General features: G+C 37.8%; 58 protein-coding genes and 4 tRNA genes (2 of these 62 running past the window's edge). 29 read left to right on the forward strand and 33 right to left on the reverse strand.

The window, feature by feature from the left end; all coding sequences use genetic code 11:
- Positions 1 to 186: the 5' portion of a DUF2982 domain-containing protein gene (locus GLP24_RS07050; RefSeq protein WP_232615772.1), read on the reverse strand. 477 nt of this gene lie to the left of the window's left edge; only the first 186 of its 663 coding nucleotides appear in the window; its start codon is at positions 184 to 186; its stop codon lies beyond the left edge, outside the window.
- 194 nt (positions 187 to 380) lie between these two features.
- Between GLP24_RS07050 and GLP24_RS07055 the strand changes: the two genes are divergently transcribed.
- Positions 381 to 686: a hypothetical protein gene (locus tag GLP24_RS07055; RefSeq protein WP_101766977.1), complete on the forward strand. Its 306-nt coding sequence runs from the start codon at positions 381 to 383 to the stop codon at positions 684 to 686.
- 77 nt (positions 687 to 763) lie between these two features.
- On the opposite strand, the gene GLP24_RS07060 is transcribed toward GLP24_RS07055, so the two are convergent.
- From GLP24_RS07060 to queE, 5 genes are all read right to left on the reverse strand, one after another.
- Positions 764 to 1,954: an amino acid aminotransferase gene (locus tag GLP24_RS07060; protein WP_152652799.1), complete on the reverse strand. Its 1,191-nt coding sequence runs from the start codon at positions 1,952 to 1,954 to the stop codon at positions 764 to 766.
- A 176-nt stretch (positions 1,955 to 2,130) separates the two neighbouring features.
- A complete protein-coding gene (locus GLP24_RS07065) occupies positions 2,131 to 3,417 on the reverse strand; it encodes a GGDEF domain-containing protein (protein ID WP_232615773.1) in 1,287 nt (428 codons plus the stop codon).
- Between the two features lie 170 nt (positions 3,418 to 3,587).
- Entirely contained in the window at positions 3,588 to 4,889 is a 1,302-nt protein-coding gene (locus GLP24_RS07070) for a GGDEF domain-containing protein (protein ID WP_232577162.1), read from the reverse strand.
- Positions 4,890 to 5,085: 196 nt separating this feature from the next.
- Positions 5,086 to 6,486 (reverse strand): asparagine--tRNA ligase, encoded by a 1,401-nt coding sequence (gene asnS, locus GLP24_RS07075; RefSeq protein ID WP_152652796.1) that lies wholly within the window; start codon positions 6,484 to 6,486, stop codon positions 5,086 to 5,088.
- Positions 6,487 to 6,749: 263 nt separating this feature from the next.
- Positions 6,750 to 7,430 carry a 7-carboxy-7-deazaguanine synthase QueE gene (queE, locus tag GLP24_RS07080; protein ID WP_232578438.1) on the reverse strand — a complete coding sequence of 227 codons (681 nt, stop codon included), beginning with the start codon at positions 7,428 to 7,430 and terminating at the stop codon, positions 6,750 to 6,752.
- Between the two features lie 273 nt (positions 7,431 to 7,703).
- Here queE and mlc point away from each other — a divergent pair, with 273 nt between their 5' ends.
- Complete coding sequence (gene mlc, locus GLP24_RS07085; RefSeq protein WP_101766972.1) at positions 7,704 to 8,918, forward strand: sugar metabolism global transcriptional regulator Mlc; 1,215 nt, start codon at positions 7,704 to 7,706, stop codon at positions 8,916 to 8,918.
- On the opposite strand, the gene GLP24_RS07090 is transcribed toward mlc, so the two are convergent.
- The 7 genes from GLP24_RS07090 to bioA form a co-directional block, all read right to left on the reverse strand.
- Positions 8,915 to 9,817: a LysR family transcriptional regulator gene (locus GLP24_RS07090; protein ID WP_101766971.1), complete on the reverse strand. Its 903-nt coding sequence runs from the start codon at positions 9,815 to 9,817 to the stop codon at positions 8,915 to 8,917. The genes mlc and GLP24_RS07090 overlap by 4 nt on opposite strands.
- 143 nt (positions 9,818 to 9,960) lie before the next feature.
- Positions 9,961 to 10,704 (reverse strand): LutC/YkgG family protein, encoded by a 744-nt coding sequence (locus tag GLP24_RS07095; protein WP_101766970.1) that lies wholly within the window; start codon positions 10,702 to 10,704, stop codon positions 9,961 to 9,963.
- A gap of 11 nt (positions 10,705 to 10,715) precedes the next feature.
- Entirely contained in the window at positions 10,716 to 12,131 is a 1,416-nt protein-coding gene (locus tag GLP24_RS07100; RefSeq protein ID WP_232577164.1) for a LutB/LldF family L-lactate oxidation iron-sulfur protein, read from the reverse strand.
- A 12-nt stretch (positions 12,132 to 12,143) separates the two neighbouring features.
- Positions 12,144 to 12,863, reverse strand: coding sequence for a (Fe-S)-binding protein (locus GLP24_RS07105; RefSeq protein WP_101766968.1), 720 nt, complete (start codon positions 12,861 to 12,863; stop codon positions 12,144 to 12,146).
- Positions 12,864 to 12,959: 96 nt separating this feature from the next.
- On the reverse strand, positions 12,960 to 14,543 hold the full coding sequence (locus GLP24_RS07110; RefSeq protein ID WP_101766967.1) for an L-lactate permease: 1,584 nt from the start codon (positions 14,541 to 14,543) through the stop codon (positions 12,960 to 12,962).
- A gap of 612 nt (positions 14,544 to 15,155) precedes the next feature.
- Entirely contained in the window at positions 15,156 to 15,719 is a 564-nt protein-coding gene (locus tag GLP24_RS07115) for an LON peptidase substrate-binding domain-containing protein (protein ID WP_101766966.1), read from the reverse strand.
- A 164-nt stretch (positions 15,720 to 15,883) separates the two neighbouring features.
- On the reverse strand, positions 15,884 to 17,164 hold the full coding sequence (bioA, locus tag GLP24_RS07120; protein ID WP_232615774.1) for an adenosylmethionine--8-amino-7-oxononanoate transaminase: 1,281 nt from the start codon (positions 17,162 to 17,164) through the stop codon (positions 15,884 to 15,886).
- A 200-nt stretch (positions 17,165 to 17,364) separates the two neighbouring features.
- Here bioA and bioB point away from each other — a divergent pair, with 200 nt between their 5' ends.
- The 4 genes from bioB to bioD are packed head-to-tail and all read left to right on the forward strand — an operon-like array spanning position 17,365 to position 21,024.
- Positions 17,365 to 18,417: a biotin synthase BioB gene (bioB, locus tag GLP24_RS07125; protein WP_101766964.1), complete on the forward strand. Its 1,053-nt coding sequence runs from the start codon at positions 17,365 to 17,367 to the stop codon at positions 18,415 to 18,417.
- Positions 18,404 to 19,543 carry an 8-amino-7-oxononanoate synthase gene (gene bioF / locus GLP24_RS07130; RefSeq protein ID WP_232574986.1) on the forward strand — a complete coding sequence of 380 codons (1,140 nt, stop codon included), beginning with the start codon at positions 18,404 to 18,406 and terminating at the stop codon, positions 19,541 to 19,543. The genes bioB and bioF overlap by 14 nt, the downstream gene beginning before the upstream one ends.
- Positions 19,533 to 20,354, forward strand: a complete 822-nt coding sequence (gene bioC, locus GLP24_RS07135) for a malonyl-ACP O-methyltransferase BioC (RefSeq protein ID WP_232603571.1) — start codon at positions 19,533 to 19,535, stop codon at positions 20,352 to 20,354. Before bioF ends, bioC begins: the two co-directional genes overlap by 11 nt.
- Complete coding sequence (gene bioD, locus GLP24_RS07140; protein WP_232578441.1) at positions 20,347 to 21,024, forward strand: dethiobiotin synthase; 678 nt, start codon at positions 20,347 to 20,349, stop codon at positions 21,022 to 21,024. Before bioC ends, bioD begins: the two co-directional genes overlap by 8 nt.
- A gap of 68 nt (positions 21,025 to 21,092) precedes the next feature.
- On the opposite strand, the gene GLP24_RS07145 is transcribed toward bioD, so the two are convergent.
- Entirely contained in the window at positions 21,093 to 21,257 is a 165-nt protein-coding gene (locus tag GLP24_RS07145) for a hypothetical protein (RefSeq protein ID WP_167388486.1), read from the reverse strand.
- A 381-nt stretch (positions 21,258 to 21,638) separates the two neighbouring features.
- Between GLP24_RS07145 and htpX the strand changes: the two genes are divergently transcribed.
- The 5 genes from htpX to GLP24_RS07170 all read left to right on the forward strand — a co-directional run bounded on the left by htpX (position 21,639) and on the right by GLP24_RS07170 (position 25,096).
- Positions 21,639 to 22,523, forward strand: a complete 885-nt coding sequence (htpX, locus tag GLP24_RS07150; RefSeq protein WP_232577168.1) for a protease HtpX — start codon at positions 21,639 to 21,641, stop codon at positions 22,521 to 22,523.
- 220 nt (positions 22,524 to 22,743) lie between these two features.
- Positions 22,744 to 23,610, forward strand: coding sequence for a tetratricopeptide repeat protein (locus tag GLP24_RS07155; protein ID WP_407951495.1), 867 nt, complete (start codon positions 22,744 to 22,746; stop codon positions 23,608 to 23,610).
- A gap of 110 nt (positions 23,611 to 23,720) precedes the next feature.
- Positions 23,721 to 24,110: a hypothetical protein gene (locus GLP24_RS07160; protein WP_232615775.1), complete on the forward strand. Its 390-nt coding sequence runs from the start codon at positions 23,721 to 23,723 to the stop codon at positions 24,108 to 24,110.
- A gap of 21 nt (positions 24,111 to 24,131) precedes the next feature.
- Complete coding sequence (locus GLP24_RS07165; RefSeq protein WP_232615776.1) at positions 24,132 to 24,926, forward strand: ATP adenylyltransferase family protein; 795 nt, start codon at positions 24,132 to 24,134, stop codon at positions 24,924 to 24,926.
- Positions 24,927 to 25,005: 79 nt separating this feature from the next.
- Positions 25,006 to 25,096 (forward strand) — tRNA-Ser (locus GLP24_RS07170).
- A gap of 891 nt (positions 25,097 to 25,987) precedes the next feature.
- On the opposite strand, the gene GLP24_RS07175 is transcribed toward GLP24_RS07170, so the two are convergent.
- Positions 25,988 to 26,359 carry a hypothetical protein gene (locus GLP24_RS07175; protein ID WP_152652788.1) on the reverse strand — a complete coding sequence of 124 codons (372 nt, stop codon included), beginning with the start codon at positions 26,357 to 26,359 and terminating at the stop codon, positions 25,988 to 25,990.
- Between the two features lie 289 nt (positions 26,360 to 26,648).
- On the opposite strand from GLP24_RS07175, the gene GLP24_RS07180 reads away from it, so the two are divergent.
- Together GLP24_RS07180 and GLP24_RS07185 are read left to right on the forward strand one after the other, a co-directional pair.
- A complete protein-coding gene (locus GLP24_RS07180; RefSeq protein ID WP_101766956.1) occupies positions 26,649 to 26,930 on the forward strand; it encodes a hypothetical protein in 282 nt (93 codons plus the stop codon).
- Between the two features lie 126 nt (positions 26,931 to 27,056).
- Positions 27,057 to 27,560 (forward strand): carbohydrate-binding protein, encoded by a 504-nt coding sequence (locus GLP24_RS07185; protein ID WP_232600834.1) that lies wholly within the window; start codon positions 27,057 to 27,059, stop codon positions 27,558 to 27,560.
- Positions 27,561 to 27,611: 51 nt separating this feature from the next.
- On the opposite strand, the gene GLP24_RS07190 is transcribed toward GLP24_RS07185, so the two are convergent.
- A complete protein-coding gene (locus GLP24_RS07190) occupies positions 27,612 to 28,919 on the reverse strand; it encodes a hemolysin family protein (RefSeq protein ID WP_101766954.1) in 1,308 nt (435 codons plus the stop codon).
- A gap of 381 nt (positions 28,920 to 29,300) precedes the next feature.
- Positions 29,301 to 30,701 (reverse strand): APC family permease, encoded by a 1,401-nt coding sequence (locus GLP24_RS07195; RefSeq protein WP_101766953.1) that lies wholly within the window; start codon positions 30,699 to 30,701, stop codon positions 29,301 to 29,303.
- A 240-nt stretch (positions 30,702 to 30,941) separates the two neighbouring features.
- On the opposite strand from GLP24_RS07195, the gene GLP24_RS07200 reads away from it, so the two are divergent.
- From GLP24_RS07200 to GLP24_RS07215, 4 genes are all read left to right on the forward strand, one after another.
- A complete protein-coding gene (locus GLP24_RS07200) occupies positions 30,942 to 31,904 on the forward strand; it encodes an HlyD family secretion protein (RefSeq protein ID WP_232615777.1) in 963 nt (320 codons plus the stop codon).
- The gene (locus GLP24_RS07205) at positions 31,897 to 32,823 is read left to right on the forward strand and encodes an ABC transporter ATP-binding protein (RefSeq protein ID WP_232599979.1); all 927 of its coding nucleotides are present in this window, start codon (positions 31,897 to 31,899) and stop codon (positions 32,821 to 32,823) included. The genes GLP24_RS07200 and GLP24_RS07205 overlap by 8 nt, the downstream gene beginning before the upstream one ends.
- Positions 32,820 to 33,929, forward strand: a complete 1,110-nt coding sequence (locus tag GLP24_RS07210; protein WP_232615778.1) for an ABC transporter permease — start codon at positions 32,820 to 32,822, stop codon at positions 33,927 to 33,929. Before GLP24_RS07205 ends, GLP24_RS07210 begins: the two co-directional genes overlap by 4 nt.
- Positions 33,930 to 34,201: 272 nt before the next feature.
- Positions 34,202 to 35,263, forward strand: a complete 1,062-nt coding sequence (locus GLP24_RS07215) for an FAD:protein FMN transferase (RefSeq protein WP_232615779.1) — start codon at positions 34,202 to 34,204, stop codon at positions 35,261 to 35,263.
- Positions 35,264 to 35,344: 81 nt separating this feature from the next.
- Here the strand turns inward: GLP24_RS07215 and GLP24_RS07220 are convergent, their stop codons facing one another.
- The 10 genes from GLP24_RS07220 to GLP24_RS07265 all read right to left on the reverse strand — a co-directional run bounded on the left by GLP24_RS07220 (position 35,345) and on the right by GLP24_RS07265 (position 41,677).
- Positions 35,345 to 35,689, reverse strand: coding sequence for a hypothetical protein (locus GLP24_RS07220; RefSeq protein ID WP_045036162.1), 345 nt, complete (start codon positions 35,687 to 35,689; stop codon positions 35,345 to 35,347).
- Positions 35,690 to 35,831: 142 nt separating this feature from the next.
- Positions 35,832 to 35,908: transfer RNA gene (locus GLP24_RS07225), tRNA-Val, on the reverse strand.
- Between the two features lie 44 nt (positions 35,909 to 35,952).
- Positions 35,953 to 36,029: transfer RNA gene (locus tag GLP24_RS07230), tRNA-Val, on the reverse strand.
- Between the two features lie 44 nt (positions 36,030 to 36,073).
- Positions 36,074 to 36,150: transfer RNA gene (locus tag GLP24_RS07235), tRNA-Val, on the reverse strand.
- A 231-nt stretch (positions 36,151 to 36,381) separates the two neighbouring features.
- The gene (locus GLP24_RS07240; RefSeq protein ID WP_101766948.1) at positions 36,382 to 36,642 is read right to left on the reverse strand and encodes a DUF5062 family protein; all 261 of its coding nucleotides are present in this window, start codon (positions 36,640 to 36,642) and stop codon (positions 36,382 to 36,384) included.
- Between the two features lie 254 nt (positions 36,643 to 36,896).
- Entirely contained in the window at positions 36,897 to 38,267 is a 1,371-nt protein-coding gene (locus tag GLP24_RS07245; protein WP_101766947.1) for an MATE family efflux transporter, read from the reverse strand.
- Positions 38,268 to 38,474: 207 nt separating this feature from the next.
- Positions 38,475 to 39,629, reverse strand: coding sequence for a hypothetical protein (locus GLP24_RS07250; RefSeq protein ID WP_232615780.1), 1,155 nt, complete (start codon positions 39,627 to 39,629; stop codon positions 38,475 to 38,477).
- Entirely contained in the window at positions 39,626 to 40,006 is a 381-nt protein-coding gene (locus GLP24_RS07255; protein ID WP_101766945.1) for a GtrA family protein, read from the reverse strand. The genes GLP24_RS07250 and GLP24_RS07255 overlap by 4 nt, the downstream gene beginning before the upstream one ends.
- The gene (locus tag GLP24_RS07260; RefSeq protein ID WP_152652776.1) at positions 39,999 to 41,033 is read right to left on the reverse strand and encodes a glycosyltransferase family 2 protein; all 1,035 of its coding nucleotides are present in this window, start codon (positions 41,031 to 41,033) and stop codon (positions 39,999 to 40,001) included. The genes GLP24_RS07255 and GLP24_RS07260 overlap by 8 nt, the downstream gene beginning before the upstream one ends.
- Positions 41,030 to 41,677: a riboflavin synthase subunit alpha gene (locus GLP24_RS07265; RefSeq protein WP_232615781.1), complete on the reverse strand. Its 648-nt coding sequence runs from the start codon at positions 41,675 to 41,677 to the stop codon at positions 41,030 to 41,032. Before GLP24_RS07265 ends, GLP24_RS07260 begins: the two co-directional genes overlap by 4 nt.
- 272 nt (positions 41,678 to 41,949) lie before the next feature.
- On the opposite strand from GLP24_RS07265, the gene GLP24_RS07270 reads away from it, so the two are divergent.
- The gene (locus GLP24_RS07270; RefSeq protein ID WP_101766942.1) at positions 41,950 to 42,555 is read left to right on the forward strand and encodes a riboflavin synthase subunit alpha; all 606 of its coding nucleotides are present in this window, start codon (positions 41,950 to 41,952) and stop codon (positions 42,553 to 42,555) included.
- A gap of 5 nt (positions 42,556 to 42,560) precedes the next feature.
- On the opposite strand, the gene GLP24_RS07275 is transcribed toward GLP24_RS07270, so the two are convergent.
- Positions 42,561 to 42,764 (reverse strand): CPXCG motif-containing cysteine-rich protein, encoded by a 204-nt coding sequence (locus GLP24_RS07275; RefSeq protein ID WP_232577826.1) that lies wholly within the window; start codon positions 42,762 to 42,764, stop codon positions 42,561 to 42,563.
- 161 nt (positions 42,765 to 42,925) lie between these two features.
- Positions 42,926 to 43,789, reverse strand: coding sequence for a fructosamine kinase family protein (locus GLP24_RS07280; RefSeq protein ID WP_152652772.1), 864 nt, complete (start codon positions 43,787 to 43,789; stop codon positions 42,926 to 42,928).
- Positions 43,790 to 44,067: 278 nt separating this feature from the next.
- Here GLP24_RS07280 and yqfB point away from each other — a divergent pair, with 278 nt between their 5' ends.
- From yqfB to rplT, 5 genes are all read left to right on the forward strand, one after another.
- A complete protein-coding gene (gene yqfB, locus GLP24_RS07285; protein WP_194164768.1) occupies positions 44,068 to 44,394 on the forward strand; it encodes a N(4)-acetylcytidine aminohydrolase in 327 nt (108 codons plus the stop codon).
- A gap of 199 nt (positions 44,395 to 44,593) precedes the next feature.
- Entirely contained in the window at positions 44,594 to 46,525 is a 1,932-nt protein-coding gene (gene thrS, locus GLP24_RS07290; protein ID WP_232615782.1) for a threonine--tRNA ligase, read from the forward strand.
- 3 nt (positions 46,526 to 46,528) lie between these two features.
- Positions 46,529 to 47,080, forward strand: coding sequence for a translation initiation factor IF-3 (infC, locus tag GLP24_RS07295; protein WP_080173286.1), 552 nt, complete (start codon positions 46,529 to 46,531; stop codon positions 47,078 to 47,080).
- Positions 47,081 to 47,181: 101 nt separating this feature from the next.
- A complete protein-coding gene (gene rpmI / locus GLP24_RS07300) occupies positions 47,182 to 47,376 on the forward strand; it encodes a 50S ribosomal protein L35 (RefSeq protein ID WP_045036149.1) in 195 nt (64 codons plus the stop codon).
- 60 nt (positions 47,377 to 47,436) lie between these two features.
- Positions 47,437 to 47,790, forward strand: a complete 354-nt coding sequence (gene rplT / locus GLP24_RS07305; RefSeq protein WP_036795101.1) for a 50S ribosomal protein L20 — start codon at positions 47,437 to 47,439, stop codon at positions 47,788 to 47,790.
- A 72-nt stretch (positions 47,791 to 47,862) separates the two neighbouring features.
- Here the strand turns inward: rplT and GLP24_RS07310 are convergent, their stop codons facing one another.
- The 3 genes from GLP24_RS07310 to GLP24_RS07320 all read right to left on the reverse strand — a co-directional run bounded on the left by GLP24_RS07310 (position 47,863) and on the right by GLP24_RS07320 (position 49,310).
- Positions 47,863 to 48,345, reverse strand: a complete 483-nt coding sequence (locus GLP24_RS07310) for a GNAT family N-acetyltransferase (protein ID WP_232615783.1) — start codon at positions 48,343 to 48,345, stop codon at positions 47,863 to 47,865.
- A gap of 262 nt (positions 48,346 to 48,607) precedes the next feature.
- Positions 48,608 to 48,859: a phenylalanyl-tRNA synthetase subunit alpha gene (locus GLP24_RS07315; RefSeq protein WP_152652769.1), complete on the reverse strand. Its 252-nt coding sequence runs from the start codon at positions 48,857 to 48,859 to the stop codon at positions 48,608 to 48,610.
- 181 nt (positions 48,860 to 49,040) lie between these two features.
- On the reverse strand, positions 49,041 to 49,310 hold the full coding sequence (locus GLP24_RS07320) for a hypothetical protein (RefSeq protein ID WP_101766935.1): 270 nt from the start codon (positions 49,308 to 49,310) through the stop codon (positions 49,041 to 49,043).
- Positions 49,311 to 49,605: 295 nt separating this feature from the next.
- Between GLP24_RS07320 and pheS the strand changes: the two genes are divergently transcribed.
- The 6 genes from pheS (at position 49,606) to btuD (ending at position 56,921) form a co-directional block, all read left to right on the forward strand.
- On the forward strand, positions 49,606 to 50,589 hold the full coding sequence (gene pheS, locus GLP24_RS07325) for a phenylalanine--tRNA ligase subunit alpha (protein ID WP_101766934.1): 984 nt from the start codon (positions 49,606 to 49,608) through the stop codon (positions 50,587 to 50,589).
- A 20-nt stretch (positions 50,590 to 50,609) separates the two neighbouring features.
- A complete protein-coding gene (gene pheT / locus GLP24_RS07330; protein ID WP_232579392.1) occupies positions 50,610 to 53,009 on the forward strand; it encodes a phenylalanine--tRNA ligase subunit beta in 2,400 nt (799 codons plus the stop codon).
- Positions 53,010 to 53,465: 456 nt separating this feature from the next.
- Positions 53,466 to 53,762 carry an integration host factor subunit alpha gene (ihfA, locus tag GLP24_RS07335; protein ID WP_036795089.1) on the forward strand — a complete coding sequence of 99 codons (297 nt, stop codon included), beginning with the start codon at positions 53,466 to 53,468 and terminating at the stop codon, positions 53,760 to 53,762.
- A gap of 198 nt (positions 53,763 to 53,960) precedes the next feature.
- Positions 53,961 to 55,022 carry a succinylglutamate desuccinylase gene (locus GLP24_RS07340; protein WP_232603582.1) on the forward strand — a complete coding sequence of 354 codons (1,062 nt, stop codon included), beginning with the start codon at positions 53,961 to 53,963 and terminating at the stop codon, positions 55,020 to 55,022.
- A 99-nt stretch (positions 55,023 to 55,121) separates the two neighbouring features.
- Positions 55,122 to 56,114, forward strand: coding sequence for a vitamin B12 ABC transporter permease BtuC (gene btuC, locus GLP24_RS07345; RefSeq protein ID WP_232615811.1), 993 nt, complete (start codon positions 55,122 to 55,124; stop codon positions 56,112 to 56,114).
- Between the two features lie 12 nt (positions 56,115 to 56,126).
- Positions 56,127 to 56,921 carry a vitamin B12 ABC transporter ATP-binding protein BtuD gene (gene btuD / locus GLP24_RS07350; RefSeq protein WP_232615812.1) on the forward strand — a complete coding sequence of 265 codons (795 nt, stop codon included), beginning with the start codon at positions 56,127 to 56,129 and terminating at the stop codon, positions 56,919 to 56,921.
- Between the two features lie 91 nt (positions 56,922 to 57,012).
- Here btuD and GLP24_RS07355 read toward each other — a convergent pair whose 3' ends face one another.
- Positions 57,013 to 57,671 carry the end of a putative transporter gene (locus GLP24_RS07355; RefSeq protein WP_232615784.1) on the reverse strand. It continues 997 nt past the right edge of the window, so the window shows 659 of its 1,656 coding nt (coding positions 998-1,656); its start codon lies off the right edge, out of view; it ends in the stop codon at positions 57,013 to 57,015.

The following is a 57,671-nucleotide window of genomic DNA, read 5'->3' on the forward strand; positions in this document are numbered from 1 at the left end:
ATTGAAGAAAGTGGTGGTTAGTAGCAAGATAGATCCTAATGACATGATTATCATTAGGATACGTATTGTTGATAATTGCGTATTAAAATAGCTTAATAAAGTAAAGGTGAGGGTAGTGAATATTATCGCTGTCCAGATATAATGTTTTGTGGTTAGTTTTTCCGTATGAATATGAAGCGTTTCCATTACGGCCTCCTAAAACATTATTTCTATTCTTATTAACGTTAATCTTAGTACTAAATATATATCATACCCTTGTTATTATTTGTCCTATTCTTATATTTAAGACGTAAAATCGACGACTTTTTTTTACTCTGCTATAACTATTAACATGGAGAGTAATTCTCAGGGAGTACAAAGTATTCGGAGAAATTGATCTTATGACGATGATAAGTGCAAAGGAATTTTCTGGTTGGTTACTTGAACGATTTGCAGATGAAACACAGGGAGTATCCCTTAGCCGTGAAGATATTAATACGTTAACAGGGAGGCGAAATTTTTCTCTTGGTTATATTCACGATATACATTATGAAGTTATGCGGCATGGAATGGCATTTGTAACAGATACAACAAGAGAAATGTTTTATCTTATACCTATATCAGAGCGGCCTTGGCGTAAGCAATTAGAGAAGCATTATGAATATGATCTTTATTGTAATGTATTACCATTGAATAAATCAGGTTAATACTATTTGTATTATAACCGTCAAAAAAAGAGGATGATTATCCTCTTTTTTATGGTTGTCTGTTTTATTTTATAAGATTATAAAACAGCAGCAATACCTTTACAAAGCGGCAGCATATTTGATTTTGTCATACCTGCAACACTGATACGGCCAGAACCAACTATATAGATAGCAAACTCATCTTTTAAACGCTTTACTTGATCTTGATTGAGGCCAGAAAAAGAGAACATACCATTTTGACGTTCAATAAAACTAAAGTCTGTATTAACACCACATTGTTTTAGTGTGGCGACAAATAATACGCGCATTTCTTGAATACGATCGCGCATTTCGGTGACTTCTTGCTCCCATTCAGCTCGCAATACAGTGTCGTTTAGAATCTGTGTCACAATAGCCGCACCATGAGCTGGGGGATTTGAATAAATAACACGAGCAATGGATTTTACTTGGCTGAAAGATATTGTTGCTTGTTCAGTATTTTTTGCAACTAAAGTAAAGGCACCAACACGTTCGTTGTATAGACCGAAGTTTTTAGAGAATGAACTTGCAACAAGCAGTTCTGGCATTTGATCAGCAAAAATTCGTAGCCCTTGTGCATCTTCCTCGACACCTTGAGCAAAACCTTGGTAAGCAAAGTCAAACATTGGTAGCAAATCTTTCTCTAGGCAGAGTTTTGCAAGTGTTTGCCATTGTTGATTGGTTGGATCAATACCTGTTGGGTTATGACAACAGCCGTGGAATAAGACGACATCGCCTGCATTTGCTTGGTTTAAATCAGCGATAGTTGCATCAAAATCAATATCCTTAACTTGAGCGTTGTAATAACCATAAGTTTTAGTCTCTAAACCAGCGGCACCAAAGACACCGTGATGGTTTGCCCATGTAGGATTACTGATCCAAACAGTAACATCGCCTAACTGACGTTTAATAAATTCAGCCGCAACGCGTAATGCACCAGTGCCTCCAGGTGCTTGTGCTGTTTGGATTCGTTTTTCTGCAATAAGTGTAGAATCAGCACCAAAAAGTAGTTGTTGCACTGCTAGGCCATATTCAGGGGTGCCAGGAATGCCCAGATAAGATTTTGTTGTTTCTTGTGCTAATAGAATAGCTTCTGCTTTTTTTACGGTGGCTAAAACAGGCGTGTTGCCTGCTTCGTTTTTATAAATACCCACGCCGAGGTTAATTTTATGTGTTCTAGGATCAGCTTTAAATTCGTCTGTTAAACCGAGAATAGGGTCTGCGGGTGCTGCTGTAATCTTTTCAAACATATCGATCATCCATGGGTAGTTAAAGAGTTATGTCTCTATTTATACCCTTAGTGATAGAAGTTTGACAAGAGGGTGTAACAAATTTATGAATTTATAATTATGTTTTTTTATTGTATGTCTATAATCATAAGTTCAATAGCAGTGGGTCGTTTGTATAAAATCTATTCAATTACTCTCTAAACAATGGTTACTTGATTGCGACCATTATTTTTAGAATGATAAAGAGCTAGATCTGCGGCTTTATAAGCGTCATTAAAATGTATATTAGTTGCACAAATTCCCCCAATAGAGATAGTAATATTAATATCTAATATAGGAGATCGAGAAATGGAATCACATATTTTTTGTGCTTTTATTACTAATTGTTTTTTATTCATGTCAGAAAATGACACTATAAATTCTTCCCCACCCCAACGAATCGCGATATCTTGTTTACGAATGCAATTACTAATACGTTTAGTCACAGCACGAATCACTTCATCGCCAATTTCATGGCCATAATTATCATTGACACTCTTAAAGTGGTCAATATCTATAATAAGAAAATTAAATTTCTGCTGACTAAGTAATTTTTCTTCATAGTAGTCACGACGATAAAAACGTGTCATTTGATCATGACGTAAGATAAAGTTTTTATTAGCAATAAGTTGTGTTAAAGAATGATATAGGAACATTAATAAAAGAGAGGGTAAAAATGTTGCCTTTAATAGCGTATAAATATTAAGTCCTAAGTTAATCGGATCAACTGTTGAGCATGGTAATAATTCACTTGTGTTGTAAATGTTATTATTTCCCATACTAATAATTGTCATTTCTGTTTTATTAAATTCAGTTAATATGTTATTAAATATTGAGTTGTTAATATCTATTGCTAATAAAGAATCTAATTTTTTATTATTATAAATAGGATAATAAATGGTACGAATTATTTTATTTGTTCCTGGTTCTTTATATGTATCGGTTAATTTTATATTACAGCCATAAAATGAACGATAAGTATCCATTAAGGATTCATTTTTAACGATAGTATTAATAGTTATATTATCATAGCCTTTTAAATAAGCTGGTCTAAGAGGGGAAAAGTGTGAATAATCTGATGCTGTTTCAAAAACAGCAACTGTCCATATATGATTATTAGTTATTCTATTTATGTTTTTATGTAATTTCTTGATACCTGTAGATAATCTTTTAACATTTGTTTGCGTATTTACAACGACTGAAACGCCATTAAAAACATTTATCCCTTTATCTAAGGCTACTGTATCCGTATTATTATAAAATGAACCGAAACGACGAGCGGTAGAATAAATATTATTTAATGTAGTAATGTTTATATTTTGTAATTTTTCAATATGGTATATATTATAAATAAAATATGCACTAGAACAGATTATAAAAAATAAAGTAAAAAGCTTTAAATTGATTAATGTTTTTTTAAAAAAACAATTTACAGTTATAATCATTACTATCCATAGATATTAGAACGTGACGGTGTATTCTATATATTCCTTTTACAGATTAAAGTGAAAAATACACATCTTAACCATAAATTATTTTCATTGATGGCAATAAATTCCTCTTGAGTATTTACTGGGTAGGGATCAACATAGATTCTTTGGTTTACTCTTATTTTTCAGGCAATAGTGTATTGATTTCTACCATTATTTTTTGAATGATAGAGGGCTTTGTCTGCCGCTTTATAAGCATCGTTAAAGTGCATATTTGTATTTGATACACCACCAATTGACACTGTAATACTAAGACTTAATATAGGTGTAGATGCGATTGATTGACATATTTTTTTTGCTTTAAAATGTAATTGTTGATGATTCATTTCAGGAAAATAAATAATAAATTCTTCACCACCCCAACGAATTGGAATATCTTTTTTATGAATGCAACTATTAATGCGTTTTGCAATATGACGTATTACATCATCACCCATTTCATGACCATAGGTATCATTTATTTTTTTAAAATTGTCAATATCGATAATTAATATATTAAAAGCATGTTGTTTTAATAATTTTTTTTCATAATAATCACGACGATAAAAATTGGTCATATGATCACGCTGAATAGCATACTTTTTTTTAATAAGGCAGGTTTTGAAATAGCTAGATAAAAAGCTTAATATTAAAGCAGGTAAAAAAACCATTTTTAAAATAGAAAATAAATTAATACCAATATTGATTGGATTTAATTTTGAACAAGGTAATAATTCTTCTATATTATAAATATTACCTTTTTTATTAGAATTGAGCACAGTTAAGTAATTAGCATTATAATGTTGTAAGCATTTAGTAAGAATGTTGTTTTTTATATCAATTGCGACTAAGGCATCAAGATGTTTATTATTATAAATAGGGTAGTAAAGGGTTCTGATTTGGGTATGTGAACCAGTTTCAACATAACTTTCTGTTAGTTTGATATTACATCCATAAAATGATTGATAAGTGTTATCAAGGCCTTCCCGTTGAACGATACGGTGCATGACTGAATTTTCACCATATTTATCAAACTGAGTTAAATACTCAGGTCTAATAGGGTCAAAATGTGCGTAATCCGCAGGGTTTTCAAATACGGCAATTGTCCATATATTATTATTTGTAAGCCGATTTAATTGCGACCGTAATTTTGCTATACCGCTAGAGAGAGTCTTGACTTTACTGGCGGTGTTAACAATTAATGAGACATTATTTGTTTTATAATGATTCTCTGCTTTATATTCTTCTGGAGTATTATTGTAATATGAACCAAATCTACGGGTATATGAATATACATCTTGAATTCGAGCAATATAGCGTTGGTTGAATTTTTCAAGATGATAAATATTATAAATAAGATAAAGACTAGAGAATACGAAAAGAAGTAAGACAAATGTTTTCAATACGAGAATGGGATGCTTATTAGTATCCTTATGTTTTTTTTTCATGGGATATTTTGTTAAATCTATTCTTTTCGTGAATGTTCTTAATTAATTTAATCTATTTGTAGTATTAATACAATCTTTATAAATTTTTATTAGGAATTAAGTGTAAATGTAGATAGGGTGTTTTGTATTTCAAACTGAATTGAAAGAAAAAAACCATCCGAAGATGGTTTTTATTACGACTAATTACACTGAGTATTTAGAAGTTTGCAGAACGTGGTGTACGTGGGAATGGAATTACGTCACGGATGTTGCTCATACCCGTTACGTAAGAGACTAGACGTTCAAAGCCTAGACCAAAACCTGAGTGTGGTACTGAACCATAACGACGTAAATCGCGGTACCAGCCCATACTCTCAGGGTTTAAACCCATCTCAATCATACGTGCATCAAGTTGTTCTAGACGCTCTTCACGTTGTGAACCACCGATGATTTCACCGATACCCGGTGCAAGTACATCCATTGCTGCAACAGTCTTACCATCTTCGTTCATACGCATGTAGAACGCTTTGATGTCTTTTGGATAGTTCTTCACAATTACTGGTGCTTTGAAGTGTTGCTCAGCAAGGAAACGCTCGTGCTCAGAAGACATATCAATGCCCCACTCAACATCGTTCTCAAACTGATGACCAGAATCTTGAAGAATCTTGATTGCATCAGTGTAGTCTACTTGTGCAAAATCAGACGTTACAAATTGCTCTAGACGAGTAATAACGTCTTTATCAATGCGAGAAGCAAAGAATTCAAGATCGTCACGACGCTCTTCAAGAGCTGCTTTAAATACATATTTCAACATATTTTCAGCTAGTTTTGCTACGTCATCAAGATCAGCAAAAGCAACTTCAGGCTCAACCATCCAGAACTCTGCTAGGTGACGACTGGTGTTTGAGTTTTCAGCACGGAATGTTGGACCAAATGTGTATACTTTACTTAAAGCACAAGCATAAGTTTCAGCATTTAATTGACCAGATACCGTTAGGAATGTTTCTTTGCCAAAGAAGTCTTTGTCAAAATCCACTTCGCCTTTGTCTGTCATTGGCAAGTTTGCCATATCTAGCGTAGACACACGGAACATTTCACCAGCACCTTCACAGTCAGACGCTGTGATAAGTGGTGCAGACATCCAAATGAAGCCTTGTTCGTGATAGAAGCGGTGAATAGCTTGAGACAGGCAGTTACGAACACGAGCAACAGCACCAATTACGTTAGTACGTGGGCGTAGGTGTGCAACTTCACGTAAATACTCAATAGAGTGACGTGTTTTTGCCATTGGGTATGTTTCAGCATCTTCTACCCAACCAACAACTTTAACGGCTGTTGCTGCGATCTCAAAATCTTGACCTTTAGCTGGAGAGGCTACAATAGTACCAGTGACTTCAACAGAGCAACCTGTTGTTAATTTAAGTACATCTTCCTGGTAATTATTTAACTCATTAGAGACCACGGCCTGAATCGGGTCGAAACAAGAGCCGTCATAAATGGCAAGGAAAGAAATTCCAGCTTTGGAATCACGACGTGAACGGATCCAGCCTCGAACAGTAATTTCACTGTCAATTGCTAGCTTACCGCTTAATACGTCTGTTACAGGCGCGTAAGTCATGTTTAAGTCATTCTCCGTTTAGGCACTTCACTTTGGAATTAAAGTATTACGTGCTTAAAGATATCGTTGTATAAGTAATATTACCTTTCTTACGTCAAGCATCAAGCATTGATCTCATTAGATTGATAAATTGATGTTGGAAAGTGGGAATTTACACATAAGGTTGGTTAAGAAATGATCATTTTGGCAATGATAAGTAAATTAAGTCTTATCATTGCCTTGTTATTCTCTAGCGTAATACGGTGCCACGAAAGTGGTTGATGCTAAGCGATGGCTAAATATTTATGGGTTTGGATTGATAAACGCCAATTACGAGTAATACAGGTTTCGATACATAGTTCAGTTGAACGTGGCTTTTGACTGATAGGCTGTAGGGCTATTGTAACATCGTTACGTAGTTTTGCCGTAGCTAACAAAGCGTCTAATTGCTCAATATCTTTATGAGTACCAACGGGATGTTTGATTTCATTAGCACGTACTAAAGCTGACGTTAATACGGGTAATTTTGCTTTCATATTGATTTTAGGTGATACCGTAACCCAGGTTTGGTCACTGGTTAAAATCTCTGAGGTACCACTGGTTTCAATTTGGCAATTAAAGCCTGCAGCTTCTAATGCTGCGGTTAGTGGTCGTAAGTCATAAATACAAGGTTCACCACCCGTAATGACGACGTGTTTAGCCGTGTAGCCTTGATCAATTAATAGCTTAACAATGCCATCAGCGTCAAGTTGTGTCCAAAGTGGTGAGTCTTCTGTTTTTACTATGATACGTTCAATGCTGACTAAATTTTCTGGCTCTGCTGTCCATGTTTGTTTGGTATCACACCATGAACAACCAACCGGGCAAACTTGTAAACGAATAAAAATAGCAGGAACACCAGTGAATACACCTTCACCTTGAATGGTTTCGAAGACTTCATTAATTTTGTACACGTAAAACCTCATATTCTCATATCGCTACTTTGTGCCAGTATAATTTAGGTGTCACTAGTGAGTGATACCAGGCTAAAGCACGGAAGAGATTAAATTTACTAATTGAAATTATACTCAGCGAAATGCCGATTTATTATTATGTCAGAAGCGAAAGCGGAAGTCTTTAGGGATTCCTCGTGACGGCGGTCACGTCCTGAGTACAAGAGACTTCACAATTAGTTCGCAAAGTAAAAAAATTGAAAAACAAATGATATTTATTACTGTTTTTCCTCTAGGAGTATCGACATGTATGTCGCTCAGCCAGGTCATATTGATCATATAAAAAGAAATAATGCCGGGAGCGTATATAAACTTATTGACCTGTACGGACCTATTTCACGCATTGAATTATCTAAACGTAGTCAATTAGCGCCAGCTAGTATTACTAAGATCACGCGTGAATTAATTGAAGCACATTTGATAAAAGAGACTCAATATCAAGAAACTACTAGCCGTGGACGACCCGCTATTGGGCTTGTTCCTGCTAATGAAGGCTGGCAATTTTTGTCGATTCGATTAGGGCGTGGTTATTTAACTATCGCTTTGCACTCATTAAGTGGTGATATTATTATTGAGGAACGCCAAAATATTCAGCAAGTACAACAAGATGATGTGGTTGCTAAATTATTGGCTGAAATTAATGCATTTTTTGCTAATCATGTCAGTGCTATTGATCGTATTTCAGCAATAGCAATTTCACTGCCTGGATTGGTCAATGCTATTGACGGGATTGTTTTACAAATGCCGCATTACACTATTAAAAACTTACCGTTAAGCGATATTATTCATCAGGCAACTGGATTACCTGTTTTTGTTGGTAATGACACTCGTTCATGGGCATTAGCTGAAAAGCTATTTGGTAATTCACGTGGTATATCAAATTCTATTTTGGTGTCAGTGCATCATGGTGTTGGGGCGGGTATTATTTTAGATGATACGGTGCTTCAAGGTCGTACAGGTAATATTGGTGAACTCGGTCATATTCAAATTAAACCTTATGGTAAGCGCTGTTTTTGCGGTAATCATGGTTGTTTAGAAACGGTAGCAAGTTTAACTGCTGTTTTAGATCAAACCTTAACCCTTTTACAAGAAGGGCATTCTTCGGTATTAACAGCATCAACCCTGACCATTGAGGCTATTTGTGATGCTGCGGTGGCTGGTGATTCCCTTGCTTGTCAAATTATCATTGATCTGGGACACCATCTGGGTCAGGCGATAGCAATTATGGTGAACTTGTTTAATCCCCAACGTATTTTAATTGGTGGAGAATTTAATCGCGCCAAATCTGTGTTATACCCCGCGATTATGGAGTGTATTATTTCCCAAACATTGCCTATTTATAATCGAGATCTTGAACTTCAAGAAAGTTGTTTTTATACCCAAGCAACCATGCCTGGTGCTGCCTTGGTAAAACAAGCCCTTTATGATGGCCATTTACTAATGAAATTAATTGATGGTTAAAATTGCTCTTTAATTTCCATATAGCTTTCTCGAATATGTTCAATAAGCGCTTGAATCCGTTTTGCAGGTTTGCGGGTATAAGGATAAACCGCATAAATACCGACCACTTTTCCCGCATGCGAGGCTAAGACTTCAACTAATTGGCCTTGTTGTAATTCGTTATAAACTAAACAGGTTGGTAAGTAAGCAATACCATTACCGGCCAGCGTGACTTTTTTTAATGCTGCGGCGTTATCTGATGAAAAGTTACCACTGACTTTATGAGTATAAATTTTATTTTGACGGATAAATTGCCAGTCAAAAGGGCCTGAGCTTTGTGGGTTATAACCTAGGCAATTATGACTATTAAGAGCCTTTGGTGTTTCTGGTACGCCATGTTGTTCAAAGTAAGCCGGTGAAGCACAGATAACCCAACGAGAATTAAAAATATGACGTGCAATAAGACTTGAATCTTCTAGAGATCCGGTGCGGATCACTAGATCATAGTTATCAGCGACTAAATCGACAAAATGATTATTAAGTGACATATCAACGGTTAAACCAGGGTGTTTTTGACAAAAGGTTGAGACAGCGTTAGCCAGAACCAATTCACCTGAAATCGTTGGGACTGACATGCGAATTTTACCTGATAGTGCTTCACTATAACCCGTTACTGAATCAAAGGCCGTTTGCGCTATATTACTGATACTTTTGGCTCGATGATAAAGCACTTCACCCGGTTCAGTCAGTGTTAGCTTACGGGTAGTACGATAAATAAGTTGTAACCCTAAGCTGGTTTCAAGTTTACTGATACGTTTACTGACAACAGATTTGGTTATGTTATTGAGGTCAGCAACTTTACTGAATGAACCATATTCAATAACTTGAGTAAAAAGAACGAGATCATCAATAGCTGGCATGTCAATATTCCAAGAGTGAAATTATAGCGAATTATACGCGAAAAAAAACGCAGTCCGATAACTGCGTTTTTTCATATTCCCGTTTAAGTGCTTAACCACTAGCATCCTGCTAGTTTGTTTATCACTATTGGTGATAGGTAAAATTACATATCATCAATAATGATGTAGGTGGCAAAGACGGGCCCATGCACACCAACAACTTTGATCAGTTCGATATCTGCAGTCGAACTAGGACCTGAAATGAAATTCACACATGATGGAATACGTTCACCATTCTGTGCTTTTTGATGTAATAATTCTGTCGCTTGAGTTAAGCGAGGAACAAGATTGCTTTTAGGTACAATAAAAACCGACGCTTCAGGGAGTAAACTTACTACTCGACCTTGTGCTGCTTGGCTGTAAAGTACCATTGTACCTGATTCAGCTAATGCTTGTTCTGCGAATACTACGCCGACTTTAGCTCTTTCTGCAACTGCAATATTAGCTTCGTAGCCAGCACTATGATCCCAAATGTAGACGCCATGTTGCTTTTCCGCTAAATCTTTCGGATTTACTATATCTAACAGACGATTATCTGCGGTAAATATAGTTTCGCCGATAGGATTTAGGCCTTCGCCATCATCGGTGCAATAGTGGAAACATACATTACGTAATGTTTCTGTTAGCTTATCTTTCGTTGTAACAACCGCCTGAGAGGCTAATGTTGTTTCTGTGTAGTCAACTAAAATAGCTTTTAATTCATCTTGGCTTTTATCAGCAAAGACTTCTTTGTGGCAGTTATATTTTAAGTTTGGTCGTACTACCGGTGTTGTAATGCGATCACGACCAAGTTGTTTTGCGATATTATCAAGGAAACTATCGCGGTTAAAAATGCGTTGCTCTGACATGCGGAAGCCCCTTATTTGTCATCTCTGTTTTTAAACCAGCTACGGAATGATTGACCTGTTGGTGTTGGTAAATCACGAGTTTGTGTCCATGCGTTAAGCAAACCTACTTTAAACGGTAGTTTGCCATCTTTAATCAGTTTACCAGCCATAATTGCACCGATTTTAACTGTTTTATCCCAGATGAAAGGGTGGGAATTAACAAAGTTAAAACCTGTGATTGCAGCACGTTCTGATGGCGCTGTGATTTTTTCTTCACCCATAATTTGGCGGTGTTTTAGCAATAGATCAGACAATGGAATTTTTACTGGACACACATCATGACAAGCACGACATAAGCTACATGCATTGGGTAGGTCTTTAAAATCTTCATAGCCACCCAGTAATGGTGATAATACCGCACCAATTGGACCTGAGTAGATTGAACCGTAAGATTGACCACCGATATGACGGTAAGCAGGGCAAGTGTTAACACAAGCCGCACAGCGAATACAGCGTAGAATAGGACGGAATTCTGAGCCTAGAATTTTTGAACGACCATTATCAACAATAACGAGGTGGAATTCTTCAGGACCATCACAGTTATCGCCTTCACGAGGACCTGTTAGCGCAGTAACATAACCCGTTAGTGGCAGACCAACAGCACTACGGCATAATAGGCTTGCCATAATATCAAACTCTTCAAAGGTCGGAACGATACGCTCCATACCCATGACGGCAATATGTGTTTTGGGTAGGCTGGTGGCTAGACGCGCGTTACCTTCATTTGTAACTAAAGTGATGGTACCTGATTCTGCAATCGCAAAGTTACAACCTGTAATACCAATTTCGGCTTCAAGGAAGTCATGGCGAATATGCTCACGGACAAAGCGGGTCATGGCTTCAGGATCAGATGATCCATCATAACCGAGCTTTTCTTTGAACACTTCGCGAATTTGAGTGCGGTTTTTATGTAATGCAGGCACAACAATGTGTGATGGAGCATCACAATCATCGACTTGTAAAATATATTCGCCTAAATCGGTTTCGATGATTTCGCAATTATTGCGTTGGATCATCTGGTTCATGCCGATTTCTTCAGTCACCATTGATTTAGATTTTACGATTTTTTTAGCGTTCTTTTTCTTTACAATCGTTTCGATGTAGTTGGTTGCATCTTCTGCGGTTGAGGCAAAGAAAACATGACCACCATTTTTTTCTACATTTTCACTCAGCTGTTGTAAGTAGTAATCAAGGTTTTCAAGTACATGGTTACGAATGTCCATGCCCATTTCACGCCATTCTTCCCAGTTACCGAGTTTTTCAGCAGCAACTGCACGGCTTTTAAACATACGTTCTTGTGCGTTGGCAACGGCGGCACGCATAGATTCGTCTTTCATTTTTAGATGAATACGATCTTTAAATTTAACGTTGCTAGTTTTCATTGACATAATAATGACCTCTTAACGACTCATCAGCACATCAACAATGTGCATTACTTTAATAGGTTGACCTTCACGGCTAATACGACCACCAATATTTAATAAACAACTAATATCGGCACCAATTAAGAAGTCAGGTTTAACTGCGCTAATGTGTTGTACTTTTTCTGTTACCATTTCACCTGAAATTTCAGACATTTTAACAGAGAAAGTACCGCCAAAACCGCAACATGTTTCTTGGTTATCAATAGGTAAGAGCTCAAGGCCTTCAACATTATTAAGTAAAATAAGTGGCTCTTCACGCACGCCTAATTTACGAATAAGACTACAAGACGGATGGTAAACCCCTTTACCTTTAAGACGTGCACCTACGTTTGTTACACCTAGTTGACGAACGATAAATTGGGTTAGCTCAAATAAGCGGTCTGCGACTTTTTGTGCGCGGGCTGCCCATTCAGGTTCATCTTCTAAATAATGTGGGTATTTCTTCACAGAAGCAGCACATGAACCTGCAGGTGTCACAATAGGGTAATCATTAATTTCAAAAGCTTCGATCATGCTTTTCATTGCAGGCTTGCTTTTTTCGATATAACCACTATTTAATGCAGGTTGACCACAACACCCTTGGCGTTCAGGAAAAATCACTTCACACTCTAATTGCTCAAGCAGTTGTACCGTCTTTTTAGCAACTTCTGCTTTTACGGTATCGCCAAGACAAGTGACAAAAAAGTTTACCTTCATTTTATTGCTCCAATGGCGTAAAGGCGCCTGAAATATTAACGTTAAACTATTGGTTGGCGCCTGCTGCACAGAACGCCAATCAATTTTCTTTAATGATTAAAGAAAGGTACTTACTATAGCGACAATTACGCCATATAAAATCATAGGAATAACTGTTCGCTTAATGATGTAACCTTCTTTATTGGCAATACCAAGAATGGCTGATACTGCAATAATATTATTAATACATACCATATTACCCATCGCACCACCGACAGATTGCAAGGCAAGAATGATAGTTTCTGGTAACCCAACCGTGTGGGCAATACTTTGTTGAATCGCACCAAAAGTGAGATTAGAAACGGTTGCTGAACCTGAGAAAAATGCACCCAGCGCGCCTAGATAAGCCGCACAGTACTGCCAATTTTTACCTAATAGCGCCGCAAAAGCATTACCTGTTGTCATGATGGGCGAGTTATCACCACCAATCATCATAAACTTAACCATAATTAATGCACCAACAAGGGCGATAAAGGGTGTTTTGATTCGTGATGCGGTGTCGCTAAATACGGCGGTTACTTGGTGTCTGTTCATTTTCAAAAAAGGGATCGATATGAAAACAACCAAGAAAAATGGAATTAATGCTGGTACATACAGTGTCTTGTATGCCCATGCTGTATCGGTCCCTAAAATTTGATTAATATGAATAATAAATGCTTGGCTAATATGTAAGTCAGCAAAGCCTAAGTGGAAATTCCACATCGGGGTTGCGTCATTTAACATACCTTTTAGCCCTAGTTGCTTAATGCGCGTTACGATTAAAATAACAATCAATAATAGCGTAGGTGCCATGGCTTTAAATACATGCCAGAACGGTAAATGAACGACCGTATTTTCTGTCGTTGTTATTTCTTTTTTCTCTAATCCAATGTTATAGCGTGCAAACAGGATTGATAATGTTAGACCAATAGCACCACCAATAAGCGCTGGGAACTCATAGTTCCATTGTGCTAACCATACGTAAGGCAGCGTACATGACCAAATACTGAGTTGAATAAAAATAATGTTACGGCGAATTTGTTGCCAGCTAACAATGAATTTCAAAGCAATAACGGGAATAACAATCGCTGCGACAGTATGCATGATGGCCGATAAGCTACCGACATGTAGCAATTCGGCATCAGAAAGACCAAGGTTACCGAAACCAAACCATGTTGGTGTTCCCACGGCACCAAAAGAGACGGGGACGGAATTCATGACTAATGCTAACATTGCCACTCGTAATGGATTAAAGCCGAGCCCAACAAGAATGGGGGCAGCAATTGCAGCTGGCGTACCAAAGCCTGACGCACCTTCAATCATAAAAGCAAATGCCCAACCAATGATCATTAACTGACCAATTTGATTTTTACTAATACCTTCTAGCCATTGTTTAATGACATCTTCACAGCCTGAAATTGAGAGGGTGCGATTTAATAAAATCGCACCAGCAATAATAGAGATGGGTGTAAGTGCTGATAAAGATCCCGAAATAATGTTAGCCGTTAATAAACGACCGCTAGTACCAAAATAAATTAATTGTAATACACCAACAAGTAATGCTGTTAAAGGTAATGCAATGTGTGAAGGTAGCGCCTTTTTTTTTGTCATCATCCAAATTAATAATAAAATTGGAATAACGGATATTGTTAGATTGAGCATATTTATTTCCCTGGCTGAGTCGTCTTATTCCATGTTCAAACAGACGAATTTTATTTTTATTTATTATTACTATGTGAATAGTATTTTTTATACTGATTACCTCAGTGGGGAGATTATTGTAGGCAGGAAAACGAAACTTTCTATCTATTTTTTTTTTGCATTTATCATACTTATTAATTAAATGTGATGTGAATATATACTGTATAAACGGTGTTTTTTTTAATACTTACAAAAAATCAAGTTGTTACGGATTATATGTGTGTGAATAAATAGCTTGATTATATCATTATTGGAAACAATGTATTTGCATACATAAGCTAATATATTAAATGTTTATTTCGAGTAATAAAACAAGCACGGCCAGTAAAAGATAATGGTTATCAGTACAGTGATTATTCAAGCGTTAAATTTAAAGCGTATTCGACTAATAATGCAGTTAAGGTGGTTAATTGAAATATAAAAAACATTATTTAGTGATTTTTAAATATATTAATTGAATTAACTATTATTATATTAATGGCATTTGAGGCTTAAATGTTATTTTCTATTAAAAACGATAAATATTTACTCATAAGTAAACATTGGTTTATGTGTGGTATTGAAGATTAAACGCTATTCTGATTTTGAATTATTATTGATTACTGTATGTAAGAATGATAATGCTGCGGTGTAATCATTGCGGCTCATGAACCATTGTTTCTGATTAACTTCTAACGGTAAAATTTCAAGCCAACGCTGACATACCCACGTAATATCATCAAATTTAGGTTCAGGATAATAATGAGCATGCTCAGGATGTTGTTGGAACAGTTGTTTTAAATTATCTGAAATACCTTGATCGATAAAATTAATATCTTTGCTATGCCAATTAGGAACAGGCGAGGTGTCACCGATGTACAGATGGTCATTGTCTTGCGAATGATTATTGATCAAAAACATTTCAATACCTCGAACAGTAATACTCATAAATCCGTTTGGCAGGGGATCAAAATCAGTAATAATAACCCGTGTACCAAAATGACAAAGGTTATCATCAATTTTCATACAGAGTCCAAAACCATGATGGTTAGCCGTGGCGAGTTTTACTAAGCGCATATAGCGTTGTTCGTAAATCTGTAATTTACAAATACCATTAGGCAGTAAGTATATATCAACAGGGAAAAGAGGTAATTGCATAATAATAGCCCTAAACATACGTATGATAATAAGTAAATATTTGCTCGATATGATTATTATTATGTTTTTGTCGGGCACCTTTTATCAGTATAAGCAGACTAAAATAGGACAATGTCTGCTTTTTGATACTACGATAAAATAAAAGACTGTTTAGTGATGTAGTATTATGCGTTTAATATTTTATATATCGCTTGGGTTAAGCATGAGAGTTGTGTTGGCGTAATAATATAAGGTGGCATGATATAAATCAGCCGACCAAAAGGGCGGATCCATACACCAGCATTAACAAAAGCCTGTTGTATTTGAGCTATGTTAACTGGCTGATGTAATTCAACCACCCCAATAGCGCCTAACCAGCGTACTTGCTTTACTTTTTGAAGTGCTGCGATGGCGGGTAATTCACAAGCAAGTTGCTTCTCGATGTCTGAAACTTGTTGTTGCCATAAATTTTGCTCTAATATTTCGAGGTTCGCATTAGCTACAGCGCAGGCAAGGGGATTACCCATAAATGTTGGACCATGCATAAAACACCCTGCATCGCCACTGCATATTGTATCTGCAATTTTTTTATGGGTGATGGTCGCTGATAATGTCATATATCCACCCGTGAGTGCTTTACCAACACACATAATATCAGGGCTAATATTGGCATGCTCACAGGCAAACAGTTTACCCGTACGCCCAAAACCGACGGCAATTTCATCTGCAATTAATAATACGCCATAATCATCGCATAATTTGCGTACTTGCCGTAAATAGGTTGGATGATATAAGCGCATTCCTCCCGCACCTTGAACAATAGGCTCTAAAATAACAGCGGCAATCTGTTGGTGATGTTGAGCTAATTTATTGGCAAAATCACTAATATCATCTTCATTCCATTCATCCCAGAATCCACATTGGGGAGAATCTGCAAAAATATGTTCAGGAACAAAGCCTTTATAAAGACTGTGCATCGAGTTATCAGGATCGGTTACTGACATAGCGGCAAAAGTATCGCCATGATAACCATGTCTAAGCGTTAAAAACTTAGCTCGAGATTCACCTTTAGCGTGCCAATATTGCAATGCCATTTTAAGTGCGACTTCAACAGCTACCGAACCAGAATCAGCAAGGAAGACGGTATCTAATCCCTCAGGTGTTATCGCGACTAATTTTTTACACAGTTCAACAGCGGGTTGATGGGTGATGCCACCGAACATGACATGTGACATTTTATCGAGTTGTGCTTTTGCAGCCGCAGTCAGTTGAGGATGGCTATAACCATGAATAGCCGACCACCATGAAGACATGCCATCAATTAATTGAGTGCCATCTTCAAGTGTTAAATATACACCGTTTGCGCTGGTGACTGGGTAACAAGGTAGTGGCGTAATGGTTGATGTGTATGGATGCCAAATATGACGTTGGTCAAACGCAATATCAACAATGTTCTCTTTTTGCACAATAGTAAACCTATTTTATAATTCAAGGTTGACAGTCTACGTACTATTAGTAGACTAGCCAACAATTAAAAGGCGGACAAATGCCTATTTGGTTGTTTTCTATACCAGAGCTGTAAGTGTAATAATGCTACTACCTTGTTACGGCACTTACAGCAATACAGTAATTTTGGATAATAAAAATATAAAATAAGGGGTGCATTATGGACGTTCGTAATAATTGGACGGTTGAGGAAGTTCAAGCTTTATTTAATCAGCCGTTTATGGATTTAGTCTTTGAGGCTCAGCAAGTTCATCGTCGATATCATCAACCTAATCAAGTGCAAGTCAGCACCTTACTGTCTATTAAAACAGGTGCTTGTCCTGAAGATTGTAAATATTGCCCCCAAAGTGCGCATTATCGTACGGATATAGAAAAAGAACGCTTATTAGAAGTTGATCGAGTGCTTGAGGCAGCAATAAAAGCCAAACAATCTGGTGCTACTCGATTTTGTATGGGCGCGGCATGGAAAAATCCTAAAGATCGCGATATGCCATATTTACTTGATATGGTGCAAGGCGTTAAAAAGTTAGGTTTAGAAACATGTATGACATTGGGCATGATCACTACTGCTCAGGCAAATACGTTAGCGGCGGCAGGGTTAGATTATTATAATCATAATCTTGATACTTCTCCTGAGTATTACGGCAATATTATTACCACGCGTACTTATCAAGACAGGTTAGATACCTTGGCGCATGTACGTGATGCTGGGATGAAAATTTGTTCTGGTGGTATTATCGGCATGGGAGAAAGTGCACGAGATCGTGCCGGGTTGCTGGTGGAATTAGCCAATTTGCCTGTTCATCCTGAAAGTGTACCCATTAATATGTTAGTAAAAGTTAAAGGAACACCTCTTGAAAATGCAGAGGATGTCGATCCATTTGATTTTATTCGTATTATTGCTGTTGCTCGAATCATCATGCCACAATCAGCAGTAAGACTATCTGCTGGTCGTGAAGATATGAATGAGCAAATGCAAGCGTTGTGCTTTATGGCGGGAGCTAATTCAGTATTTTATGGCTGTAAGCTATTAACCACGCCCAATCCCGGTGAAGATAAAGATATCCAATTATTTGCTAAGTTAGGCATTAATAGCCAACATCAAGCAACAAAGCCTGATGATGTTCAAGCCCAAGCGTTGTTTGGCCAAATCGCAGAGCGCGTTGCTGCACGTCCAACAAAAGATGACATTTTCTATGATGCCTCTCTTTAATCAGCGCCATCAGCAGGCACTTACATTACGTCGTCAACAAGGACTTTATCGGCAGCTACAATGTGTTGATATAAGCTCTCTTAGGTTGAATTTTGCCAGTAATGATTATCTTGGCTTAGCACAAGATTCTGAAATTATTACGGCGTGGCAGCAAGGATTAGCGAAATATGGTGCAGGAAGTAGTGCATCGCCATTAGTAACAGGTTTTCAGCCACCACATGCTGATTTAGAACTGCAATTAACAGAATGGCTGGGTTATCAACGGGCGTTGTTATTTAACAGTGGCTTTAGTGCTAACCAAGCCGTGTTATTTACGTTATTACAAGCGCAAGATCAATTATTCCAAGATAAGTTAAATCATGCCTCTTTAATTGAAGCGGGAATGTTATCACCAGCAAAGATGAAGCGTTTTGCGCATAACGATATGGCTGCGTTGCAACAACAGCTTTTATCCATAACACCCGAAGTTGATACCGCATCATTAGTGGTAACAGAAGGTGTTTTTAGTATGGATGGAGATTGTGCGCCACTAGCATCATTACGAGAGATCACAACTCAGCATAAAAGTTGGCTAATGGTCGATGATGCTCATGGTTGTGGTGTGTTAGGTGAGGCTGGACAGGGAAGTTGTCATTTGGCTGGAATAAAAGCGGATATATTAATTATTACTTTCGGTAAAGCCTTTGGAATACAAGGTGCGGCGGTATTGTGTAGTCAAGATACGGCTGAATATTTAGTACAATTTGCTCGTCATTATATCTATTCTACTGCGATGCCTCCTGCTCAAGCGGTTGCATTAAGTCGTGCTTGTTCATTGATTCAAACTCAAACTTGGCGTCGAGAAAAGTTGCAGGCATTGTCTGCGTCTTTAGATGATTGCCTTGATAAGAGTATTGGTCTTATACCGACGATCACCCCAATTAAACCGATTATTATTGGTGATAGTAGCCAAACAATGACGATCGCTGCTCAATTACAACAACGGGGTATTAAAGTGGGGGCTATTCGACCACCAACCGTTGCACCAAATAGTGCGCGTTTACGAATAACACTGACAGCCAATCATAATGAAAGTGATATTCGTCAGTTAGCTATTGCGCTTAATGAGGTGACTGATGCTAGATAAACTAAGCAAACTGGCATTCTTAAGTGCTAACACAAACAAACAAGCAATTACGAATGCTTTTGGACGTGCTGCTGCGAATTACGATAAATCAGCGGCATTTCAACGCCAAGTAGGACATCAATTATTAGCGTTAATACCGATACAGCAAGTGACGCATTCTAAAGCTTCAGTGATTGATATAGGGTGTGGAACCGGGTATTTCAGTGATGAGTTACAACAACAAGGATTTGAAGTAACCGCCGCTGATCTTTCTGCTCAAATGTTATTACAGGCGCAGCAACGGTGTGGAAGTCATTGCCAGTATTTACACACAGATGCTGAAAATATTGTGATGGCGAATGATAGTTATGATATTGCGTTTAGTAATTTAGCTTTGCAATGGTGTGATGATTTAAGTATCCCGTTACGAGAGTTACAACGGATAGTGAGATCTGATGGTGCTATTTTATTTACCACATTAGTTGAAGGTTCATTAAATGAGCTTAAACACGCATGGTCACAGATTGATGATAAGCCGCATGTTAATGGGTTTAAGTCACTGCAACGTATTAAAGCAGAGATAGCACAATCAGGCTTAACGATTGATTCCTTAGAATGTAAGCCTATTACTGTTTATTACCCAACCGCAATGAAATTAATGAAAGATTTAAAAGGCATTGGTGCAACACATTTACAGCAACAGCGACAATCTGGATTAATTGGACGACAAACATTCATTGAATTAGAACATGCATACGATAATTACCGATTAGATAACGGATTATTACCTGCGACCTATCAGGTGTGTTTTGGAGTATTAAAAAATGCATAAAGTTTATTTTGTGACAGGAACAGATACCGATGTGGGTAAAACTGTCTGTAGTTGTGCCATTTTAAATGCTGCAGAGCAGGCAAGTATAGCGATGGTAGGGTATAAACCCATTGCTTCTGGTTGTGATAGAACACCACAAGGATTACGAAATAGTGATGCTTTATCACTTCAACAGGCATCATCGGTTAGCGTGACTTATGATGACGTTAATCCGTATTCTTTTTATCGACCTGTTTCACCTCATATAGCTGCAATTGAAGAAAATAAAGTCATTGAATTTAGCGTATTGTCTCAGGGGCTCGCTAATCTTAAAACAAAATCCGATTGTGTGCTTATTGAAGGTGCTGGTGGTTGGCGTGTTCCTATTAATGATACCGATTATCTTTCTTCATGGGTAAAGCAAGAGCAGTTGCCTGTTATTTTAGTGGTAGGAATAAAATTGGGTTGCTTAAACCATGCATTATTAACAGCAGAAGCTATTCAAGCGGATGGCTTAACTGTTGTTGGATGGATTGCTAATTGTATTGAGCCAAAAACGGATAATTATACCGCGATGATAACGTGGTTAGGACTGCAATTACCTGGGAAGAAAATCGCTGAAATCCCTTATCTTCCTCATAACCAAGGATCAAATTTAGCGACGTATATTGATTTAGCAGCATTATGCTAAAAACGAGGGATTAATAAAAACAACAAAAGGCACTTTGCATGCCTTTTGTTTTAATTGATAGAGATAAACTAATTAGATGAGTTAAGTCCAATTAGCATTTCTTGTGTTTCTGTTACTTGTGCCGGATGACTAGCTTGATCAAGGCCTAGTTCTTTACGTGCTTCATCGATGGACATTCCAAGATGGCAACGCAAAATATCTATAGCAACTTGATAACTTTCATTATTAGCCATGAACCCTCCTTGTTTCATTTATTTTGTGTGTGTTGTTTCATAACAGTACGTAAACAATAATCGAGTTATACAATGAAAGCAATACGACCAAAGTCTAATAATCATGTATTTTAATAATTAGATATTCTTTCAATGTTAAAGGTAACTTATCTGTTATTTTTTTGATTTTTGGTGGCGTTTTTTTACGGCTGTTTATGTGATGGTAAGTGGAAAACCAGAGCCTGATAAGAATTGGTAACAATTTAGATCTTTAATTTATAGTCATATTATTCGAATATAATGAGTAATAACCATTTGATTGTATTAATACGACACTAAATAGTGTTCTATAAGGTATAAAATAGGATGGTAATATTCTTTAAATTGGGAAAAAGAATAAATATGAAACGTATAGCGTTGTTTTTAGCAACGAATCTTGCCGTAATGTTAGTGTTTAGTATTGTACTTAACATCGTTTACGCAGTAACAGGAATGCAACCTGGTAGCCTTTCTGGATTACTCGTCATGGCGGCTTTGTTTGGTTTTGGTGGATCATTAGTGTCTTTAATGATGTCAAAATCGATGGCATTACGCTCGGTAGGTGGTGTCGTTATTGAACATCCACGTAATGAAACTGAACATTGGTTAATTAATACTATTGCTCGTCAAGCGGAGCAAGCCGGTATTGGTATGCCAACGGTTGCTATTTATGATGCACCTGATATTAATGCCTTTGCGACAGGGGCTAAGCGAGATGATTCATTAGTTGCGGTATCAACGGGCTTACTACATAGCATGACCCGAGATGAAGCTGAAGCGGTATTAGCACATGAAATAAGCCATGTTGCTAATGGTGATATGGTAACGATGACGTTAATGCAAGGTGTGGTAAATACCTTCGTTATCTTTGTTTCTCGTCTTGTTGCTGGTGCAATCAGTGGTGTGAATAATAACAGTGAAGATGGGGAAGGCGGCGGCAGTTACATGACCTACTTTATTGTTTCTTCAATTATGGAAGTACTGTTTGGTTTCTTAGCCAGTATTTTAACGATGTGGTATAGCCGTCATCGTGAATTTTATGCTGATGCGGGTTCTGCAAAGTTGGTTGGTCGTGAAAAAATGATCGCGGCACTGGAGCGTTTAAAAATAAGCCAAGAACCACAGTTAGAAGGTTCAATGATGGCCTTTGGTATTAATGGTAAGAAATCATTATCAGAGCTATTTATGACTCACCCCGCATTAGATAAGCGTATTGATGCATTACGCAATGGCGAGTATATAAAATAATTATTTACTAACGCGTTATATGTTAGCAATAAGCCCTTTAAAATCGTTTTCTACTAGAAAGATAAACGTTCAGAGGGCTTTTTTTATAAATTTTTTAAAAATATGATGTTTTTTCGTGTTTTATGGATTTTAAATCTAAACTGACAAGGAAAAAATAAAGCTGTTATATTTATTAGTGGTTTTTGGTTCATATCAAATTATTAGCAAAAGGTTGTAGCTTATGTTTAAAGTGCTGTTAGGAATTGTAATATTTTGTTTTATGTTCCCCGTTTCTGCTGTTCATGCCGCGAGTGGCGATAATGCAAAACCTTACTCCGAACAGAGTATTTATGAAAAACCAATGATTGAGCGTTATGTGCTTGATGAATTGAAATCATTACGAATGGATCAACAAGATCTCGAACGTCGACTTACCCGTGATATTACTGATAGAGAATTATCCGTCGCTGATAAATCAATGAATTACGCCAATGTTACGGTAACGTATTTCTTCTATATTATTGCGGCTGTTGCGTCATTAATTGCCTTAATTGGTTGGCAATCAATGCGTGAAATAAAAGAAAACACTAAGCGTATGGCAGAATTACAATTAAAAGCTATTGCGGATAATTATGAACAGAAATTTAAAGCATTAGAACGGGACTTAAAGCGTAAGACCCGGATTATTGGTGAAAATAATCGAGAAATAGAAAAAATTAACGAAGTACATAATTTATGGTTACGTGCTCAAAGTTCACAAACACCAGAGCAAAAAATAGAAATTTATGACGAAATTTTAAAAGTACGGCCTGGTGATTTAGAAGCGTTAACTTATAAAGCTGACGCTACTATGGAAATGCGAGAATTTCATTGGGCGTTAAGTATCTGTAATCGAGTATTGGAAGTTGATGATACTAACGCACATGCATTATATCAACGTGCGTGTGCTTATGCTTGTTTAGGGGTGGAAGATCAAGCCATTTCAGATTTAGAACGTGCAATTAAAGACAGTATATCATTACGTGAACTCGCAGCTGATGAAGATGATTTTGAAAACTTACGTGGTAATGAACGTTTTGAATTATTACTTATTACCGTCGAAGATTAAATATGCTGTTTATACGTGTAATTACAACTCAACATTGCATTTTTAATGCTAGTAAAAACAATTAAATAAGCATAATTTTATGTCTAGATTAGATATTAAGGGAAACTAATATGATTAACTTCCAGTTTTATACTTATGAATTGCCTTGCTTTAACTGCTACACACGCAAAGTTAAAACCGATCTTGGTTGGTTAACACCAAGCATGAAAACAGATATTATTGATCAAATTGAAGTAATGCTAAAGCAACAAGGTAATGATTATAAACCTTATTTTACCGTACAAGTTGTTTGTACTGTTGATGAAGCAAAAGATTATTTGCTGTTAAATTATTACGATAATTCTGAGTCAGAAATTAATCACGGTAATATAACGCCAACGGTTGTTACTGAGATTGAAGATCAAATTACAGAACACATGACAGCAGAAGGTGTTGTTATCTTTAGTCATGAAATAGAATTACAAAACTGTGATGATTGCTTTCAAGAGAACGATGAGTAATTAAAAAATAGGAACAGAATAATGCTGTGGGATGCTTGTGAGGAAAAAACGAAAGTTGCGCTTGATAACGGTGATTTATTACCACTAACTAGCGACGATATTATTTATCAACAAGAGGGTGTTAACTATATTGTTAATTTACTCACTGATAATATGAAAGTAAAACATTCTCTTGTTGTCTCAGCACAAGATCCCTTTGTGGCGCCGTATACTCATTGTGATTATATAACGGACATGGATACAGATTATGTTTGCTTATTAAATCGTTTTCCAATTATTGTTCCTCATTTGCTTATTTGTGCCAAAGATTACATTCCACAAACAGCTATATTAACGTTAGCTGATTTTGCTGCATGGACTAAAGGTATTACGCGTAGTGATGTCTTGGGCTTCTTTAATGCAGGTCATGATGCGGGCTCTAGTCAAATGCATCGACATATGCAGCTTGTTAGAACATCTATTCCTTTAGAATCCCAGATAGTAAATGGACAGTTGCCGTTTAAACATACGGTGTTTACCTATACAGATCTAAATCCAAAACAACTCTATGCTGATTATTTAGTTGCAATGGAGTCTCTACAGTTAAATACCACTAAGTTAATAAATGGTTTAAGTGAATGTTTACCTTATAATATTTTACTTACTGAACGTTGGATGCTGATTATTCCACGGGTTAAAAATTACGTAGAAACCCTGTCAGGTCACGGAGTGAATTTTAGTGGTCGTTTTTTAGTGAGTTCTGAGCAGCAATTAGCATGGTTAAAAGACTATGGTTTCATGCATTTTTTAACTGATTGTGGATTTGTAGAAAAATAGCATATATTTGTTTGTTATTTAAGCTGTCGCATCATAAAGACTTTACAACTGATAAGCTTATCATTACTATAGCGGCCATGGAGAGATGGCTGAGCGGTTGAAAGCACTGGTCTTGAAAACCAGCATACGTTTATAGCGTATCTAGGGTTCAAATCCCTATCTCTCCGCCACACATTAAAAAGCCGCTATTTATTAGCGGCTTTTTTTCGTTTGCATAAAAGTAATGATGTAATAAGTAAAATAGAAGCGGGTTCAAATCCTCTAATGCCCCAAGCAGCTCCGCCACATTTAAAAAAGCCGCTATTTATTAGCGGCTTTTTTTCGTTTGCATAAAAGTAATGATGTAATAAGTAAAATAGAAGCGGGTTCAAATCCTCTAATGCCCCAAGCAGCTCCGCCACATTTAAAAAAGCCGCTATTTATTAGCGGCTTTTTTTCGTTTGCATAAAAGTAGTGATGTAATAAGTAAAATCAAAGCGGGTTCAAATCCTCTAATGCCCCAAGCAGCTCCGTCACATTTAAGAAAGCCGCTATTTATTAGCGGCTTTTTTTCGTTTACATAAAAGTAATGATGTAATAAGTAAAATAAAAGCGGGTTCAAATTCTCTAATACCCCGAGCAGCTCCGTCACATTTAAGAAAACCGTTAATGAAAATTAGCGGCTTTTTTTCGTTTGCATAAAAGTAATGATGTAATAAGTAAAATAAAAGCGGGTTCAAATCCTCTAATGCCCCGAGCACCTTCGCCACATTTAAGAACTATATTTTTACATAGAGTATTCAAACTAACCACGCGTCATTCCCTACAGTGAGGTTACGAACGAGATAGGGAATCTACTATTAGCATGTCGTAGTGTTATTGTTTGGCTTGATATTTCAGCTGATTTTTTAATGATGTCTTTAATGCTCAAATACGCAGTAAATAGATCACGGATAATTCATACTTCATTTCCGAGATGACGGATGATAACCAATGTCATTCTTTGCTGTGATATATGAGAATATTTAAAAAAAGCTGCTAGCAAGGCTAACAGCTTTATTGTTTAACGTTATAGCAGATGATTACTTACAAGCACTACAAGGTTGCAGTGCGATTTCGTGCTCAAAAGTTACTTGGCCTAATGCTGTTGTGCTTGCTGCGATTTCTTGCTCAATATCTTTAAGATCATCAGCATCAATACCTTTTGATGTTAATTCATCTTCAGTGTAACCAAATGCATTTAATAATAAGTAGTCACGTGCTTCTTCTTGGGTACATGTAATGATCGCTATAAGATCATCACCAAAAGTGGTATCCCCCGTGATAATTGCTGTAATTTGCTGTTGAACGCTATCGTACATTGCTGGTGTTAACCAACCTAAATCTGCTTCAGCAGTATTTTTACGACAATCAAAGCAAGGAAGGAGCTGAGAATGGCTCTGAAAATTGTTCATGGAAAAGTATCCTGATCACGGTATTAATATGGCTTCGCAACTTATGCTAATTTAGTCTTAATTACTAGCGTAAAAGTAAAATTTTTATTCTGATGTTATTGTGGAATTCAATATAAAAATTAGAACGAAAGAATGTTATTACTATCAGATTTTATTGACGATTGAGAGATGAAGCTAGATTCAGTTGTTATAGTGTTAACCAGTAGTCTAAGATAACAACATATAAAAAATTACTTTTAGCATCATAGAGATAATATTATCGTTGATGCATGAATCAATAAGGATAAATATGAAAAAGATAATAATAGCTGCCGCGGTAGCAGTAGTTATAACAGGTTGCGCTGGTACTCCGTCAAACAGCTATACAGTTGAAAATGCAGCTGGCGTGTCGTCGTGGGAGTTATGCCGAAATATTGGTTATCATGAGTTTTTTAACCGCGCTCAAAAAGCACAACAATTAACTCATTATGTGATTAATCGAGGGGATGTCGATCCACAAGCCTGTCAAGCAGCTGCTGCTGAAGGGAAAAAATTTGCAGAAGCGGAATACCGTAAAACAGGAGGCTACTAATCTTTTAGATACGCTTACTTACAATATTGTGAGCTAGTTATTCATCTGTATCGATTATAATTTATAAAATACAAACGATGATTATTTCACCATCTTTTTCTATTGTAAGTAAGGATTATGATTATTATGAAAAAAAGCGCATTGCTTGTTGTGTGTGTATTAAGTGCATTATCACTAAATGCTGTGTCATTAGCGGCACACGCAAATGATCGTCCAACAATATTACCGAGTGAGCGACCAGGATCGCAGACATGGAATAAAGCATCTGTGTATAACAAAGGTGATAGCGTACGTTATGTTGGACGATTATGGGTCGCTAAATGGTGGACACAAGGTGATCGTCCTCAACATAATAATGAGTCAGGTCCATGGAAGTTAATTCGTCTTAATGGCAATGATAATAATTATGACGATAACGACTACAATAATAATGATTATACTAAGCCTAATAGTTTTAAAGTTACGCGTTATCGTGAAGGTTTTAAATACAGTGCTGGCGATAGAGTGCGGATGCCTAATGGTAATGTTTACCGCTGTCGCAATTGGCCAGCAACGCCATGGTGTGAGTTAGCAGGTTATGCTCCTGGTAAAACGCAGCATTGGCGTGACGCGTGGTCTCGAGTAAAATAAGACTATTGTACTGAGTATCTGCCGTTGAGAGCAGATACTCATTAATGGCTGTTATTTCTTTTGTTTAGTTGATGATCGTGGATAGACATTTACTTTTTCAATGCGGTTATGCTCAATGACTAGAATTTCAAAACGCCACCGCTGCCAATCAATAATATCACCATTCTTTGGTAATCCACCTTTGATCCACATTAGCATTCCATTCAATGTTTGATAGCCATTTTGATCTTCATCCGGTAATTTTTTTAAATCTAATAAATCTTTTACAACCGTGATTGGCACCAGTCCGTCAAGGTGCCAATTATTGTCTGTTATTTTTTTGGACCATACATTACTAGGATCTTGAGTATTAAATTTGCCTGTTAGTGCTTCGAGCACATCTCGTGGTGTGACAATACCTTGAATATCACCATATTCATCAACAACAAAGGCTATTCTTGTACCTGAATCTTGAAACATATCTAACAGGTCAGTACCTGTCCATGTTTCAGGGATAAAGAGCGGTTGAGTAATGTAATCAATAATATTTTTTGGTGCTTCACTATTATTATCAAGTTCAAATTTTAATAATTGTTTGGCTGTTATCGTACCTTTAATATCATCGATGGTGTGATTACAAACGGGTAAACATGAAAATGGACTCGCTAATAGTTTTTGTTGATAGCTTTCAACACTATGGTCAAGATCAAGATAACTAATTGCATTACGGGGTGTCATCATGGATGAAATTTTACGATCATCGAAATGGAAAACATTACGTACCATTGTATGTTCTTGTTGATGAATAATACCGGCTTGAGAGCCTTCTGTAATAATGGCTTTGATATCATCTTCGGTTAAATGAGTGCTGTTATTGGTGTTTTTACTAAATACTCGCAAGAATAACTCTGTTGAACCCGCCAATAAGATAATAAAAGGTCGTGACAATAAAGATAAAAAAGCAATGGGGCGAGCGACTCGTAATGCCAAGGGTTCAGCATTAACTTGAGCATAACGTTTAGGGATTAACTCACCAATAACAATAGAGAAGTAGGTGAGAACGACAACAGCAATAATAGTTGCAGAAACAGATGCTGTGTGCGCTTGTACGCCAAAAGAGGTTAACCATGAAGAGATAGGTCCCGCTAAAGCAGCTTCACCTATTACACCATTTAATATACCAATAATGGTAATGCCGATTTGAATAGTAGATAAAAAAGTGGTTGGTTTATTGGCGAGTTTTATTGCAGTCATCGCGCCTATATCACCCTCATCTGCGAGTACCTGAAGGCGATTTTTACGTGATGTTACTAAGGCTATTTCTGACATAGCAAACCAGCCATTCAGGATAACCAAAAAAATAAGAATTGCGATACTCATTAAAACTCCTAGCAATAAAATAGGCGAATTTATGATGAGAATCGATAAATAAGTCCGCCAAATAGGATGAATCGCCTATTAGGCCACTTCCTTCATCATTATAACGCGCATATGAAAATATAAAATCTACATTTTAGTTAAATAATTTATTAAATATGTAAAGCACCATAATTGAGTGCTTTTAGTCTTATTGGTATAAAGATACAGCTTAAAACATAGCCAAATAGGAATAAAAAAACAGGTAGAGGATACATATAGATAAATTATGGATAAATAAGTGTGCTATTGGTATTGAATCAAGAGAACATTATTTATAAAAAAAGCCACAGTATTCAAGATGCTGTGGCTTTTTATGCTATTTACCGAGTGTTGTAATAATAATTAAGCTTGTTTCAATTGTTTATTTCGATAAATTATTGCTACCACGGCAGGTAAACTAAAAATAATAAAACCAGAAATTAAGGCAATTGCAGCAGTATGTTTATTGATGCTTGACGGCACATCGAAAGATACAAAAATAGTAACAAAGCAGCTTATTAGTCCAAGTGCTGATGCTATGACCATTCCAATTTTTCCACCAGGAACACGGAATGGACGATCAATATGATTGTGTTTACGACGTGATGCTAAGAAGCTGATAAAGATGCAAATATACATTACCATGTAGAGTTGCGTCATCAGGATATTCAATAACCACATGCCTTGATTGACATTTGGTACTAACACAAACACTAATGATAATAAGCTTACGATAGCCCCTTGGAGCAATAATAATGGGACTGGTGCTTGATTACGGTTTTCTTTTGATAACCGAATTGGCATAAACTTATCTTTAGCTGCAACATGTAAACTTTTAGTTGGTGCAATGATCCAGTTATTTAGGCTGGCAAGACTACCAAAAACAATGGCAAGGGCGATTACAGGTAATAAGAATGGTAGATTCATATCCTTAAAGAAGGTTTTAAATGCCAGAATTATTCCTTCACTTAAACTTGAATTGCTATGTGAAACTACGGCTGCAATCGATAATGAACAGGCAGTAAGTGATACTAATATCATTATTGTCGAAATTAAAAGTGCTTTTGGATATGCTTTTTGAGGATTCTTCACTTCATTGGCATAAGCCGTTGTGATTTCAATACCCGTCAAAGATAAAACAACAGCAGTAAAACTTGCACCGATACCACTTTGTGAAAAGTCGGGTAACCAATCTGAAACATGACGTAATGAAATATGCGATGCTTCTGGGTTGGTATATGTCCAATACCCCCCTAATGCAATAATAAGCAGGATCGGGAAAATAAGACCAATCATGCCAAAAACATTAGTAATTAATGACGATAACCGTAAGCCAAAGATATTAACGAAGGTGAGTGCCCAAAAGATAATATTAATCATCACTAACATGAAAATATTATTTTCTGCTAAATGTGGGAAAAATGGGTAAGTACCAGTGGCTACGATAAATGAGATGAGTGGTGGGTAATAGACAATATTTTCAGCATATTGATACCATACCGTTATAAAACCAAAGTTATGGCCTAATGTTTCTTTACCCCAAAGATAAACGCCACCTTGTTTAGGGTACGTTGTGCTCATTTCTGCACATACTAATGCTGTCGGAACAAAAAAGCATAATCCTGCAAGCATGAAAAAAGAAATAGCATGGCTACCAAAGAGTGCTGCTCCCGGTAAATTACGGATACTATCCACCGAGGTTATCGTGATCATTATTATCGAGAAAACGCTTAACTTTGCAGCAGATTTTGCGATATCGCCCATTAAAGGCCCTCAGGTTAAGTCCGTAAATGTGTTATAAAACAGCAATCATACGGTATTTAAAAGTAAAAAGAGCGGCATTCTAAAGTCTAAGCTTATATGGGTATATAGGTAAAAATGGTATGTTTATTATCAAAAATGGTAATAAGAATTCAGTATAGTGAACGATACGTGCTTTTATTATATATTTTGAGATTAAATAAGTAATTTAAGACCGATGTTATTTTTATAATGGAGTGAGCAATGAAAAGTTTATTATCGAAATGCTATCTATTTATTCCATTATTGCTCGGTATATCAGGCTGTAATGATCATCGTGAAGAATTAGCATTAGGTACGATTGAACGCGACCAAATTACATTGACTGCAACGGCAAATGAAATCATTACAACGCAACCTACGATTGAAGGCTGTGTTGTAAAAAAAGGTGATGTTGTCGTCACATTACAATCTCAACAACAGCAGACTAGACTGATTAAAGCGCAAGCACAGCAACAACAAGCACAAGCCTACTTGCAACGGTTAACAAATGGTTCTCGCCCAGAAGATATTGCTACAGCACAAGCTAAAGTTGAGCAATACCAAGCTAATTTTAGAGAGAAAAATATAGATAACAGGCGTGCTAAACAGCTTTTTTTAAAGAAAATGGTTTCTGTGGCTGAACGAGATAGCGCGCAAACGCAACGGGATATCGCACAAGCTGAATTACAAGCAGCAACCAATGAATTAGATAAATTGCTGCATGGCGAGCGTATTGAAGATATAAAACAAGCGCAGGCTGCACTTGTGGTGGCGACGGCAGAAGTGGCACTTCAGCAGCAAATTCTACAAGACTATACTATTGTCGCAACCCGTAACGGAATTTTAGAACGTTTGCCTTACCATGTGGGTGATCGTGTTGCTAAAAATGCGACGGTTGCGATTATCACCACGCATACCGTTCCTTATGCACGTATTTATGTTCCTGAACCTTATCGCGTCAATATAACCGCTGGAAAAAAATTAACCATTCATGTTGATGGCATTAAGACGTCTTATCAAGGCACCGTACGTTGGATAGCAATAATCCCTTCTTTTACGCCTTATTACACCCTTAATGGTAGCGATAAAGCGCGGTTAGTTTATTTAGCTGAAGTTGATTTCCCTGATAGTGGTCGTGAATTACCTGCGGGCGTTCCAGTACAAGTGGAGATGCCGCATGAATGAGAATGCGATTATTGCGACTAATGTAACGCGTAAATTTGGTGATTTTGTTGCCGTTGATAATCTTAATTTAGCAGTACCGAAAGGCACTATTTATGGTTTTTTAGGCCCTAATGGTTGCGGTAAATCCACCACATTAAGGATGCTAACCGGACTATTAACGCCGACGACTGGCTGTGTGAATGTACTTGGGCTAGATATTCCACGCCAAGCCGAGCAATTACGTTTGTGTATTGGGTATATGACACAAAAATTTTCGTTATACCAAGATCTAACTGTTCAAGAAAACCTTGAGTTTATGGGACAGATTTTTGGTATACCCAAAGCGCAGCGTAAGCGACGAATTCAACAACAATTAATCACTTATGGACTTGATCAACGGGCAAAACGTCGTGCAGGAGAATTAAGTGGTGGTCAGCGACAACGACTTTCTTTAGCCGCCGCAACAATCCACCAGCCAGATTTACTACTGCTAGATGAACCCACCTCGGCAGTTGATCCTGAAAATCGCCGTGAATTTTGGGAGCAACTGTTTGATCTTTCAGATCAAGGTACCACCATTTTAGTCACAACCCATTATATGGATGAAGCTGAACGCTGTCATGGTTTAGCTATTATGGATGCAGGTGTGGTACGTGCTAATGGATCACCTTACGCGCTGATGGACGCGATGGCGGTAACCGTTGTTGAGATAGAAGCGCAGCAATTACGGCGACTTAAAGCGCAAATTATACAACTTCCTCTGGTGAGATCAGCAGCACAATTAGGGGTTCGATTACGGGTATTAGTGTCAAAAGAAATTAATGATCCCATCGGCTGGTTACAATTACAAATACCGACATTAGCACAAGCAGTTATGACTATCAGTCGACCGAGTCTTGAAGATGTTTTTGTAACCTGTACTGGTGAGGGGCGACAATGATCACTCGCTTATGGTGGAGTCTGTTACGGATCAATGCAATTGTTAGCAAAGAGTTACGGCAGCTAAGTCGGGATCGTATCACCTTTGGTATGATCGTGATGATCCCGCTCATTCAATTGTTATTGTTTGGTTATGCCATCAATACTAATGTTAGAAATGTTCCTACTGCGATAGTCGATCAAAGCCACTCAGCAACAGGGCGGATGTTGGTGGAATCGATTAAAGCTACGCAAGTTGTTGATGTGATCGCAAGTTACGCGACACCGCAACAAGGTCAGCAAGCGATTATGGATGGCAAAGTAAAAGCAGTATTGGTGCTTCCCTCTGATTTTCAGCGTCGAATAGACCAGCAGCAAGTGATTGGGCAATGGTTAGTGGATGGTTCTGATGCATTAATCAGTTCAACCATTATGCAATTACAAAAAATGCCATTAACTGAAGTGATCCCTCAACGGAAAGCACAACCGAATAATTTTGAAGTAACGTTATATTTTAATCCTGAGCGTCGCTCTGCGATTAATATTATTCCCGGGTTACTTGGGATTATATTAACCATGACGATGATTCTATTTACTTCCGTAACGATTGTAAGAGAGCGTGAGCAAGGCAATTTAGAGTTATTGATTACCACGCCAATTCAACCGTTAGAATTAATGCTAGCTAAGATAATACCGTATATTTTTATCGGTATTATTCAATCAATCATTATCTTAGGATTAGGATATGTCATTTTTGATGTGCCAATTAATGGTTCAATAATCCAAATTTTTCTGGGTACATTACTATTTATTCTGGCAAGTTTAACGCTCGGCTTAGTGATATCAACAAAGGCAACAACGCAGTTACAAGCTATGCAAATGACAATATTTATATTATTGCCGTCTATTTTGTTATCAGGATTTATGTTCCCGTATGAAGGTATGCCCGTTATTGCACAATGGATTGCTGAGATATTACCGACGACACACTTTATTCGTATTATTCGCGGCATTGTGTTGCGAGGAGCTGATTTGGCTGATCTGTGGCGAGATACATTATGGTTAGTAATATTTACCATTATTGGGTTAATCATTGCGTCAATTAGGTTTAAGAAAACGTTAGATTAGTGATTTTCAAGTAAAGGATATATAGGTAATACCTTGTTTTACAGGTTATTTTTTTGTGATGTTAACAGGGGCTGATGACAAAAATATGGCAGTTTTACTGTAGAAATAAGATGGTTTGAAGACAAATTGAAGATAGGATAAAAGAATGAATGGTGCATGTTTGTGATAAAAAAATAATAACATGACTTATTATTCTCTAGGTGCATCTTTCTGGTATTGCTTGGTTGCTATTGTTAGACTGCGGGCATTGTTTAGATAGGTAAGGCCTTTTTATGTTCACCCGTTCGCCACAGTTATCATTAAAGCGAAGCTATGTTGCTGCGTTGTCGTTATCAGCTATTGTTGTATTGTCTGGCTGTAGCCAAGCACCAAAGTTACAAAAGATCTCTGGTTTTGCTGAGGGTACTACTTACCATGTGACATATTGGTCAAAGCAGGATGTACCTGTTGCGAAAGTGACAGAGCAATTTAATAAAAAGCTGGCAGCGATTGATAAAGAATATTCTACCTATCGGAATGACTCGTATATTTCTGAGTTTAACCACAGTACATCGACTCAATGGCAACCCGCGTCTAAAGATTTCATATATATGTTGTCGTTAGCCAAAAAATTAAATAAAGATAGCCATGGATGTTATGACCCAACAATTCAGCCATTATATAAATTATGGGGCTTTCAAGGGGATACTTTGCATGTCCCTACACCACAGCAAATAGCATCGATTAAAAAAGACATTGGGATTGATAAGATTGAAATAGATCCGGTGCATTTACGGATCAGAAAAACCATTCCTCAAGTACAAGTGGACTTATCCTCAATGGGCGAAGGCTATGCCATTAGTCAGCTAAGCACAATTTTAGAAGCCGATGGTGTTAATAATTATTTGGTTGAGTTTGGCGGCGATATGAAAATTAAAGGTCGCAAACTGGAAGGGAAAAAGTGGCGAGTTGCGATTGAACAGCCAATAGCATTAAAAGACGGTATTCGTCCTTATACTATTGTTAATATCAATGCTGACGATGGTGTTTCATTAAATACATCGGGCACCTATCACCATAACTTTAAAGATGGTGAAAAAGATTATTCTCATATTTTAGATACTCGTACAGGTGCACCTGTAACGCATAATTTGGTATCAGCATCAGTATTTGGTCATGATCCTGTTGTTGGGGATGCGTGGGCAACCTCCATGTTATGTTTGGGGCCTGTAGAAGGGAAAGTTGTTGCCAATGAGCAGGACTTACCGGTGTACTTTATTCAAAGTGAAGGTAAAACATTTAAGAGTTCTGACAGTGAGTCACTTAAAAACTATCAGCGTATTACGTTAAGTTAAGCGTATTTTAAATGAATACGAGATAGTGATGAGCCACTCAAATGAGTGGCTTTTTTATTTATTTTATACAGACATTTTGCATTAATGCTTGAACGTCGTCGTGTCATTATCGCTGGTGGCATTGATATCGCCAGCAGGATTAAGTAGGTGTGGTACGATTTTAGGCAAGTTTAATTCAATATCATTATCTGTGACGGGGTTAATTGCAGTGTTATACCAACCCAGTAAGCCTAAAACGGCATAGCCAATAGCATCATCACTGTCACGATGCTCAAGAATGATTTGTAGAAAACGTAAGATAGCTTTGTCGTTTGATTTAGCTTGAACTAACGTTTCATCAAAAACAGCCGTTGCTTCAGCCAATAAACCTTCAAATTCAGTATCAATAGATACTTTAAACGAGCCACCATCAACAGTAATTTTCATTGTTATATCGTCAATTATTATAATTGATATAAATATTACCTAATTACCAATCGGTTGTCGCCATACTGCGGTATTGATTAACATTGTTATGATCCAGACACAAAAAAGCCTACTAAAAAGTAGGCTTGGTTGTATCTAAAGATGGTGCTCGCTACTGGACTCGAACCAGTGACACCTTGCATGTCATGCAAGTACTCTAACCAACTGAGCTAAGCGAGCAAATTGTACTGTTATAAACCGCCGTTAAGCCATTTATTTGAAACTGGTGCTCGCTACTGGACTCGAACCAGTGACACCTTGCATGTCATGCAAGTACTCTAACCAACTGAGCTAAGCGAGCAAATTGTACTACTATAAACCGCTGTTAAGCCATTTATTTGAAACTGGTGCTCGCTACTGGACTCGAACCAGTGACACCTTGCATGTCATGCAAGTACTCTAACCAACTGAGCTAAGCGAGCAAATTCAGCTTAATTACTGTTGAATCGTAATCAGCGAATGACAAGCATAGTAGCGAGTCACTTTCATCTAGGCAAGTGTTTAAATAGACTTTTTTAGTAAATTCAGTGCGTTTGCTTGCACAATAGCCAGTTTGGTCAAATTTGGTGATGGTTAAATAGACGAATGTGATATTACGCATGTTATTTTTGAGGGACGCCACCAGTATTTTACTGGTGGCTATGTAAAAAGGGTTATTGAAGCAGTTCGTGATTTTCTGGTAATAGACGAATAATCCACAATACCAGTTTATGTTTCATGTTAACGCCATCTTCTTTATCAACAGCTAATGGTGTTATTTGTTTACATTGCACTAATAAGCGATAAATACATTCCACGCGATCGGTCGAACCGATACCGCGATTTAAATCATTAAATCCTTGTTTTTTTGCAAAGGCGAAACCGAGTTCTAATGCTTTTTTTAATAGTTTTGCTTCGTTTTTATGTTTTTTCATTCTTATCTCCCTGAACTTCTGATTGAGTGTAGTTTACCTATTCTCAAAATGAACTAATAGTAGCAAAAATGATAATTGAGGTTGGTAGCAATTTATTGATATCCAACCTTAAATTGGCAATATCTAAATAATCATTACCAATAATACACATGATCAATAGTTGCTTGTTGAAATTGGCGTTGAAGTTGAGTTGTTTATTTTAGATAAAAAAAGCGATCCTAAGATCGCTGATTTCAATAAGTGACTCTTTACTATTAGCGTAATGACATCTCAATTTGTTTTTGCGTATCAAGTTTATGAACCCAATGCATACGCGCACCAAGCATTATCGCAGCAGACGTTAAGCCAATAATAAAGCCGATCCAGAACCCTTCAGGTCCCATTGGCTTAACTATCCAATCAGTCATACCTAAAATATAACCAATAGGTAATCCTAATAACCAGTAAGCAATAAAGGTGCAGAAGAAGATTGCCCGCATATCTTTATAGCCACGTAGTGCACCAGCAGCAACAACCTGTACAGCATCGCTACATTGATAAATGGCGGCTAATAGAAGTAGTTGGCTTGCAAATAGAATAACTTCAGGGTTATCCGTATACAGTAAGGCAATTTGTTCACGGAAAATCACAGTTAGAATCGCAGTACAAAATGCTAATGATATGCCTACGAATAATCCACAATGACTGGCAATTTTAGCGCCAATAATGTCTTCTTGCCCCATTTTATGGCCAACACGAATACTAACCGCAGCAGCGATGCTCATTGGTAACATATAGACTAAGGACGAGAAATTCATCGCAATTTGGTGGGATGCGACTTTCATTGGCCCCAGCGGTGAGATCAATAACGCAATGACTGCAAATAAAGAGACTTCAAAAAATAATGATGCAGCGACAGGAAAGCCTAATTTAAACAAACGACTGATTGCAGCAAATTTAGGTGGATAAATTACCCCAAACACATTAAGACGGTTAAGGCGCTTATTGATTAAGACAAAAGCAAGCATTGCAAAGAACATAAACCAGTACACAATAGTGGTAGCAATACCACAACCTACACCACCCATCGCTGGCATACCAAATTCACCGTAAACAAAAATCCAGTTTAAGGGAATATTTAGTAATAGTCCTAAAAAGCCAATTACCATGCCAGGGATAGTAAAAGATAAGCCTTCAGAGAAACTTTTTAGTGTTTGGAAGAATAGAAATGCGGGTACAGCGAATAATACCGCATGTAAATAACCAACCGTCTTTTCAGCCAATACGGGTTCTACATTCATGTAGTGGATTAAAATACCCGCGTTGTAAAGAATCAACATTGTCGGAATTGAAATTAATACCGCTAAAATAAAAGCGGTTTGAATTTCAAATGGTATCTTTTCTTTTTTTCCTGAACCACTAAGTTGAGCAACAATAGGAACAATCGCCATCAGCAAGCCAACCCCAAATAAAATTGAGGGAAGCCAAATACTTGCAGCGACAGCAACGGCTGCCATGTCTGTTGCACTTACGCCACCAGCCATAACGGTATCAACAAAACCCATTGATGTTTGGGCAACGGAAGCAATTAAAACAGGGATCGCAAGTTTGAGTAGTTGTGCTGTTTCTTTTCTGTAGTTTTGCACTCAGCAAGGCTCCAAAAATGAGGAAAAAAGGGGGGGAGGGAATCAATAGTTGCTAGTTACTATATAATGCACCCTGAATGAGGCTGGATTATATAAATAAAACTAATAAAGCCAAGTAATATTTACCATTTTATGTAGATAAAAAGAAACGGCCTTAATAGTTGATCATCGAGGCCGTTAGGTTACGTTGATAGTTATTGTCTTTATTTAGACAGTAAAGAATTGGTGCCCAAAGAAACCAATCGTAATAAAAGTACTTGCAGCACTAAAAATACATAGCATTGGCGTCTTAATACTTGGATAACGTTCGATCAGTAAGGCTAAGCCAAGGAAGGTAGGGTAAAGCCCAAAGGCGTAACGTGGCATTGCATTAAGGCTTGATGAAAGAGGCAGTATTAAGCAAATAAACATAAACAGTGCTTCGGCATAATATTTACGGACAACTAAGTAAATATTTAGCGCAAAGGCAAGTAATGCCATGATCGCGAGGTATAATTTAGGACCACCTGTTTCAAAGCCAAAGATTAACCAATGGAATGGATTAGCCAGTTGACGTCCCCACGCTATTTGAATATGTCCAAACGCCAGCGCATCCCCAACATGAAAATACATGTAAGTCATAAAGCCAAAAAAGCCAAATGGAATCACCCAAATTGCCGCTAATACTTTCAGTGCGGGGGTTTTAAAGCGTAAGAAACTTTGAATACCATAATGTTGAATTGCAATAATTAACACTGGGAAAACTAAAAATACGCCCAAGTTACGTGTAACGGCTGCGAGCATGCCTAAAATAGCGACCAAAAACCATTGCTGACAATAGCTAAATAAGAACACCCCAGCCACTAATGCAATAAATAATGGCTCAGTATAACCAGCAGAGGAATAAACCGTATAAGGTGAAAAACACAATATCCACACTATGGTAGAACGTGTTTTAGCACTTATTTTTAGCTGTTTTAGTACCATTAATACCATTGGTAGACTAAGCAAAAACGCAAGATTAGAAGCAAAGGCTAACCCAAAGCGGTAGTTATTAATGGGGTTTTCAAAGGTGGTTAAATGCGAGAATATCCAGCCAAGAAAAGGTTGTAATGGCATAAATGCCCAATTGGCGGCATTTTTTTGTCCAAGCCATTGTGGAATGAGATCGTAACCATTATCAATAATGCGATAGAACCATACACAGTCAAAACGACAGACAGTTTGTAATAAGGGTTGTTCTGCATAATGGCCTGTCATAAACATATTTACGCCCCAAAGACCAAGAGCGTAGATCACAACACGACTAATAATGACAGCAAAAATCAAATTCAGCCAATCTTTACGGGTTAGGCGAATATCTGTAAGCGATAAGAGATTCATTTAAAGACCCAAAATTTCGATAAAATAAAAGTAATAATGGGTACACACAACGTTGAAATTGTCACGGCAACCCAACCTTTTACGTGAGCTGTTTGTAATAATGTCACTAGAATGAGGTTATTAATTAAAAAGCCAAACAAAGACACCGCTAAAAATTTAAAAAATGAGCCTTTTTGAGCAAAGGTAAAATGGCGATGACCAAAATAGGAGACTAAAAAAGCAATACTAAAACCGAGTATATTTGCGATATATTCTGATGGATGTGCAATTTGAAAAAAGTACAGCCTTACTACTGATAGATGTACGGCAGTTGCTAATAATCCTACCAGGGCAAAGCGATTCAGTTGCCAAAAATGTTTAAGAAAAGACTCATTCATAACGATTACTATACTTGTTTAAGGTTGTTTGTGTGTGGTGTCGATTGTTTGATTCTTGTTGGTTATTTCTATAGTTACCGTAAACATCCTCTACTAAATAAATAGGTCGGTGTTTAAGCTCAGTATAAATACGGCTGACATAACCACCAATTACCCCTAGAGAGATTAGTTGAATACCGCCTAAAAAAAGTACGACTGAAATCGTCGAAGCATAACCTGGCGTATGGACGCCAAAACATAAGGCACTAATAACGATATACATTAAAAAGATGAAAGATAACAATGAAATACCAAATCCCACAAACCCCCATACTCGTAATGGCCATGCGGTAAAGCTAGTAATTCCGTCCATTGCAAAGTTCCACAACTTCCAGTAATTAAATTTAGTATCACCGATAAAACGTTCAGGACGCTGAAAATTGACGCCAGTAGCACGTAAAGATGACCAGGCAAGTAAGCCTTTCATAAAACGATTGCGTTCTGGTAATTGTTTAACGGTTTCAATAACGCAACGATTAATTAATCTAAAGTCACCTGCATTTTCAGGCAGTGTTGTTTCAGCAGATAAGAAATTAAAGAAACGGTAGAACCCGCCAGCGGTTAATCGCTTGGTATAGGTATCTTGTGAACGATCGACGCGTACACCATAAATAGTGTCATAGTCACCAGTAAGCCATAGGTCAACAAATTCAAGGATCACTTCTGGTGGATCTTGCAAATCAACATCCATAATAACAGCAGCATCACCTTGAACGTAATCTAAACCGGCTGTCATTGCGGCTTCTTTGCCAAAGTTACGGGCAAAATTTATTAATGAGATACTTGAATCTTGCTCTATCATTTTATCAATAACATACTTGGTATTATCTTTACTGCCGTCATTAATAAATACAATATCTATGTGAGATCGAATGCTACTTAGTTTGTCATTAATAGCAGCCAAGAACGGCTCAATGGCCACTTCTTCATTGTAAACTGGCACAATAAGTGATAAACGATAATCAAGCGGGTTTGGTTGGTGGTTCATTTTATATTCCCAATTTTTTGATTAAAATGGCCAGTATTATGTGGCAAAAGTAAAGTATCTACATTCATTGGTGCTAGGCTAATTGTGGTGACTTGCAATGGTATCGGCGTGGTTACTATGAATGTTTGTAATTGCTGTGCTGTAGGAAAAAATTGTTGTTGTGGCAATTGAGCAACTAACGTGTTCCCTTGCGCTTGTAATATGCCTTGATTATGATTAAACGTAAATGTAAGCGGTTTTAGCTGTGATTGTGTTTTTGCGAAGGTGAATTTAATCTTGACGTTGGTTGTTGGCGCAGAGGCTAGGGTAAAATATAGGCCGCCTTGCTGCGTTAATTCTCGCATTTTGTTATCAGTATCAAAGCTCCAGCCTGCGCGGGATAAATTAGGTATCTTGTCAGTTACATTTAAATTACTGGGTATCGCTAAAGTCAGATTAGGTTGCTTGGGTTGCCAATATAATGTCTGATTTTTTATATAATAAGCCTTATAAGCAAGGCTGACATTGGGTGTTATTGCTTTGTAAAGTACCCAAACATAGTACCCTGATAACACTACTAATAAGCTAATAAGTACTGCTCGCAAAGTAGATTGCTTATGTTGTTGTGTTGGCCGTGTAACGGTCGATGAGACGCTAGCAGTCATAGAGTACCTTTAATGCGTATTATATTTATTAGCTAAATGTAGAAAATAGAGAAAGTTAGATAAAATAGGCTAACTTTTATTGTTATACAAGTAATACGCTTATCGTATTGAAAAGTGTCACCTTAATGTCAAAACGTAAATTTTAATAAAAATAGTGGGTAAAGAGTTATTTTATTCAATACTATTCAATATATAAGTATAAATTGAATAGTATTGAATAAATCAAGATATTAATAATAGATCAATTAAGTTAACTAGGCATAAGGATCGATATGTTTACTGGAATTATACAAGGCGTAGCACAAGTCATTAATATTGATAAAAAAGAGAATTTTCAAACGCATATCATTCGATTGCCAAATGAACTCATACAAGGATTAACACTAGGGGCGTCTGTAGCCCATAATGGTTGTTGTTTAACGGTAACTCATATTGAACAACAATTAGTTTCTTTTGATTTAATGCAAGAAACGTTGAATGTGACTAATTTAGGCCTGCTCAATGTTGGGGATTATGTCAATGTCGAACGGGCTGCTAAATTTGGTGATGAGATTGGCGGTCATGCAATGTCAGGCCATATTATGGCGACTGCTATTGTTTCGGCGGTGAATATTTCTGAGAATAATCATCAAGTGTGGTTTTCTGTGCCAACCCATTTGATGAAATATATTTTTGCGAAAGGTTACATTGGTATTGATGGTATCAGCTTAACGATTGGTGAAGTGAAAGACTGTTGCTTTAATGTCAATTTAATTCCTGAAACACTACAACGCACGAACCTTGAAAGTCGCATGATAAATGATGTTATTAATATTGAAATTGATCCACAAACACAAGCGATTGTTGATACTGTTGAGCGAGTAATGGCAACTAAATAATAATATTAAAAGATTTGTTCGTCATCAGCATCAACAAAGAGATTAATTGTCTTATGTAGTTCATCAACTTCCATGGTTAAATGAATCGGATGACAGCAAATAGAACAGTCATCATAGAACTCTTGACTGCCAGCACTCGCATCAAGAGGGATTTTTATAATGTGACCACAATGTGGACAACTGACATTTTGATTTGAATATTTGTGCATAACAGATCCTTAATACAGATATTAACGGTATCGTTTGATTTATTGTGCCGTATATTATTATTGATCCTAGTTGTTCGTTATCTATTTTGCGAATTTTGGTGAGAAGGACACCAACACGGAGTGGTGTTGGTGTCAGATAAATAAATATACAATCGTTGTTACTATTCCAACATCAACTTAGCAATAATATGCTGCGCTTGGCCCATATATTCACCACCAAATAGATTACAATGGTTAAGTATATGATAAAGATTATACAGATCTTTGCGGTCTTGATATCCGTCATCTAAAGGATAGATTGACTGATAGCCGTCATAGAAACTAGCAGGAAACCCTCCAAATAATTCTGTCATTGCGATATCACATTCACGATCACCCCAATAGGTGGCAGGATCAAAAATGATAGGCCCGGATACTGTTAATGCGGTATTACCATGCCATAAGTCACCATGGAGCAATGAAGGTTTAGGCTGGTGATTGCTTAACCTTTGCGCGACATTAGCTGTTATTGTGTCAATGTCACCGAAATGAAGTCCTTTTTCTTCACAAAGTTGCAATTGCCATTCAATACGCTGCTCTGCAAAAAATTTATCCCAGCGCCGACGCCATTTATTAGGTTGGGGTGTTAAACCAATATAGTTATCAAAATCAAATCCGTACTCAACTTGTTCACCCCATAAATGAAGTTGTGCCAATTGTTGACCAAGTTTATAACCCGCATCGTCATCAATCGTTTTGGTGGGAAGATAATTTAAAATTAGGAAGGATTTGTCACGGCAAGTACCAAGATGAAAGTGTTGAGGAACCTGAACACAATCAGCTTCATTAAGAATACGTAAACTCTCAGCTTCGGTTTCAAAAACAGTGAGTTGATCTTTATCATTAAGCTTAATAAAAAAACGTTGTTCGCCATCGCCAACACAATAACATTGGTTTACATCACCGCCTTGAATAGCTTCACGTTCACTTATTTTGAACTGTCGACCAAGTACTTCTGACAATTGGTGAGAAATAGCCTGCCACATAGCATCCTCCACGCATTAAATTGGACTAGATAAAACTTGTCTATCAACATCTTAGTCCATTTCATTTAGATATATCTGTGAAGTCGCGGCTATTTTAATGAATAACAAAAGAAAAATATCTATCCTACTGAAAATAAAGAATATATTATTTCTATATTAAAAATAAATTCTTATTTATCTTGCTTGAATATTTCATTTTCTTTGTTATTGTTCGTTTACTTTTAAATATTTACAGTTACTCTATGCCGAAAATTTATTCGGTAATAAAGGACACCATAATGAGCACGATTATAATCCCGACGGAAATGACATTTTTCTCACGTTTTGAAAGTGATATTTTGTCAGGAAAGAAAACCATTACTATTCGTGATGAAGCGGAAAGCTATTATGTACCTGGTACGACGGTTGATGTCTCGACGTATGAAGAGGGACGCTGGTTTTGTCGTTTAAATATTTTAACCGTTGATCCGATTGCATTTAATGATCTTAATGAATTTCACGCTCAGCAAGAAAACATGACAGTAGCTGAATTAAAAGCGGTGATTCACGATATTTATCCGGGTATTGAAAAATTGTATGTAGTGAATTACGCCTTAGTTAAATAGAAACCATAAAAAAATAGGGCGATCCTTTGCAATATCTTGTTACCGTTTGTATAGTGTCCCCCTGTTTTTACCTTAGTATGTAGCTCTGTGTTGCGGCATCAAAGTAAAAACATTTTTATTAATAGAAAGCTTCTCTAAAAGCTTTATTAACTCAACATGTGCTACTTGGTGTGTGGCACCACTGTTTAAGGATATTTAAATGCCAGTTATTACTCTTCCAGACGGTAGTCAACGTCAATTCGACGATGCTGTATCAACTATGGACGTTGCACTTTCAATTGGTCCTGGTCTTGCGAAAGCAACCATTGCAGGACGTGTTGATGGTGTTCGTGTTGACGCTTGTGATCTTATCGAAAATGATGCAAGCCTAGAAATCATTACTGTAAAAGATGATGTTGATGGTCTTGAAATCGTTCGTCACTCATGTGCACACTTGCTAGGTCATGCAATTAAGCAATTGTACCCTGAAGCAAAAATGGCGATCGGTCCTACAATTGACAACGGTTTTTACTACGATATCGATCTAGAGCAATCTTTAACACAAGAAGATCTTGATGTTATTGAAAAGCGTATGCTTGTACTAGCAAAAACTAAATATCAAGTTGTGAAGAAAAACGTAAGCTGGCAAGAAGCGCGTGATGCGTTTGATGCACGTGGCGAAACGTATAAAATTGAAATCCTAGATGAAAACGTTGCACGTGACGATCGTCCTGGTTTATATCATCATGAAGAATACATTGACATGTGTCGTGGTCCTCACGTTCCACACATGGGTTTCTGTCAGAACTTCAAGCTATTAAGCGTTGCTGGTGCATACTGGCGCGGTAATAGTGATAACAAGATGCTGCAACGTATTTACGGTACTGCATTTCACGATAAGAAAGCATTAAAAGCGCATATAACGCGTTTAGAAGAAGCTGCTAAACGTGATCACCGTAAGATTGGTAAGCAACTTGATCTATTCCACATGCAGCAAGAAGCACCTGGTATGGTATTCTGGCATCACAACGGTTGGACTATCTTCCGTGAGCTAGAAGTATTTGTTCGTGAAAAACTGAATGAATATGATTACCAAGAAGTAAAAGGCCCATTAATGATGGACCGTGTGCTTTGGGAACGTTCTGGTCACTGGGATAAGTACGCTGAGGCAATGTTCACAACAAGTTCTGAGAACCGTGAATATGCAATTAAGCCAATGAACTGTCCTGGTCACGTACAGATATTTAACCAAGGTCTTAAGTCATACCGTGATTTACCATTACGTATGGCTGAGTTTGGTGCTTGTCACCGTAATGAGCCTTCAGGTTCACTTCACGGCATTATGCGTGTTCGTGGTTTTACCCAAGATGATGCGCATATTTTTTGTACAGAAGCACAAGTACAACAAGAAGTTACATCTTGCATCGAAATGGTGTATGATACATACAAGACATTTGGTTTTGATAACATTGTTGTTAAATTATCTACCCGTCCTGAAAAACGTGTGGGTTCTGATGCAATGTGGGACAAGGCTGAAGCCGATTTAGTTACCGCGCTTGAATCAATGGACATTCCATTTGACATTCAAGAAGGTGAGGGTGCATTCTACGGTCCTAAGATCGAGTTTACACTTCACGATTGTCTTGATCGCGCATGGCAGTGTGGTACAGTTCAGCTTGACTTCGCATTACCTGAGCGTTTAGGCGCTACATATGTAGGTGAAGACAACGAACGCCATACACCGGTTATGATTCACCGTGCAATTCTTGGTTCACTAGAGCGCTTCATCGGTATTCTTATCGAAGATTATGCAGGCTTCTTCCCAACATGGTTGGCGCCTCAACAAGCTGTAGTGATGAATATTACTGACTCTCAAGCAGAATATGTGCAAGAAATTGTAGAAAAATTGAAAAAAAGTGGAATTAGAGTCAATGCGGACTTGAGAAATGAGAAGATTGGCTTTAAAATCCGCGAACATACTTTGAAGCGAGTGCCTTTCATGCTCGTTTGTGGTGACAAAGAAGTCGAAGCAGGCGTAGTAGCAGTTCGTACTCGCAAGGGTAAAGATTTGGGTAAATTTAAGATTGATGAACTGATTGCATTTATGCAAGAAGAGATCAGCGATCGTAAGCTCAATGTTGTGGAGGAATAAGGTATTAAAGGCGGAAAAAGAACCCAGGCACCAGTTAAGCAAAACGCGCATCGTCTGAATGATGAAATTCGTGGCGTACGTGAAGTTCGTCTAACTGGCCTTGACGGCGAATCAGTCGGTGTTGTTTCTATTGAAGAAGCAATTAATGTTGCTCTTGATGCTGGTGTGGATCTAGTTGAAATTAGCCCTAATGCCGAGCCACCAGTCTGTCGCGTGATGGACTATGGTAAGTACTTGTTCGAAAAGAGCAAGGCTGCTAAAGAGCAAAAGAAAAATCAAAAACAAATCCAGATCAAGGAAGTTAAATTCCGACCTGGTACAGACGAAGGCGATTATCAGGTAAAACTACGCAACCTGACTCGCTTTTTAGAAGAGGGCAACAAGGGTAAAGTCACACTACGTTTCCGTGGTCGTGAAATGGCCCACCAAGGCATTGGTATTGAGCTTCTTAATCGTATTAAGGCTGAACTTGAAGAGATTGCTATCTGTGAAAGTTTCCCTAATCGAGTAGAAGGTCGTCAAATGACCATGATGCTTGCCCCAAAAAAGAAGTAATAACGGCATTCAAGTAGCTAAAAAGTGTTGCTTTTAGTAGCACTTTTTGTTCGCCCTATTACTATGATTATTAACTATCAACAATGCGGAGTTATCATCTCATGCCAAAGATGAAAACAAATCGTGGCGCAGCTAAGCGCTTCAAAAAAACAGCTGGTGGCTTTAAATTTAAGCACGCTACTAAGCGTCACATCCTGACTAAACGTACTACTAAGAACAAACGTCAGCTTCGTCCAAATGCAATCCTTCCTCGTTGTGAAGTGGCTGCAGTTGCTCGTATGCTTCCGTTCGCTTAATCGTTTGATCGTTTAATCGTTTTTAGTTTTATATTTTTTAATTTTAGTTAGGAGTCTCCTATGCCTCGCGTAAAACGTGGTGTACAAGCGCGTGCACGTCACAAGAAAGTTCTTAAACAAGCTAAAGGTTATTACGGAGCACGTTCACGTGTTTACCGTGTAGCTTTCCAGGCTGTTACTAAAGCTGGTCAATATGCTTACCGTGACCGTCGTCAGAAGAAACGTACTTTCCGTCAACTTTGGATTGCTCGTATCAATGCTGCGGCACGTCAAAATGGTATGTCTTACAGCCGTCTAATCAACGGTCTTAAGAAAGCGTCTATCGAAATCGATCGTAAGATCCTTTCTGATATCGCTGTATTTGACAAAGCTACTTTCACTGTTCTTGTGGAAAAGGCAAAAGCTGCACTGTAATTTATCAGTCTAGTTTATATTGAAAGGAGAGCCTCGGCTCTCCTTTTTTCGTTTATGGTCGTTATGTTTTTTCTAAAGTTTTTTTAACATCCAGATATCACAACCTCCATGTTGAGTCCCTGTTAATGGTTTTTCTAGGTGGGTAAATCCCAATCTTTCATATAAAGATACCGCAGAATGCATGCTAGCAAGGGTATCGAGATAACATTCTTCAAAGCCTTTGTCTTTGGCATGCTCTAAACATTGCAGTGAGAGTTTTTTTCCTAGTCCTAGCTGACGCCCATCAGGTAGCAGAAACAGTTTTTTTAATTCACACGTTGTTTTACTGTTATTGAAAGGGGCAATACCACATCCACCAACAAGCTTTCCATCGACTAACGCGATTAAATATAAACTACTGACACCATCGTGATAAAAACGGCTCATATTTAAAACTTCAGCATCTGATGGACCAAATCCTTCACCTACCGCTCCAAACTCCGCGCCGACTTGTTTGATTATTTTGCAGAGTTCTATATCAAAATTGGCAGTTATAGGTATTACTTTAATGTCCATGGTTTATTATTCCTGTAATTTAATTACTTATATGTATTTTTATTGATTTGAGTTTAATTTGTGTAATGAATTGTTTTAACATAGTTACATAAATTAGCAGTTGAATATTACGTCTAATTTTCAATATAAATAAATCACAACAAGGATGTTTGGTTAGTATGTGGCTGTGGTATGACTGGGTAAAGGAATTAAAGGCATAAAAAAACCAGTCATTCATACAGTAGAATGACTGGTTTTTAAAATAGAATCGATGGATTAACGATTATGTACGGGCATAACGTTGATTACGCTTTTTATTTGCGGTTGCGAGAGTTTTAAGTAAAAACGCTAGGAAAGTAACAAATAACGTATTGAAACCCATAAAGAACACAAGATTAATAAAATTGAAGCCATCTTCAGGAGCAATTGGCATTGCTGATGCAAGGTTATAGTTACCAAGTAACAGTAGGGCAGTACAAAGAATTGCTGCGATAGTTGATATTTTAGAGAGAGCGGCAAGATCTTGAGTATTCATTATGAAGTCCTAACATTGATTTTGATCATAACTTACACTGAAAAGAGTAATTTTAAAACAAAATTGATAAAAAATATCTGAAATGTAGGTGAGTTGGGTCGCATAACAAACTACATTTTTATATTTAATAATAACGTGGTTTGTTATGGTTTAAAAAAGGGATATTAAATGAAGATGATTATTAGTGTTGAGCTAAAAAAGTCTTCATTTGCTGTTGTGAATGTTTAAGTCCAACTAATAAATAAGCAAGAAATCCAACAAAGATAAAATTGAATCCAACATAGTAAATGAGATGGATATAATCAATGTGCATTTGATTACTTAAGTTGTCTTTCATTTCAACTGGCATACTTAAGAACATCCCATAATTACCGAGGATGACTAGCCCAAAGCAGAGTAGAGATGCAAACGTGCTCATTTTGATTAGGGCTGAAAAAGATTGGGTGTTCATGATAATTATTCCAAAATAAATATAGCTGAAATTTACTTTTTTTGGCTTGGTTTAGAAAGAGAGAAAAATGGAATATAGGAGTGCGAAATTTGTTTTATAGTTTACTGGAAATTACTTTTAGTGTACTGATAAAGCACAATTTCATATTTTAATAGCCAAAGACGTTTTTTTTTCGTCCAAACTTACTGTTTTATTACGATTCAATTTGGATTTAGACGCTGCTTTCTTTAATATGTATCATTATGCGATTTTATATCTCCCTTAAGGACGCCACCTGTGGGTGGATGAGGATACGATGCAACATCTAGACGAGATTATTGCCAACGCAACGGCAGCTATTAAGCAGGCTGATTCATCAGTCGCTTTGGACGAAGTTCGAGTTCAATTTTTAGGTAAGAAGGGTCATTTAACTCTTCAGCTACAAGCCCTAGGTAAATTACCACCAGAAGAACGCCGCACTGCGGGTCAAGAGATCAATAAAGCAAAGCAAGTAGTACAGACATTACTTGTTGAGCGTAAAGACAGTCTACAACGTGCAGAGCTTGAAGCTAAGCTTGCCGCTGAAACTGTTGATGTTTCTTTACCGGGTCGCCGTATTGAAAATGGTGGTCTACATCCAGTGACTCGTACCATTGAGCGTATTGAAAGTTTCTTTGGTGAGCTTGGTTTTACAACTGAAGCGGGTCCTGAAATTGAAGATGCTTTCCACAACTTCGATGCATTGAACATTGCAGAAGATCACCCTGCACGAACTGATCACGATACGTTCTTCTTTAACCCAGATCTAATGCTACGTACGCATACTTCTGGTGTTCAGATCCGTACCATGGAACACGGTCAACCGCCTTTCCGCTTTATTGCGCCTGGTCGTGTTTATCGTAATGATTACGATCAAACTCACACACCAATGTTCCACCAAGTGGAAGGTATGTTAGTTGATGAAAATGTAAACTTTGCCCAGTTGAAAGGTATTCTTCACGATTTCCTTTGTAATTTCTTTGAAGAAGAAGTTGAAGTACGTTTCCGTCCTTCATTCTTCCCATTCACAGAGCCTTCTGCTGAAGTTGACGTTAAAGGTAAGAACGGTAAGTGGTTAGAGGTTTTGGGCTGCGGTATGGTTCACCCTAATGTACTTCGTTCAGTTAACATCGATCCTGAAAAATATTCAGGCTTTGCATTTGGTATGGGCGTTGAACGTCTTACAATGCTTCGTTACGGCGTTAATGATTTACGTGCGTTCTTTGAGAACGACTTACGTTTCCTAAAACAGTTCAAGTAAGCACTAGGGGCTAGAAATCTATGAAATTCTCTGAATCTTGGCTACGCGAGTGGGTTAGTCCTGCAGTAAACAGCGAAGAACTAGCTCACCAAATCACAATGGCTGGTTTGGAAGTTGACGGTATTGAAGCCGTTGCTGGTGAGTTCACAGGCGTTAAAGTCGGTCAGGTTGTTGAGTGTGCACCACACCCAGACGCTGACAAACTACGCGTAACAAAAGTTGATGTTGGTGCTGAAGAGCTACTAGATATCGTTTGTGGCGCGTCAAACTGCCGTCAAGGTATCAAAGTTGCAGTTGCGACTGTTGGTGCTGTTCTTCCTGGTAATTTTAAAATCAAGAAGGCAAAATTACGCGGTCAACCTTCTCACGGTATGCTTTGTTCATTTACTGAACTAGGTATCGATATTGAGTCTGATGGCATCATGGAATTAACGGCAGATGCAGTATTAGGTACTGATTTCCGTGAATTCTTAGGTCTTAACGATGTGACTATCGATGTTGACCTAACCGCTAACCGTGCCGATTGCTTAAGTATTGCTGGTCTTGCACGTGAAGTGGGTGTACTTAATCGCGCTGAAGTGATTGAGCCTCAGTTTGATATCGTGGAGCCAACAGCGGCTGATACAATGTCAATTGACGTTAAAGTACCTGCTGCATGTCCACGTTACCTTGGCCGTATCGTTCGTAATGTTAATGCGCAAGCTGAAACACCATTATGGATGCAAGAAAAACTACGCCGTTGTGGTACTCGTTCAATCGATGCAATCGTAGATATCACTAATTACGTATTGCTTGAAATGGGTCAGCCAATGCACGCTTTCGATCTTGCTAAGATTGATGGTGGCATTATTGTTCGTATGGCAGAGCAGGGCGAAAAGCTTACTCTTCTTGACGGCAATGAAGCAGAATTAAACAGTAACACACTGGTTATTGCTGATAATACCCAAGCGCTTGCAATTGCAGGTATCTTTGGTGGTCAATTCTCTGGTGTTAACGCTGAGACTAAAGATGTATTGCTTGAGTGTGCATTCTTTGCACCAGACGCGATCCGTGGTCGTGCTCGTAGCTATGGTCTACACACAGATTCTTCACACCGCTTTGAGCGTGGTGTTGATGCAACACTACAAATGAAAGCAATGGAGCGTGCAACTGCACTTCTTGTTGAAATTTGTGGTGGTGAAGTTGCGCCAATCGTTGAAGCTGAATCAGAGGCTGATTTACCAAAAGCGGCAACAATTGAACTACGTCGCTCTAAACTTGATCGTCTATTAGGTCATGCTATTGCTTCTGATGTAGTGGTAGAAATCCTAACGCGTCTTGGCTGTGATGTTGAAACAACAGATGCTGGCTGGAAAGCAACCGCACCTGCATGGCGTTTTGACATGGCAATTGAAGAAGATTTAGTGGAAGAAGTGGGTCGTATTTTCGGCTACAACAATATCCCTAATCAATCGCCTGTTGCAGCGCTAAGCATGAACTTACACAAAGAAGCGAATTTACCGCTGAAACGTGTACGTAACTTATTAGTCGATCGTGGTTTTCAAGAAGCAATCACATACAGTTTTGTTGAGCCTGAACAACAAAAACTGATTGTGCCTGATATTGAGCCATTGGTTCTGCCTTTCCCTATCTCTGCAGATATGTCGGCAATGCGTTTAAGCTTATGGACTGGCCTACTAAACACAGTAGTGTTCAACCAGAAGCGCCAACAGCCACGTGTGCGTTTATTTGAAGCTGGCTTACGTTTTGTACCTGAGCAAACTGCTGAAAACGGTATGCGTCAAGATATGATGCTTGCGGGCGTTATTGCTGGCACACGTAGTGATGAGCATTGGGACATTGAAACTAACACTGTTGATTTCTTTGATCTTAAAGGTGATTTAGAAGCGGTTCTTGAGCTAACAGCAAAAGACAGCTACAGCTTTAAAGCGGCTAAGCACCCAGCACTTCATCCTGGTCAAACAGCTGCGATTGTTGTTGATGCTGGTCTTGAAACTGAGCGTCAAGTTGGCTTTATTGGTACGGTTCACCCTGAGCTTGAGCGTAAGTTTGGTCTTAATGGCCGTACTATTGCGTTTGAAGTTGAGTGGGATGCTATTAATAAGCGTGACTTACCTGAAGCGGTAGCATTGTCTAAGTTCCCTGCTAACCGTCGCGATATTGCGGTTGTAGTTAATGATGATGTTGCAGCGAATGATATTATTGCTGCATGTCGTGATAATGGCGGCGAGCTATTAAAAGCAGTTAATCTATTTGATGTTTACACTGGTAAAGGTGTTGACGATGGTCAGAAGAGTCTTGCAATTGCGCTAACATTGCAATCAACTGAGCGTACATTAGAAGAAGCTGATATTGCAGCAGCAGTAGACGGTATTGTTAAGGTATTGGCTGAAAAATTTGATGCATCACTTCGTGATTAAAAAAGCATCATAATTAAATTTAAGTCTTTGTTTTCGAAAAGCAGCCTTTAGAGGCTGCTTTTTTTTGATCTAGATCTAAAAAATAATAACAGCTTGATAAATAGTTATATTTTCTATTTTAGTGTTATTAATTAGAATATTTGACTGTATATCATTGATTTTTTAGTGATTTAATACTGGTTGATGCAAGAGCAAGATCAACTAGATGCATTGATATAGCAATATTTAGCTATCAAAATGGTGTTATTTGACATGAAGTTAACGTAAAAAAGTTGGCGAAAATCAGCGAGTTGGCTTAGACTGAGTCTAGTTAACAGTGAGAGGGATAATATAGTCCCGTAGTTTTTGAAGTTTAAAATTACATCTCTAATTAACATATACCTTATTCACAGTGGCATACTTTTTATTAATAGGTATGAACACTATTTATTCAACATAGTCTTGAGGGAGTTATCTATGGCGCTCACAAAAGCCGATTTGGCTGAGAACCTGTTTGAAAATGTTGGATTAAGCAAACGGGACGCCAAGGATACGGTGGAAGTCTTCTTTGAAGAAGTTAGGAAGGCTCTAGAAAATGGTGAGCAAGTTAAATTATCAGGTTTTGGTAATTTTGATTTGCGAGATAAAAATGAGAGACCTGGAAGAAATCCTAAAACGGGAGAAGATATTCCTATCTCTGCACGTCGTGTCGTTACATTCCGTCCTGGTCAGAAGCTTAAGGCTCGAGTTGAAAGTTTAGAAGTTAATAAATAAATCTTTCACGAGTTTGCTGATCCACACTGAAACCCAAGTAAATGTATTTTTACTTGGGTTTTTTATTATCTTATTTTTATGATTGTGCTGACTTTGCCGCTATATTTTAAAATAGAGACGATATTATTTCTTATAATTAGGATGACATAAGAGTAAATACTGAGGGTTTATTAAAATAATTAACAAGGAGGTTATAATATGACATTAATTGAGCAGATAAAGAGAGGACGTTTTCTTGAGGCCACCTGTGATTTCTCACAACCATTTATAACGGGTGAATGGGTATTAGACTCTGGTTTACATTGCCAGCTTTTATATCGAGGTGTGTTACAAATCACGCCAAGAGAATTATCTGGTGACGCAAAAGATATTATATTGTCTTCAGGGATCCATGGTGATGAGACTTCACCAATAGAATTGATTCAGCAAGTAGCATCAGATATTGTTCTTGGACATATCCAACCCATACATCGTTTATTATTAATTATTGCTCATCCTGAAGCGATTAATTGCCAACAACGATTTATGACTGAAAATATGAATCGGTTGTTCCAAGTGAGAAATTCTGAGCGAAATGATGAATGCTGTATTGCTAATGCATTACAATTGGCAATTAACAGCTTCTATGGTGCCTCTATTGCTATTAAGCCTGAACGGTGGCACCTCGATTTGCATTGTGCTATTCGTCCTTCTCGGCACGATACCTTTGCTATTAGTCCTTATTCTGATAAACCGACCCGCAGTAATAAATTATTTAGCTTTATTCATCATGCAAAATTAAATGCTGTTTTATTGTCTAACACTCCGTCACCCACATTTGCTTGGTATAGTGCTGAATATCATGGTGCACAAACACTCACTGTCGAACTCGGACGTGTGGGTAAAATGGGTCATAACGATTTTACTTTATTAGCGCCATTTAGAGATGCGATGGTGCAATTAATTACGGATGTCGCTTTACCGATTATTTGGACCAGTGAAGTTGAGGTATATCAAGTTAGCCGTACTATTACTAAACAACAGCCTGAATTTTATTTTACCTTTAATGATGATGTTGCCAATTTTACTTTTTTTGCCGAAGGTGATGAATTTGCCGTGGATGGCCGTCAAACGTATAGCGCCAGTGTTGGTGGCGAGGCGGTTGTTTTCCCTAATCGACATGTAATGCTTGGGCAACGAGCAGCGTTAATGGTAAAAAAAGCCAATTTGATCTTTGATGAGCAAGTGCGAGTTTGTGATATTACTAACGCATCATATTGATAACTATCTTTAATGCTTAACTTTTTTCCGTGTTTGTTTGCATTATAATAACGGCAATGTATTGTGTTTGGTTTTACTCTTTGGGTGTAATAAATAGTGATGTTGTTAAATGAATTATTATACCAACAGCAACAACGGTGGCGTACTTGCTTAATCGTCTCATCGTTATTATTGGTTGCTATTTGTGTGTTTGCTGTTGCCGTTGGTGAGATTTGGATTTTACCTTGGGCTCCGAATGGCGCACTTGAACAACAATTATTATTACAATTACGCATACCACGCGTATTAGCAGCCTTAATTGTTGGCGCGGCATTGGCAAGTTCAGGGGCGGTATTACAAGTATTGTTGGGTAATCCATTAGCAGAGCCTGGTGTGTTAGGTATTTCAGGCGGTGCGAGCCTCGCTGTGGTGTTGTTATTGTTTTTTGTTCCTATTACACCGACGCCTTTTATTACCATGATAGCGGCGATGGCTGGCGCGTTATTGTTTACTCTTATTTTAGTCGGATTTTCTCGGCGCCAAAAAGTCTCTATGGCACGATTATTATTAATTGGTGTTGCGCTTGGTATTTTATCGGGGGCAGTGGTGACATGGGCATTTTATTTCAGTGATGATTTAAGTATGCGCCAATTGATGTATTGGTTGATGGGCAGTGTCGGTGGCGTGAGTTGGGAGCAATTATCACTCTTATTTGTAATTTTGCCCGTATTGATTGTGCTTTGTCTGCAAGGTAAATCACTGGATGTGATGATGCTGGGTGATGTGGCGGCGCGTCAATTAGGGGTCGACGTTAGGCGTATTCGATGGTTGTTGATTTTGATGATCTCGCTATTGGTTGGCTGTTCGGTGGCACTCGCTGGGGTGATTGGGTTTGTTGGCTTAGTTGTCCCGCACTTATTACGGTTACAGTTTGGTACTGAAAATCGATATTTATTGCCTCTTTCTGCTATTTGTGGCGGAATATTATTAGTATTAGCTGACACCTTATCGCGGGTTTTATTAGCAGATGCTGACTTGCCTATTGGTGTTGTGACAACGTCATTGGGCGCTCCCGTGTTTATTTGGATGCTTATGCGTTCGCAGTTGGATTAAATAATGGCAATAATGTTTGAAAAAAGTGACCGTTCAACGGCTGAGTTAATATTAACCGCTCAAGATATCGCTTTTGTGCCACGGTTATTACCAATGTCGTTAACCCTTTATTCAGGGCAAATAACGCATGTTATAGGGCCTAATGGCAGCGGTAAAAGCACTGTTTTATCCATTTTATCGGGTTTGTTTGATTATGAAGGACGCATTACATTATTGAATAATGATTTGGTAGATTATGATTTACCGTCATTAGCGCATGTTCGCAGTTATTTATCACAACAAGATAAACCCAGTTTTTCTATTCCTGTGTTTCAATATTTATCACTTGCGGTATCTGCTTTGCACAATGTGGATAGGGTGCAATTTCAAATAGCATTAGATGAGGTTTGTCAGCGGTTAGATATTCAAGATAAGTTATCTCGTAATATTCAACAGTTATCTGGTGGTGAATGGCAGCGGGTACGACTCGCTGCTGCATGTTTACAAGTTTGGCCAACGATTAACCCTCAAGCAAAGCTGTTATTGCTTGATGAACCCGCGGCTGCTTTAGATATCGGCCAAGAAGCCACAATGTATCAATTGGTTCGAAAAATGGCACAGCAGGGTATTGCGGTTGTCATGGTGAATCATGATCTCAATCGAACCTTATGTGAAGCCGATAACGTGATGCTGTTAGATCATGGGCAGTGTGTTGCATTTGGTGGGGTTGAACAGGTTATGACGGTTGAGCGGTTACAAGCGGTGTTTAAAACGGGTATTGATAAAATAGATCACCATGGCATGCCATGTTTGGTGTTCATTGATTAATGAGCCTGTATCGAATCGTTTGATGTTTTTTATGTTATAAGTAATAGCCATTATCGTCTGAATATTAACGATAATGGCTGCTTTTTTGTCATCAAACCCAGAGTAGGATCGCCAGTATTTGCGGTGATAAAATACGCAAACACATAACCAGCGGATAAACGGTAGCATAAGAAAGTGCAGCAGCACCATTACTTGGATGTAGTCCATTTGCAAAGGCTAGTGCTGGTGGATCTGTCATTGACCCCGCTAACATGCCACACATAGAAAGGTAATTCAGCTCACCAAACATACGAGCGATACAGCCAGTAATAACTAAAGGAATGAAGGTAATGAGTGCGCCGTAAGCCATCCAGCTAAAGCCATCACCATTGACTAAAGTATCAACAAAGCCACTGCCTGATTTTAAGCCTACTACTGCTAAAAATAATACAATGCCAATTTCACGTAATGCTAGGTTAGCACTCGGTGGCATAAACCAATATAGTTTGCCAATACTACCAATTCTAGCCAGTATGAGAGCTACGATTAAAGGACCACCGGCAAGACCTAGTTTTAGCGCCGCAGGGAATCCTGGCAGATATAAGGGAATTGAGCCTAATAAGATGCCTAATCCAATGCCAATAAAAACAGGTAACATTTGCACGTGTTGGAGTTTTTGTTCAGCATTTCCCACCATACCGCTGACAGCAGCAATAGCGTCTTTACTACCAACAAGATTAAGAATATCACCAAATTGGAGTGATGTTTGGC

It is taken from the genome of Photobacterium carnosum (assembly GCF_021236965.1).
In the GTDB taxonomy this organism is placed as follows: domain Bacteria; phylum Pseudomonadota; class Gammaproteobacteria; order Enterobacterales; family Vibrionaceae; genus Photobacterium; species Photobacterium carnosum.

Coding starts and splice junctions, on each gene's coding strand:
- GLP24_RS07055 (WP_101766977.1), top strand. CDS start 381: ATGACGATGATAAGTGCAAAGGAATTTTCTGGTTGGTTACTTGAACGA.
- GLP24_RS07060 (WP_152652799.1), bottom strand. CDS start 1,954: ATGTTTGAAAAGATTACAGCAGCACCCGCAGACCCTATTCTCGGTTTA.
- GLP24_RS07065 (WP_232615773.1), bottom strand. CDS start 3,417: ATGATTATAACTGTAAATTGTTTTTTTAAAAAAACATTAATCAATTTA.
- GLP24_RS07070 (WP_232577162.1), bottom strand. CDS start 4,889: ATGAAAAAAAAACATAAGGATACTAATAAGCATCCCATTCTCGTATTG.
- asnS (WP_152652796.1), bottom strand. CDS start 6,486: ATGACTTACGCGCCTGTAACAGACGTATTAAGCGGTAAGCTAGCAATT.
- queE (WP_232578438.1), bottom strand. CDS start 7,430: ATGAGGTTTTACGTGTACAAAATTAATGAAGTCTTCGAAACCATTCAA.
- mlc (WP_101766972.1), top strand. CDS start 7,704: ATGTATGTCGCTCAGCCAGGTCATATTGATCATATAAAAAGAAATAAT.
- GLP24_RS07090 (WP_101766971.1), bottom strand. CDS start 9,817: ATGCCAGCTATTGATGATCTCGTTCTTTTTACTCAAGTTATTGAATAT.
- GLP24_RS07095 (WP_101766970.1), bottom strand. CDS start 10,704: ATGTCAGAGCAACGCATTTTTAACCGCGATAGTTTCCTTGATAATATC.
- GLP24_RS07100 (WP_232577164.1), bottom strand. CDS start 12,131: ATGTCAATGAAAACTAGCAACGTTAAATTTAAAGATCGTATTCATCTA.
- GLP24_RS07105 (WP_101766968.1), bottom strand. CDS start 12,863: ATGAAGGTAAACTTTTTTGTCACTTGTCTTGGCGATACCGTAAAAGCA.
- GLP24_RS07110 (WP_101766967.1), bottom strand. CDS start 14,543: ATGCTCAATCTAACAATATCCGTTATTCCAATTTTATTATTAATTTGG.
- GLP24_RS07115 (WP_101766966.1), bottom strand. CDS start 15,719: ATGCAATTACCTCTTTTCCCTGTTGATATATACTTACTGCCTAATGGT.
- bioB (WP_101766964.1), top strand. CDS start 17,365: ATGGACGTTCGTAATAATTGGACGGTTGAGGAAGTTCAAGCTTTATTT.
- bioF (WP_232574986.1), top strand. CDS start 18,404: ATGCCTCTCTTTAATCAGCGCCATCAGCAGGCACTTACATTACGTCGT.
- bioC (WP_232603571.1), top strand. CDS start 19,533: ATGCTAGATAAACTAAGCAAACTGGCATTCTTAAGTGCTAACACAAAC.
- bioD (WP_232578441.1), top strand. CDS start 20,347: ATGCATAAAGTTTATTTTGTGACAGGAACAGATACCGATGTGGGTAAA.
- GLP24_RS07145 (WP_167388486.1), bottom strand. CDS start 21,257: ATGGCTAATAATGAAAGTTATCAAGTTGCTATAGATATTTTGCGTTGC.
- htpX (WP_232577168.1), top strand. CDS start 21,639: ATGAAACGTATAGCGTTGTTTTTAGCAACGAATCTTGCCGTAATGTTA.
- GLP24_RS07155 (WP_407951495.1), top strand. CDS start 22,744: ATGTTTAAAGTGCTGTTAGGAATTGTAATATTTTGTTTTATGTTCCCC.
- GLP24_RS07160 (WP_232615775.1), top strand. CDS start 23,721: ATGATTAACTTCCAGTTTTATACTTATGAATTGCCTTGCTTTAACTGC.
- GLP24_RS07165 (WP_232615776.1), top strand. CDS start 24,132: ATGCTGTGGGATGCTTGTGAGGAAAAAACGAAAGTTGCGCTTGATAAC.
- GLP24_RS07175 (WP_152652788.1), bottom strand. CDS start 26,359: ATGAACAATTTTCAGAGCCATTCTCAGCTCCTTCCTTGCTTTGATTGT.
- GLP24_RS07180 (WP_101766956.1), top strand. CDS start 26,649: ATGAAAAAGATAATAATAGCTGCCGCGGTAGCAGTAGTTATAACAGGT.
- GLP24_RS07185 (WP_232600834.1), top strand. CDS start 27,057: ATGAAAAAAAGCGCATTGCTTGTTGTGTGTGTATTAAGTGCATTATCA.
- GLP24_RS07190 (WP_101766954.1), bottom strand. CDS start 28,919: ATGAGTATCGCAATTCTTATTTTTTTGGTTATCCTGAATGGCTGGTTT.
- GLP24_RS07195 (WP_101766953.1), bottom strand. CDS start 30,701: ATGGGCGATATCGCAAAATCTGCTGCAAAGTTAAGCGTTTTCTCGATA.
- GLP24_RS07200 (WP_232615777.1), top strand. CDS start 30,942: ATGAAAAGTTTATTATCGAAATGCTATCTATTTATTCCATTATTGCTC.
- GLP24_RS07205 (WP_232599979.1), top strand. CDS start 31,897: ATGAATGAGAATGCGATTATTGCGACTAATGTAACGCGTAAATTTGGT.
- GLP24_RS07210 (WP_232615778.1), top strand. CDS start 32,820: ATGATCACTCGCTTATGGTGGAGTCTGTTACGGATCAATGCAATTGTT.
- GLP24_RS07215 (WP_232615779.1), top strand. CDS start 34,202: ATGTTCACCCGTTCGCCACAGTTATCATTAAAGCGAAGCTATGTTGCT.
- GLP24_RS07220 (WP_045036162.1), bottom strand. CDS start 35,689: ATGAAAATTACTGTTGATGGTGGCTCGTTTAAAGTATCTATTGATACT.
- GLP24_RS07240 (WP_101766948.1), bottom strand. CDS start 36,642: ATGAAAAAACATAAAAACGAAGCAAAACTATTAAAAAAAGCATTAGAA.
- GLP24_RS07250 (WP_232615780.1), bottom strand. CDS start 39,629: ATGAATCTCTTATCGCTTACAGATATTCGCCTAACCCGTAAAGATTGG.
- GLP24_RS07255 (WP_101766945.1), bottom strand. CDS start 40,006: ATGAATGAGTCTTTTCTTAAACATTTTTGGCAACTGAATCGCTTTGCC.
- GLP24_RS07260 (WP_152652776.1), bottom strand. CDS start 41,033: ATGAACCACCAACCAAACCCGCTTGATTATCGTTTATCACTTATTGTG.
- GLP24_RS07265 (WP_232615781.1), bottom strand. CDS start 41,677: ATGACTGCTAGCGTCTCATCGACCGTTACACGGCCAACACAACAACAT.
- GLP24_RS07270 (WP_101766942.1), top strand. CDS start 41,950: ATGTTTACTGGAATTATACAAGGCGTAGCACAAGTCATTAATATTGAT.
- GLP24_RS07275 (WP_232577826.1), bottom strand. CDS start 42,764: ATGCACAAATATTCAAATCAAAATGTCAGTTGTCCACATTGTGGTCAC.
- GLP24_RS07280 (WP_152652772.1), bottom strand. CDS start 43,789: ATGTGGCAGGCTATTTCTCACCAATTGTCAGAAGTACTTGGTCGACAG.
- yqfB (WP_194164768.1), top strand. CDS start 44,068: ATGAGCACGATTATAATCCCGACGGAAATGACATTTTTCTCACGTTTT.
- thrS (WP_232615782.1), top strand. CDS start 44,594: ATGCCAGTTATTACTCTTCCAGACGGTAGTCAACGTCAATTCGACGAT.
- rpmI (WP_045036149.1), top strand. CDS start 47,182: ATGCCAAAGATGAAAACAAATCGTGGCGCAGCTAAGCGCTTCAAAAAA.
- rplT (WP_036795101.1), top strand. CDS start 47,437: ATGCCTCGCGTAAAACGTGGTGTACAAGCGCGTGCACGTCACAAGAAA.
- GLP24_RS07310 (WP_232615783.1), bottom strand. CDS start 48,345: ATGGACATTAAAGTAATACCTATAACTGCCAATTTTGATATAGAACTC.
- GLP24_RS07315 (WP_152652769.1), bottom strand. CDS start 48,859: ATGAATACTCAAGATCTTGCCGCTCTCTCTAAAATATCAACTATCGCA.
- GLP24_RS07320 (WP_101766935.1), bottom strand. CDS start 49,310: ATGAACACCCAATCTTTTTCAGCCCTAATCAAAATGAGCACGTTTGCA.
- pheS (WP_101766934.1), top strand. CDS start 49,606: ATGCAACATCTAGACGAGATTATTGCCAACGCAACGGCAGCTATTAAG.
- pheT (WP_232579392.1), top strand. CDS start 50,610: ATGAAATTCTCTGAATCTTGGCTACGCGAGTGGGTTAGTCCTGCAGTA.
- ihfA (WP_036795089.1), top strand. CDS start 53,466: ATGGCGCTCACAAAAGCCGATTTGGCTGAGAACCTGTTTGAAAATGTT.
- GLP24_RS07340 (WP_232603582.1), top strand. CDS start 53,961: ATGACATTAATTGAGCAGATAAAGAGAGGACGTTTTCTTGAGGCCACC.
- btuC (WP_232615811.1), top strand. CDS start 55,122: ATGTTGTTAAATGAATTATTATACCAACAGCAACAACGGTGGCGTACT.
- btuD (WP_232615812.1), top strand. CDS start 56,127: ATGTTTGAAAAAAGTGACCGTTCAACGGCTGAGTTAATATTAACCGCT.